The organism is Pseudomonas sp. B21-031, from assembly GCF_024748985.1.
Lineage (GTDB): Bacteria > Pseudomonadota > Gammaproteobacteria > Pseudomonadales > Pseudomonadaceae > Aquipseudomonas > Aquipseudomonas kermanshahensis.
In genome coordinates, this window is sequence record NZ_CP087181.1 from 578,368 (window position 1) to 633,828 (window position 55,461).

General features: G+C 60.1%; 57 protein-coding genes, 1 tRNA gene, 1 pseudogene and 1 riboswitch (2 of these 60 cut by a window edge). Of the genes and pseudogenes, 32 read left to right on the forward strand and 27 right to left on the reverse strand.

All coding sequences use genetic code 11. The features are described 5' to 3' along the window. Together selB and LOY53_RS02600 are read left to right on the forward strand one after the other, a co-directional pair. On the forward strand, positions 1-1,198 hold the 3' portion of the coding sequence (selB, locus tag LOY53_RS02595; RefSeq protein ID WP_252826550.1) for a selenocysteine-specific translation elongation factor. 725 nt of this gene lie to the left of the window's left edge; only the last 1,198 of its 1,923 coding nucleotides appear in the window; the start codon falls outside the window, past its left edge; the stop codon is at positions 1,196-1,198. A gap of 6 nt (positions 1,199-1,204) precedes the next feature. Then, a tRNA-Sec gene (locus LOY53_RS02600) sits at positions 1,205-1,300 on the forward strand. Between the two features lie 63 nt (positions 1,301-1,363). Here the strand turns inward: LOY53_RS02600 and LOY53_RS02605 are convergent. Continuing rightward, positions 1,364-2,353 (reverse strand): asparaginase, encoded by a 990-nt coding sequence (locus LOY53_RS02605; RefSeq protein ID WP_252826551.1) that lies wholly within the window; start codon positions 2,351-2,353, stop codon positions 1,364-1,366. Positions 2,354-2,425: 72 nt separating this feature from the next. Continuing rightward, positions 2,426-3,868: a sodium:alanine symporter family protein gene (locus LOY53_RS02610; RefSeq protein WP_027594891.1), complete on the reverse strand. Its 1,443-nt coding sequence runs from the start codon at positions 3,866-3,868 to the stop codon at positions 2,426-2,428. A gap of 175 nt (positions 3,869-4,043) precedes the next feature. On the opposite strand from LOY53_RS02610, the gene LOY53_RS02615 reads away from it, so the two are divergent. Continuing rightward, positions 4,044-4,853, forward strand: coding sequence for a helix-turn-helix transcriptional regulator (locus LOY53_RS02615; protein ID WP_027594892.1), 810 nt, complete (start codon positions 4,044-4,046; stop codon positions 4,851-4,853). A gap of 27 nt (positions 4,854-4,880) precedes the next feature. On the opposite strand, the gene LOY53_RS02620 is transcribed toward LOY53_RS02615, so the two are convergent. Continuing rightward, complete coding sequence (locus LOY53_RS02620) at positions 4,881-5,699, reverse strand: TSUP family transporter (RefSeq protein WP_252826552.1); 819 nt, start codon at positions 5,697-5,699, stop codon at positions 4,881-4,883. 86 nt (positions 5,700-5,785) lie between these two features. Continuing rightward, positions 5,786-6,046 carry a hypothetical protein gene (locus LOY53_RS02625; protein WP_252826553.1) on the reverse strand — a complete coding sequence of 87 codons (261 nt, stop codon included), beginning with the start codon at positions 6,044-6,046 and terminating at the stop codon, positions 5,786-5,788. A 122-nt stretch (positions 6,047-6,168) separates the two neighbouring features. On the opposite strand from LOY53_RS02625, the gene LOY53_RS02630 reads away from it, so the two are divergent. Next, positions 6,169-7,053: a sugar nucleotide-binding protein gene (locus tag LOY53_RS02630; protein WP_033694227.1), complete on the forward strand. Its 885-nt coding sequence runs from the start codon at positions 6,169-6,171 to the stop codon at positions 7,051-7,053. Continuing rightward, on the forward strand, positions 7,046-7,978 hold the full coding sequence (locus LOY53_RS02635) for an NAD-dependent epimerase/dehydratase family protein (protein ID WP_252826554.1): 933 nt from the start codon (positions 7,046-7,048) through the stop codon (positions 7,976-7,978). Before LOY53_RS02630 ends, LOY53_RS02635 begins: the two co-directional genes overlap by 8 nt. 157 nt (positions 7,979-8,135) lie before the next feature. On the opposite strand, the gene LOY53_RS02640 is transcribed toward LOY53_RS02635, so the two are convergent. Further along, positions 8,136-8,579 carry a helix-turn-helix domain-containing protein gene (locus tag LOY53_RS02640; RefSeq protein WP_186682817.1) on the reverse strand — a complete coding sequence of 148 codons (444 nt, stop codon included), beginning with the start codon at positions 8,577-8,579 and terminating at the stop codon, positions 8,136-8,138. 116 nt (positions 8,580-8,695) lie between these two features. Between LOY53_RS02640 and LOY53_RS02645 the strand changes: the two genes are divergently transcribed. Continuing rightward, entirely contained in the window at positions 8,696-9,901 is a 1,206-nt protein-coding gene (locus tag LOY53_RS02645) for an MFS transporter (RefSeq protein ID WP_258704151.1), read from the forward strand. Here LOY53_RS02645 and LOY53_RS02650 read toward each other — a convergent pair. The 5 genes from LOY53_RS02650 to LOY53_RS02670 all read right to left on the reverse strand — a co-directional run bounded on the left by LOY53_RS02650 (position 9,889) and on the right by LOY53_RS02670 (position 13,758). Beyond that, a complete protein-coding gene (locus LOY53_RS02650; protein ID WP_010951793.1) occupies positions 9,889-10,572 on the reverse strand; it encodes an OmpW family protein in 684 nt (227 codons plus the stop codon). The genes LOY53_RS02645 and LOY53_RS02650 overlap by 13 nt on opposite strands. Before the next feature lie 109 nt (positions 10,573-10,681). After that, positions 10,682-11,197: a DUF3299 domain-containing protein gene (locus LOY53_RS02655; RefSeq protein WP_099452760.1), complete on the reverse strand. Its 516-nt coding sequence runs from the start codon at positions 11,195-11,197 to the stop codon at positions 10,682-10,684. Positions 11,198-11,206: 9 nt separating this feature from the next. After that, positions 11,207-12,472, reverse strand: coding sequence for an ABC transporter permease (locus LOY53_RS02660; RefSeq protein ID WP_258703561.1), 1,266 nt, complete (start codon positions 12,470-12,472; stop codon positions 11,207-11,209). After that, a complete protein-coding gene (locus LOY53_RS02665) occupies positions 12,472-13,182 on the reverse strand; it encodes an ATP-binding cassette domain-containing protein (protein ID WP_252826555.1) in 711 nt (236 codons plus the stop codon). Before LOY53_RS02665 ends, LOY53_RS02660 begins: the two co-directional genes overlap by 1 nt. Further along, positions 13,183-13,758, reverse strand: coding sequence for a DUF2796 domain-containing protein (locus LOY53_RS02670; RefSeq protein ID WP_258703562.1), 576 nt, complete (start codon positions 13,756-13,758; stop codon positions 13,183-13,185). A 133-nt stretch (positions 13,759-13,891) separates the two neighbouring features. Between LOY53_RS02670 and LOY53_RS02675 the strand changes: the two genes are divergently transcribed. Beyond that, the gene (locus LOY53_RS02675; RefSeq protein ID WP_258703563.1) at positions 13,892-14,233 is read left to right on the forward strand and encodes a hypothetical protein; all 342 of its coding nucleotides are present in this window, start codon (positions 13,892-13,894) and stop codon (positions 14,231-14,233) included. A gap of 130 nt (positions 14,234-14,363) precedes the next feature. Here the strand turns inward: LOY53_RS02675 and trxA are convergent, their stop codons facing one another. From trxA to LOY53_RS02690, 3 genes are read right to left on the reverse strand one after another with little or no spacing between them, the layout of a single operon-like run. Continuing rightward, positions 14,364-15,236, reverse strand: coding sequence for a thioredoxin (gene trxA / locus LOY53_RS02680; protein ID WP_099452764.1), 873 nt, complete (start codon positions 15,234-15,236; stop codon positions 14,364-14,366). A 31-nt stretch (positions 15,237-15,267) separates the two neighbouring features. After that, positions 15,268-15,927, reverse strand: coding sequence for a methyltransferase (locus LOY53_RS02685; protein ID WP_252826558.1), 660 nt, complete (start codon positions 15,925-15,927; stop codon positions 15,268-15,270). After that, complete coding sequence (locus LOY53_RS02690) at positions 15,928-16,380, reverse strand: YbaY family lipoprotein (RefSeq protein WP_027594905.1); 453 nt, start codon at positions 16,378-16,380, stop codon at positions 15,928-15,930. 105 nt (positions 16,381-16,485) lie between these two features. On the opposite strand from LOY53_RS02690, the gene nrdR reads away from it, so the two are divergent. The 12 genes from nrdR (at position 16,486) to LOY53_RS02750 (ending at position 25,275) form a co-directional block, all read left to right on the forward strand. Beyond that, on the forward strand, positions 16,486-16,950 hold the full coding sequence (gene nrdR / locus LOY53_RS02695) for a transcriptional regulator NrdR (RefSeq protein WP_009685710.1): 465 nt from the start codon (positions 16,486-16,488) through the stop codon (positions 16,948-16,950). A 2-nt stretch (positions 16,951-16,952) separates the two neighbouring features. Further along, positions 16,953-18,083 carry a bifunctional diaminohydroxyphosphoribosylaminopyrimidine deaminase/5-amino-6-(5-phosphoribosylamino)uracil reductase RibD gene (ribD, locus tag LOY53_RS02700; RefSeq protein ID WP_252826559.1) on the forward strand — a complete coding sequence of 377 codons (1,131 nt, stop codon included), beginning with the start codon at positions 16,953-16,955 and terminating at the stop codon, positions 18,081-18,083. A gap of 42 nt (positions 18,084-18,125) precedes the next feature. Next, complete coding sequence (locus tag LOY53_RS02705) at positions 18,126-18,791, forward strand: riboflavin synthase (RefSeq protein WP_027594907.1); 666 nt, start codon at positions 18,126-18,128, stop codon at positions 18,789-18,791. An 18-nt stretch (positions 18,792-18,809) separates the two neighbouring features. Further along, the gene (ribBA, locus tag LOY53_RS02710; RefSeq protein ID WP_012270288.1) at positions 18,810-19,901 is read left to right on the forward strand and encodes a bifunctional 3,4-dihydroxy-2-butanone-4-phosphate synthase/GTP cyclohydrolase II; all 1,092 of its coding nucleotides are present in this window, start codon (positions 18,810-18,812) and stop codon (positions 19,899-19,901) included. Between the two features lie 91 nt (positions 19,902-19,992). Then, positions 19,993-20,469, forward strand: coding sequence for a 6,7-dimethyl-8-ribityllumazine synthase (gene ribE / locus LOY53_RS02715; RefSeq protein ID WP_003255395.1), 477 nt, complete (start codon positions 19,993-19,995; stop codon positions 20,467-20,469). Further along, the gene (nusB, locus tag LOY53_RS02720; protein ID WP_099428217.1) at positions 20,466-20,966 is read left to right on the forward strand and encodes a transcription antitermination factor NusB; all 501 of its coding nucleotides are present in this window, start codon (positions 20,466-20,468) and stop codon (positions 20,964-20,966) included. Before ribE ends, nusB begins: the two co-directional genes overlap by 4 nt. Positions 20,967-20,984: 18 nt before the next feature. Beyond that, entirely contained in the window at positions 20,985-21,953 is a 969-nt protein-coding gene (gene thiL, locus LOY53_RS02725) for a thiamine-phosphate kinase (RefSeq protein ID WP_252826560.1), read from the forward strand. After that, complete coding sequence (locus tag LOY53_RS02730) at positions 21,950-22,453, forward strand: phosphatidylglycerophosphatase A (protein WP_027594910.1); 504 nt, start codon at positions 21,950-21,952, stop codon at positions 22,451-22,453. Before thiL ends, LOY53_RS02730 begins: the two co-directional genes overlap by 4 nt. 16 nt (positions 22,454-22,469) lie before the next feature. After that, positions 22,470-23,213, forward strand: a complete 744-nt coding sequence (locus tag LOY53_RS02735) for an ABC transporter substrate-binding protein (protein ID WP_252826561.1) — start codon at positions 22,470-22,472, stop codon at positions 23,211-23,213. Positions 23,214-23,429: 216 nt separating this feature from the next. Then, on the forward strand, positions 23,430-24,047 hold the full coding sequence (ribA, locus tag LOY53_RS02740) for a GTP cyclohydrolase II (protein ID WP_027594912.1): 618 nt from the start codon (positions 23,430-23,432) through the stop codon (positions 24,045-24,047). Beyond that, positions 24,044-24,463 (forward strand): MFS transporter, encoded by a 420-nt coding sequence (locus LOY53_RS02745; protein WP_252826562.1) that lies wholly within the window; start codon positions 24,044-24,046, stop codon positions 24,461-24,463. Before ribA ends, LOY53_RS02745 begins: the two co-directional genes overlap by 4 nt. Continuing rightward, positions 24,463-25,275, forward strand: a complete 813-nt coding sequence (locus LOY53_RS02750; RefSeq protein WP_252826563.1) for a cobalamin-binding protein — start codon at positions 24,463-24,465, stop codon at positions 25,273-25,275. Before LOY53_RS02745 ends, LOY53_RS02750 begins: the two co-directional genes overlap by 1 nt. On the opposite strand, the gene LOY53_RS02755 is transcribed toward LOY53_RS02750, so the two are convergent. The 5 genes from LOY53_RS02755 to ribB form a co-directional block, all read right to left on the reverse strand. Further along, positions 25,253-27,127, reverse strand: coding sequence for a TonB-dependent receptor domain-containing protein (locus LOY53_RS02755; protein WP_258703564.1), 1,875 nt, complete (start codon positions 27,125-27,127; stop codon positions 25,253-25,255). The genes LOY53_RS02750 and LOY53_RS02755 overlap by 23 nt on opposite strands. A 121-nt stretch (positions 27,128-27,248) precedes the next feature. Next, positions 27,249-29,144 (reverse strand): 1-deoxy-D-xylulose-5-phosphate synthase, encoded by a 1,896-nt coding sequence (dxs, locus tag LOY53_RS02760; protein ID WP_238212975.1) that lies wholly within the window; start codon positions 29,142-29,144, stop codon positions 27,249-27,251. A gap of 183 nt (positions 29,145-29,327) precedes the next feature. Continuing rightward, positions 29,328-30,215: a (2E,6E)-farnesyl diphosphate synthase gene (gene ispA, locus LOY53_RS02765; protein ID WP_258703565.1), complete on the reverse strand. Its 888-nt coding sequence runs from the start codon at positions 30,213-30,215 to the stop codon at positions 29,328-29,330. Next, a complete protein-coding gene (locus LOY53_RS02770) occupies positions 30,212-30,454 on the reverse strand; it encodes an exodeoxyribonuclease VII small subunit (protein ID WP_027594918.1) in 243 nt (80 codons plus the stop codon). Before LOY53_RS02770 ends, ispA begins: the two co-directional genes overlap by 4 nt. 313 nt (positions 30,455-30,767) lie before the next feature. Beyond that, a complete protein-coding gene (ribB, locus tag LOY53_RS02775; protein WP_252826565.1) occupies positions 30,768-31,418 on the reverse strand; it encodes a 3,4-dihydroxy-2-butanone-4-phosphate synthase in 651 nt (216 codons plus the stop codon). 80 nt (positions 31,419-31,498) lie between these two features. After that, positions 31,499-31,640: riboswitch (FMN riboswitch) on the reverse strand. Positions 31,641-31,735: 95 nt separating this feature from the next. Here ribB and LOY53_RS02780 point away from each other — a divergent pair. Then, positions 31,736-32,065: pseudogene (locus LOY53_RS02780) on the forward strand (RtcB family protein); the annotation flags it as partial. An 82-nt stretch (positions 32,066-32,147) separates the two neighbouring features. On the opposite strand, the gene LOY53_RS02785 reads toward LOY53_RS02780, so the two are convergent. From LOY53_RS02785 to LOY53_RS02795, 3 genes are read right to left on the reverse strand one after another with little or no spacing between them, the layout of a single operon-like run. After that, positions 32,148-33,038, reverse strand: a complete 891-nt coding sequence (locus LOY53_RS02785) for an alpha/beta hydrolase (protein ID WP_258703566.1) — start codon at positions 33,036-33,038, stop codon at positions 32,148-32,150. 30 nt (positions 33,039-33,068) lie between these two features. Beyond that, positions 33,069-34,016, reverse strand: coding sequence for a FecR domain-containing protein (locus LOY53_RS02790; RefSeq protein WP_252826567.1), 948 nt, complete (start codon positions 34,014-34,016; stop codon positions 33,069-33,071). Beyond that, positions 34,009-34,548 (reverse strand): sigma-70 family RNA polymerase sigma factor, encoded by a 540-nt coding sequence (locus LOY53_RS02795; RefSeq protein WP_258703567.1) that lies wholly within the window; start codon positions 34,546-34,548, stop codon positions 34,009-34,011. Before LOY53_RS02795 ends, LOY53_RS02790 begins: the two co-directional genes overlap by 8 nt. Before the next feature lie 268 nt (positions 34,549-34,816). On the opposite strand from LOY53_RS02795, the gene LOY53_RS02800 reads away from it, so the two are divergent. The 4 genes from LOY53_RS02800 (at position 34,817) to LOY53_RS02815 (ending at position 41,916) form a co-directional block, all read left to right on the forward strand. Continuing rightward, positions 34,817-37,675 (forward strand): TonB-dependent receptor domain-containing protein, encoded by a 2,859-nt coding sequence (locus tag LOY53_RS02800; protein ID WP_408981365.1) that lies wholly within the window; start codon positions 34,817-34,819, stop codon positions 37,673-37,675. Positions 37,676-37,925: 250 nt separating this feature from the next. Beyond that, entirely contained in the window at positions 37,926-38,426 is a 501-nt protein-coding gene (locus tag LOY53_RS02805) for a sigma-70 family RNA polymerase sigma factor (RefSeq protein ID WP_252826569.1), read from the forward strand. An 11-nt stretch (positions 38,427-38,437) separates the two neighbouring features. After that, entirely contained in the window at positions 38,438-39,373 is a 936-nt protein-coding gene (locus LOY53_RS02810; protein WP_252827374.1) for a FecR domain-containing protein, read from the forward strand. 113 nt (positions 39,374-39,486) lie between these two features. Continuing rightward, the gene (locus tag LOY53_RS02815) at positions 39,487-41,916 is read left to right on the forward strand and encodes a TonB-dependent siderophore receptor (protein ID WP_408981318.1); all 2,430 of its coding nucleotides are present in this window, start codon (positions 39,487-39,489) and stop codon (positions 41,914-41,916) included. A gap of 307 nt (positions 41,917-42,223) precedes the next feature. Here LOY53_RS02815 and LOY53_RS02820 read toward each other — a convergent pair whose 3' ends face one another. Then, a complete protein-coding gene (locus LOY53_RS02820; protein ID WP_252826571.1) occupies positions 42,224-43,009 on the reverse strand; it encodes a hypothetical protein in 786 nt (261 codons plus the stop codon). A 178-nt stretch (positions 43,010-43,187) separates the two neighbouring features. Between LOY53_RS02820 and LOY53_RS02825 the strand changes: the two genes are divergently transcribed. After that, complete coding sequence (locus LOY53_RS02825) at positions 43,188-43,433, forward strand: helix-turn-helix domain-containing protein (RefSeq protein ID WP_236185163.1); 246 nt, start codon at positions 43,188-43,190, stop codon at positions 43,431-43,433. Between the two features lie 72 nt (positions 43,434-43,505). Here the strand turns inward: LOY53_RS02825 and LOY53_RS02830 are convergent, their stop codons facing one another. Then, positions 43,506-43,835 (reverse strand): hypothetical protein, encoded by a 330-nt coding sequence (locus LOY53_RS02830; protein ID WP_252826572.1) that lies wholly within the window; start codon positions 43,833-43,835, stop codon positions 43,506-43,508. A 377-nt stretch (positions 43,836-44,212) separates the two neighbouring features. Between LOY53_RS02830 and LOY53_RS02835 the strand changes: the two genes are divergently transcribed. The 5 genes from LOY53_RS02835 to LOY53_RS02855 all read left to right on the forward strand — a co-directional run bounded on the left by LOY53_RS02835 (position 44,213) and on the right by LOY53_RS02855 (position 49,704). Next, positions 44,213-46,276 (forward strand): ATP-binding protein, encoded by a 2,064-nt coding sequence (locus LOY53_RS02835; RefSeq protein WP_252826573.1) that lies wholly within the window; start codon positions 44,213-44,215, stop codon positions 46,274-46,276. 266 nt (positions 46,277-46,542) lie between these two features. After that, positions 46,543-47,067 (forward strand): hypothetical protein, encoded by a 525-nt coding sequence (locus LOY53_RS02840; RefSeq protein WP_258703569.1) that lies wholly within the window; start codon positions 46,543-46,545, stop codon positions 47,065-47,067. A gap of 300 nt (positions 47,068-47,367) precedes the next feature. After that, entirely contained in the window at positions 47,368-48,546 is a 1,179-nt protein-coding gene (locus LOY53_RS02845) for a DUF262 domain-containing protein (RefSeq protein ID WP_236185171.1), read from the forward strand. Then, positions 48,522-49,271 carry an MAE_28990/MAE_18760 family HEPN-like nuclease gene (locus LOY53_RS02850; RefSeq protein ID WP_143484550.1) on the forward strand — a complete coding sequence of 250 codons (750 nt, stop codon included), beginning with the start codon at positions 48,522-48,524 and terminating at the stop codon, positions 49,269-49,271. Before LOY53_RS02845 ends, LOY53_RS02850 begins: the two co-directional genes overlap by 25 nt. A 22-nt stretch (positions 49,272-49,293) precedes the next feature. After that, positions 49,294-49,704, forward strand: coding sequence for a very short patch repair endonuclease (locus LOY53_RS02855; protein ID WP_258703570.1), 411 nt, complete (start codon positions 49,294-49,296; stop codon positions 49,702-49,704). On the opposite strand, the gene LOY53_RS02860 is transcribed toward LOY53_RS02855, so the two are convergent. Further along, a complete protein-coding gene (locus tag LOY53_RS02860) occupies positions 49,691-50,731 on the reverse strand; it encodes a DNA cytosine methyltransferase (RefSeq protein ID WP_236185173.1) in 1,041 nt (346 codons plus the stop codon). The two genes, LOY53_RS02855 and LOY53_RS02860, sit on opposite strands and share 14 nt — an antisense overlap. 412 nt (positions 50,732-51,143) lie before the next feature. Here LOY53_RS02860 and LOY53_RS02865 point away from each other — a divergent pair, with 412 nt between their 5' ends. After that, a complete protein-coding gene (locus tag LOY53_RS02865; protein ID WP_079380831.1) occupies positions 51,144-51,368 on the forward strand; it encodes an AlpA family transcriptional regulator in 225 nt (74 codons plus the stop codon). Between the two features lie 158 nt (positions 51,369-51,526). Beyond that, positions 51,527-52,585 (forward strand): inovirus-type Gp2 protein, encoded by a 1,059-nt coding sequence (locus LOY53_RS02870; protein ID WP_252826575.1) that lies wholly within the window; start codon positions 51,527-51,529, stop codon positions 52,583-52,585. An 18-nt stretch (positions 52,586-52,603) separates the two neighbouring features. Here LOY53_RS02870 and LOY53_RS02875 read toward each other — a convergent pair whose 3' ends face one another. The 3 genes from LOY53_RS02875 to LOY53_RS02885 all read right to left on the reverse strand — a co-directional run. Then, positions 52,604-53,314: a hypothetical protein gene (locus LOY53_RS02875; RefSeq protein WP_252826576.1), complete on the reverse strand. Its 711-nt coding sequence runs from the start codon at positions 53,312-53,314 to the stop codon at positions 52,604-52,606. Positions 53,315-53,389: 75 nt separating this feature from the next. Further along, the gene (locus LOY53_RS02880; protein WP_252826577.1) at positions 53,390-54,595 is read right to left on the reverse strand and encodes a phage integrase central domain-containing protein; all 1,206 of its coding nucleotides are present in this window, start codon (positions 54,593-54,595) and stop codon (positions 53,390-53,392) included. 394 nt (positions 54,596-54,989) lie between these two features. Continuing rightward, a protein-coding gene (locus LOY53_RS02885) for a helix-turn-helix transcriptional regulator (RefSeq protein WP_258703571.1) crosses the window boundary here: on the reverse strand, positions 54,990-55,461 show its 3' portion. 230 nt of this gene lie beyond the right edge of the window; only the last 472 of its 702 coding nucleotides appear in the window; its start codon lies beyond the right edge, outside the window; the stop codon is at positions 54,990-54,992.

Genomic DNA, 55,461 nt, shown 5'->3' on the forward strand with positions numbered 1-55,461 from the left:
GAACATCGCTGCCGAGCGGTTGGCCGTCGAACAGGTACACCGGGGTGACTGGCTGGTGCCCGAATGGCTGCACGCCCCCAGCGTTCGGGTCGATATCGAGCTGACGTTGCTGGCGGGGGAAACCCGCCCGTTCGAGCATTTCAGCGCTGTGCACGTCCACCTCGGCACTCAGGATGTGACCGCCCGCGTGGCGCTGCTCGAAGGTGAGGTACTGCTGGCCGGCCAGCGCATGTTTGCCCAGTTGCTACTCAACGCGCCGCTGCAGGCCGTGCATGGCGACCGGCTGGTGCTGCGCGACCAGCGCGCCCAGCGCACGCTGGGGGGCGGGTGGGTGCTTGACCCGTTTGCGCCCAGTCGGCAGCGTCGCAGCGAGGCGCGGCTGCGCCAGTTGCAGGTGCTGCGTGATGCCGAGGGCCTGGAGCAAGCGTTACCCGCCTTGTTGGATGCCGCGCCCGCAGGGCTCGACCCGCAGCGGCTGGAGCGGCAGTTCAACCGCCTGCGTGCGAGCTGGCAGTTGCCCGCGAATGTTCTAGTGATTGCCACGCGCCAGGGGCCGCTGCTATTTGCCCGTGCGACGTGGGGGGCGTTGAAACAGCAGGTGCTGGAGCAACTGGCACTGTTTCATCAGCAGGAGCCCGACCAGCTCGGCCCGGACCGCGACCGTTTGCGGCGCTTTGCTGCATTGCCGCTGGAACGTCCGGCGTTTGTCAGCCTGCTGGATGAATTGCTTGATGAGGGGCAGGTTGCCAGCAGCGGCCCGTGGTTACACCTGCCCGATCACAAGGTGCAATTGAGTGAGGCCGATAGCGCGCTATGGGCGCGGTTGGAACCCCGCTTGCTGGAAGGCCAGTACGACCCGCCGTGGGTGCGGACGCTGGCCAGTGAATTGGGCTGCGCCGAAACGGATGTACGCTTGCTGATGCGCAAGCTGGCCAGGCTGGGCCTGGTGCACCAGGTGGTGCGGGACCTGTTCTACCCAGCAGCGACGGTACAGCGCATGGCCGCGCTGCTGCTTGGCCAGGTAAGTGAAGCGCCGGTAGTGCAGGTGGCTGCGTTTCGCGATATGTTGGGCATCGGTCGCAAGCGCAGTGTGCAGATTCTTGAGTATTTCGACCGCATCGGCCTGACCCGCCGGGTGGCCGACCAGCGTTACATCCGCGCCGACAGCGCCCTGGCCCAACAGCAGGCCAGGCACTGAGTTCAAGGAAGGCAATCGCGCCCGGTGGCGCGGCCGGGCTTCAAACCCGGTTGGGGACGGCAGCCGTTCCCGGGCAGGTTCGACTCCCGCTGCCTTCCGCCATTAACTTCTCCCTTTAGGGCCTCTTCGCGGGTTTACCCGCGAAGCGGCCCTAAAGGCTGAAAGCTAAGCCCGCTCCCCACAGAGGTCCAGCGCAAACCACTGCTCAGCAGCTTCTGCACCCAGCCCAGCCCCCAGCAGCGCAAACAGTTTGCCCAGCGCTGCCTCACGGGTCATGCCGCCGCCACTGACCAGCCCAGCGCCACGCAGTCGGTTACCCGCCGCATAGGTATCGAACACCACCGACCCTTCCGGGCATTGGCTGATCGCAACCAGCACCACCCCCCGCTGACGCGCCGCTTGCAGTACGTCCAGCAATGCCTGGTCATCCGAGGGCCCTGTGCCGCTGCCGTAGCACTCCAGCAGCAAGCCTTGCACGCCGCTGTCGAGCACTGCCCGCAGATGCCCGGCCTGCAAGCCAGGGAACACCGGCATCACCGCCAGGTTGACCGGCTGGCGCGGCTGCTGGTAGCCAAGCTCGGCGGGCAGGGTGGTGGCACGCTCACCGTCGCGATGGCGCGGCAGCGCGGCAAAGGCATCGAAGGCCTCGCTGCGCAGTTTCGAGGCCCGGCAGCCGTGCAGCAACTGCCCGTGGAAGTACAGCTGCACGCCGTCTTCCAGGCCTCGTTCGAACTGGCGCAGGGCGCCGCACAGGTTGTCCCAGGCATCGCTGCCCGGTGCACCGGCCGGCAACATCGAGCCGGTCAACAGCACCGGCACCGGCAAGCCAAGCAGCAGGAACGACAATGCCGCGGCGCTGTGAGCCAGGGTGTCGGTGCCATGCAGGACCAGCACCGCATCATGGCCGGCAACGTCCACCGCCTCGACGATGGCATCGCGCATGGCCAGCCAGTTGTGCTGCTGCATGTTGGCGCTGTCGAGCAGCGGGTTCATTTCCTGCAGTGTCCAGTGCAGCTGGGGTGCATCGGCCATCTGGGCGAAATGCTCGCGCATCCGCGCCTCAAAACCACCCGCTGGCGCCAGGCCTTCAGGGGTTTCGAGCATGCCGATGGTGCCGCCGGTGTAGAGGACGAGAAGATTCTTTACTGCGCGCATGGAGATCATCCGAGGCGGTAAGCGGAGAAAGAAAAGCCGCCCGCAGGTGGGGCGGCTGGGCAGGGCAGGATATCAGCGCTGAAGCTGGGCTTGGCCCACGGCTTTGTCAGCGGCTGTTTCGGCCTGCGTGTTGGCAGGCCAGGCATTGCGGTCCAGGTCCAGGTCAGCAAACTTGGCCGAATCGAACACTGGCTGCTTGATGCCAGCCTTGCGCTGATCGTCGTAGTCGCGCATCACCCGCAGGCCGACCTTGAACAGCAGGGCCAGGGCGACCAGGTTGACGAAGGCCAGGCAGGTCATGGTGATGTCGGCGAAGGCGAACACGGTCGACAGGTCCTGCATCGAGCCCCACACCACCAGCGCCAGCACCAGGCCGCGGAACAGCATCAGCACGGCACGGTTGCGGGTCAGGAACTGCAGGCTGTTTTCGCCCAAGTAGTAGTTGTAGAGGATGCAGGTGAAGACGAACAGCGACAGCGCGACGCTGACGAACAGGCGCCCCCAGTCACCGACCACGGCGGCCAGCGAGTTTTGGGTCAGGACGATGCCGTCACCTTCAAAGCCTGGGGTGTAGAAGCCCGACAGCAGGATCAGCAGTGCGGTGCAGGTGCAGATCACGAAGGTGTCGAGGAACACGCTGAACGCCTGGACCACGCCTTGCGCGCCCGGGTGCTTCACGGCCGCCACGGCAGCGACGTTGGGCGCACTGCCCAGGCCCGCTTCGTTGGCGAATACGCCACGCTTCACGCCCATGACGATGGCACTGCCCAGCAGGCCGCCGAACGCAGGGTCGAGGCCGAAGGCGCTCTTGAAGATGGTTTCCAGCATGGCTGGCACGTGCTCGATCTGGGTGCCGATCACGTACAGCGTCACGCCGATGTAGGCCAGCGTCTTGACCGGTACCAACAGGTCAGACACGGCGGCGATGCGCTTGATGCCACCGAGGAAGGTGATGGCCAGCAGCACGGCCAGGACGATACCGGTGTGTTTAGGGTCGAAGGCAAAGGCGTTCTGCAGCGAGTGGGTCACGGTGTACGACTGCAGGCCAATGAAGGCGAAGCCGTAGGTGACCAGCAGCAGGATCGAGAACACGATGGCCATGTTCTTGCGCTTCAGGCCGTGCTGGATGTAGTAGGCCGGGCCACCACGGTACAGGCCGTCACCGTCTGCGCGTTTGTAGACCTGGGCCAGCGTGCATTCGAAGAAGCTGCTGGACATGCCCACCAGCGCGGTGACCCACATCCAGAAGACCGCGCCTGGGCCGCCCAGGGTCACGGCAATGCCAACACCGGCGATGTTACCGGCGCCAACGCGGCCGGCGAGGCTCAGCATCAGGGCCTGGAAGGAGCTCAGCTGGCCTGCCTGGCCACGCAGCGATTCCTTGAACACACCGAACATGTGGGCGAAATGGCGGAACTGGACGAACCGCGAGCGGATGGTGAAGTAACCGCCGAGACCGACGATCAACACGATGAGGAGTTTCCCGGACAGGAAATCGTTGAGTACTTCGAGCATTAAAATGACCTCGATTCTTATTCTTCGTGTGGAATGACCAGCGGACGGCAGGCGCACCGCTATCGTTGGGGCGCATGTTTGGCTATGACAAGAGTGGTTACAATTTCGCGGGTTGCTCTGACTTGATGCGACTTGATGCTACACTTGCGCCATTCGCGTCACCTGGATTCTGAACATGAGCGATCATTTCGCTACCAACCTCAAACTGGCCTGCAGCCACTACCGCTCTATCTCGGAAGTTTGCCGACAGCTGTCGATCAACCGCGCGCAGTTCAACAAGTACCTCAGCGGCCAGAGCCGTCCGACGGCTTTCAACCTCAAACGCATCGGCGATTTCTTCGGTGTCGAGGATTACGAGCTGAACCAGCCGCCCGAGCAGTTCGCTCGGCTGATCGGCGCCCGTGTGTCGGCGGTGGCTGAACAGCCAAGCGACCCGATAAGCGAGTTGTTCCGCCCCCTGCACGAGCACGCGGGCAACCTGTCGCGCTACTGCGGCTATTACTTCGAGTACTCCAACTGCATGTCGGTACCGGGGTCGATCCTGCTGTCGCTGGTGCACCTGCGTGAAGAGCGTGGCCGCTTCCTGTTCGAGCGCCAGGAGCGTCAGGAGCGCAGCAGTGCCACCGACTTGCATGCCGAGGTGCGTTGCCGCTACTTGGGCGCGGCGTTCCAGTTGCAGGACCGGATGTTCCTGATCGACTACGAGTCGCTGACCCTTAACGAGATGAGCCAGACCATCCTCATCCCCAGCTTCAAGAGCCGCATCACCCGCCTGAACGGCCTGAAGACCGGCGTTTCCAGCGGCGACCGCCGCAACCCGGCCTGCACCCGTGTGGTGTGGGAGTACCTGGGCGAGGAGATCAACCGCATCAATGCCTATCGCCAGGTCAAGCTGTACCGGCCGGATGACCCGCGTATCGATGACGACGTGCGCGAGCGGTTGAGTGTGGGGCCGTTGAGTAATGGCTTGTTCGAGATCGAGTAACCTCTCGCTCGCTACTTAAAACAGCATTTAATACACCTGCCCAGGACTGATGAGCTGTATCCAGCATTGCCTGAACCATTCTGCGATTGGGTTGTTATCGCTGAGCAGGAGCTTGGTTGCCATCAGGCAGCACACTGTAATCAGCAAGGGTTTGATCAGGCGTGGCCCGAAGTGCAGCGCGCAGCGCGCGCCTGCTTGTGCACCGATGATGGCGCATGCTGCCATTGTCAGTGCCAAGTGCCAGATGATCGAGTCACTCAGCACGAACACCGATAGTGCTCCCAGGTTGCAGGATGCGTTGAGCAACTTGCTGTTGCATACCGCCTGCAAGATGTTCTGCCCGAGCAATACAGTGAACGCAACCATGAAGAATGAGCCGGTGCCTGGGCCAAAGATCCCATCATAGAAACCGATAAGCGGCACCATCGTTGCCGCGAAGCAGGCTGTCGATACCTTACGTTTGCGTTCTTGCTCGTTGAGCTTGGGGCTGAGTGCGAAGTAGCCAGCGACTGCGATCAACAAGACAGGTACGCATGCTTGCAGAAATGCTCTGTCGAGCAGGCTGATCGATAATGCGCCCGCCGCACCGCCTGCAAATGACAGAATGGCCATGGGCAAGCCAGCTCGCCAATCAATCATGCGCTTGCGTGCAAATGCCCACACTGCAGAAACGCTTGCCGACGACGCTTGCAGTTTGTTGGTGGCCATTGCAGCCAGTGGGTCAATGCCTGCGATGAACAGCGCGGGCAGCGTTAGCATTCCCCCGCCCCCTGCAATGGCATCAAAAAAACCAGCGAGCAATGCGACAACCGCGAGAATTATCAGTGTAGAAACTTCAACTTCCACTCGGTGCCTCCTTGCAACCAAGCGTACCAATAGGCGCCGGTTATCCTGGATAATTTCAGGTGCGTGAAGCGTCTGGCTGTTGTTGATCAGCAGCGCTGTTTGGGCTCGCAGGCCTTATGAAGAAGGGCGAACTGGTAACTGCCGTATCGCAGTGTTAAATCAGGGTGCTGATCGAACTGCAGGTGGAATCGAAAGTGCAGTATTTCAGGCAAGGTTTCGCGATAACGTCCTGTCATTGTTTTTTCTTGTATATAGGTTTTGTCGGGTTTTTTCTGGATCTGCGAATTATTAAGCCAGGCTTTTTTCAGTTGTGATGCAGGACCAGGCTCATGCGCTGTGTAGGGCATTTCTCATGCAGTGGTAGGAATGGGCTGTGCAAGTTCATCCCAGCCTAGGGTTGGACTTCCCCGCCCGGAAACCGCAAAATGACCCCTTTCCCTCAATCAACCTCTCCGGATCTGCTGACTCTATGCGTATGCGCCTAATGCTGTTGGGTGGTGGCAATGCCCTCGGGCAAGCGCTGATTCGTCTCGGGGCTGAAGAGGACATTGCATTCCTGGCACCGCGCCCGCCGGAGAACGGCTGGGACCCGGCCAGCCTCACTCAGCTGCTCGACGATCACCGCCCCAATGCCTTGGTCAACCTGGCCTATTACTTCGACTGGTTCCAGGCCGAGTCGGTCAGCGAACAACGCCTGGCTCAGCAGGAGCGGGCGGTGGAACGGCTGGCAGAGTTGTGCCAGCACCACCAGATCACCTTGGTGCAGCCTTCGAGCTACCGGGTTTTCGACGGGTCGCGGGCTACGGCCTACAGCGAGAAAGACGAGCCGGTGCCGCTCGGCCTGCGTGGCCAGGCCCTGTGGCGCATCGAGCAGAGCGTGCGGGCGGCGTGTCCGCAACATGTGCTGCTGCGCTTTGGCTGGCTGCTCGACGAAAGCGTCGATGGGGCGCTGGGCCGTTTCCTGACCCGCGCCGAACAACCTCAGGAGTTGCTGCTGGCAGATGACCGCCGCGGCAACCCGACGCCGGTCGATGACGCTGCCCGGGTGATCCTGTCGGTGCTCAAGCAGCTCGATTGCAGCGCGCCGCTGTGGGGCACCTACCATTACGCCGGCAACGAAGCGACCACGCCGCTGGCGCTGGGGCAGGCGATTCTGACCGAGGCAGGCCAGTACCGTCAGCTGGCGGTGCAGGCGCCCACGCCACAGGCCCATGCCGCGCGGCCGGACGCCAGCGAAGAGCCACAGCACGCGGTGCTGGCCTGCAAGAAAATCCTTCACACCTTCGGTATCAAGCCCCGCGCCTGGCGCGCCGGCCTGCCGCCCTTACTGGACCGTTTCTACCGCCATGGCTGATGCCCCCATCCTGATCACCGGCGGTGCCGGCTTCATCGGCTCTCACCTGTGCGATGCGCTGTTGGCCAAAGGTTACGCCGTACGCATTCTCGACGACCTGTCCACTGGCAAGCGGGACAACCTGCAGATTACCCACCCACGCCTGGAACTGATCGAAGGCGATGTCGCCGATGCCGGGCTGGTCACTCGTGCGGCCGCTGGTTGCGCTGCGGTGGTGCACCTGGCGGCCGTGGCGTCGGTGCAGGCTTCGGTCGAGGATCCGGTAAAAACTCACCAGAGCAACTTCATCGGCACCCTGAATGTCTGCGAAGCCATGTGCCTGCACGGCGTGCGTCGGGTGCTGTTCGCCTCCAGCGCTGCGGTGTATGGCAACAACGGCGAAGGCGAGTCGATTGCTGAAGAAACACCGAAAGCGCCGCTGACCCCTTACGCTGTGGATAAGCTGGCCAGTGAGCAGTACCTGGATTTCTACCGCCGCCAGCATGGTCTGGAGCCGGTGGTGTTCCGCTTCTTCAATATTTTCGGCCCGCGCCAGGACCCTTCCTCGCCGTATTCGGGCGTGATCAGCATCTTCAGCGAGCGTGCCACCCAAGGGCTGCCGATCACGGTGTTCGGGGATGGTGAGCAGACCCGGGATTTCCTTTATGTAGGGGACCTGGTGCACGTGATGATCCAGGCGCTGGAGCTGCAGCAGGTCGAGGAGGGCGCGGTGAACATCGGCCTGAACCAGGCGACTTCGCTCAACCAGCTGTTGGCCGCCCTGGAAAAGGTAATCGGCAGCTTGCCAGCGGTCAGCTATGGCCCAGCACGCTCTGGCGACATTCGCCATTCGCGGGCGGATAACCAGCGCTTGCTGACGCGCTTCGATTTCCCGGCGCCAACGCCATTGGTCGACGGCTTGTCCCGCTTGCTCGGCAAGCCCTGACCGCAGGCTCGGCAACGCACGCCGTCCTGTAGGAGCAGCCTTGTGCTGCGAAGAGGCCGGTGGCAGCAGTGCAGATCTACTGTGTTGCCACCGGCCTCTTCGCAGCACAAGGCTGCTCCTACAGGAGTCTTGGCTTGCCAGCCACGTGGCGCCGGGCTCAACCGTGCTGCACCACCGTGCGCTGGCAATCATCAGGCCCCAACACCCGCCCATCCCGAGCACGCACTTGCAGGGTCTCGAGCGTTTCCCCTGTGGCGCGGTCCAGCAACGCCGATCGCGTTTCTCCCGCCTCGAACAAGAACTGCTCCCCCCACTGGCGCAAGGCGATCACCAACGGAAACACCGAACGCCCTTTTTCGGTCAGCACATACTCTTTGTAGGCACTGCCATCCGATGCCGGCTGCAACGCCAACAGCCCACTCTCCACCAATAACTTGAGCCTCGAGGCCAGGATGTTCTTGGCCAGCCCGAGGTTCTTCTGAAACTCACTGAAGCGGCGCAAGCCATCGAAGGCGTCGCGCAGGATCATCAGCGCCCAGCGATCACCCAATACTTCAAGGGCCCGGGCTACCGGGCATTGTCCGTTCGTTTCGTCGAGCATCGTGCGGCTCTCTCAAGGGTTCTGGTTGCAGATTAAAACCACATTTGCTAGAAATCCATATGTGGTTTTAATTTGAAACCAGATTGAAGAGATACGCCATGCACACCCCTAACCCTATGCAACCCCGCCTGACCCGCGCGATGACCCTGTTACTGGCCCTGACCTGTGCCCTTGCTGTCGCCACGGTGTACATCGCCCAGCCCTTGCTCGAGTCCATGGCACTGGACCTGGGGGTAGGGCAGCAGCGTATAGGCTGGGTGGTCGGCGCCACCCAGGCCGGTTATGCGCTGGGCTTGCTACTGATCGTGCCGCTAGGCGACCTGATCGACCGTAAGCGCCTGATCGTCGGCCAGTTGTGGGTTTCGGCCCTGGCCCTGTTGGCGGTAGGCATGGCCTGGGACTGGGCGGTGCTGCTGATGGCGCTGGCGCTGGTCGGGTTGATGGCCGTCATGGTGCAAGTGATGGTGGCGCATGCCGCCACCCTGGCCACCCCCGCACAGCAGGGGCAGGCGGTGGGCACGGTCACCAGCGGGGTGGTGCTGGGCATTCTGCTGGCGCGGCTGGTGTCTGGCTTCGTCGCCGACATGGCGGGCTGGCGTGTCGTCTATTTTGCCGCCGCTGGGGTACTGATGCTGATGGCCTGCCTGCTCTGGCGCGGCATGCCGGGTGCCCGGCCGGCGGCGCAGCGCCTCGGTTACCTGGCATTGACGGGCTCGCTGTGGGCCTTGTTCAAGGAAGACCCTGCCCTGCGCCGACGCGGGCTATACGGCCTGTTGATCTTTGCTGCCTTCAGCGTGCTGTGGAGCGCGATGGTGCTGCCGCTGAGCGCTTCGCCGTTGGCGCTCAGCCATACCCAGATCGGCCTGATTGGCCTGGCCGGCGTGGCGGGCGCGGTTGCTGCTTCCCGGGCCGGCCGGTTGGCCGATCAAGGCCGCGGCGAGCGCACCACCGGGTTCGCCCTGGCGGTACTGACGGTGTCGTGGCTGCCGACGGCGTTCGTCGAGCATTCGCTGCTGGCGTTTCTAGTGGGGGTGGTGTTGCTCGATTTTGCGGTGCAGGCCGTGCATGTCACCAATCAGAGCCTGTTGCTGGCCGGGCGCAGCGCACAGGCGAGCCGCCTGATTGGCGCCTACATGTGTTGCTATTCACTGGGTAGCGGGTTGGGCGCGGTGCTGGCGACCTGGGTCTATGCCCGATGGGGGTGGGCGGCGGTGTGCGTGCTGGGGGCGGGGATCAGTGCGACAGCCTTGGGTTGCTGGCTGGGGGCAAAAACAGGGAGCGCGGCAATGGCCGCCCTCCCTGCCAGGGATCAGAACTTGTAGCCAAGGCCGACCATGTAGACCCACGGGTCGACGTCGACGTCGACCTTGGTCTTGCTGTAGCCCAACGCGGTCGGGCCGTTGACGCTGGCCTTGGTGTCGATGTCGACGTACCAGACCGAGGCGTTGACCAGCAGGTTGTCGGTGAGCATGTAGTCCATGCCCAGTTGGCCAGCGATGCCGACCGAATCCTGCAGCTTCAGGTTGCTGAAGCCTTGTTCTTTACGCGCGCTGCTCAGGTCTTCATCGAAGAACAGGGTGTAGTTGATGCCCACGCCGGCGTAGGGCTGGAAGCGGGAGTTCGGCTCCATCGGGTAGTACTGCAGCGACAGGGTCGGTGGCAGTTGCTTGATGTCGGCCAGCTTGCCGTCCAGGCCGCCGCCCAGGCCTTTGACGCCCACGGTGTGCTTGAACGGGGTGGCCGCCAGCAGCTCCAGGCCGATGTGGTCGGTGAGCATGTAGGCAAAGGTCAGGCCCAGCTGGGTGTCGCTGTCCAGGGTTGCCTTGGTGCCCGACACCTTGTTGCCGTCGAACTTGAGGTCGCCGCTGCTTTCGTTCGGTGCGGTAGTGATGGCACCGGCGCGCAGGATCATATCGCCTGCCTGATAGGCGTGGGCGGCAGGGGCGGCGAGCGCAAGGGCCACAAGCGAGGCGCCGAGCAAGGACTTGTTCATGGAAGCTCCCAGAGGACATTAGTAATTGAGTAGTCCAATGGTACGGATGCGTCTAAACCGAAAGTTTGACCCAGCTCAAAGAAGCGTCGGAACGAATTCGAAACAGTTCTCACTTCAGCTCATAAGCGTATATTTTCTCGGCTTCCATCTGGTATCCGGCGTCGGCCAGTTCGCTGCTGGAGGCGCTGACCTGCATCTTTCCCTCGATCCAGTAGGGCTGATACAGGTCTTCGACGCGCACGCCCATCTCGCTGAAGATGTGCACGATCTGGTTCGAGGGTGGTGGCGGCACGTGGATGCAAGCGCCGTAGTAGGGCACCAAGAGGAATTCGGTGGTGCGGCCTTCTTCGCTGACCTCCAGCGGCACGATGTAGCCGGGCAGCTTGATCTGCTGGCCATCCAGGCTTTTCACCACCGGGGCATCCGGCGCCTGCTGGCGGGCGGCGGGCGCCGATTCGGCGGCCAGAGCGTCGCTCAGCTGTGACAGGTCGTGCAGCGGAGCCAGTTGCGGCGGGATGACAGGGGCGCCTTCCGGGATCAATGCAGGCCAGTCGAGTTCGCGGGGTTCGGCCGCCCAGGTGGGGGCGGCGAGTACTACCAGTGATAACAGAAGCGCGCGGAGCATGGCGTTTTCTCAGAGGTGGATCGACAAACCATCGGCCAGTGACTGCCGATAGGCACGCCAGGCCGGCACGCTGCCCATCAACAGTGCAGCCCCGAGGATAATAGCCAGCAGCGTCCATTCATGGGCACTCGGCAAGGCCAGCGGCAGGAACAACCCATAGTTGGCCTGCACATAGCCCTGCGCCAGGGCGATGCCGGCGTACAGCAAGCCTAGCCCGGCGACGATCCCCACCACGGCCAGCGACAGCGCCTCCAGTACCAGCAACCCGGCGATGTGCCAGGGCCGGGCACCGACCGAGCGCAAGATCGCCATCTCCCGACGGCGCTCGTTGAGGCTGGTGAGAATCGCCGTCAGCATGCCGATCAACCCGGTTAACACCACGAACAGCGAAACCACGAACAGCGCCTGCTCGGCGGTGCCCATCAGGCTCCAGAGCTCCTGCAGGGCCACCCCGGGCAAGATCGCCAGCAAGGGTTCGTTGCGGTACTCGTTGATTTCCCGTTGCAGGCTGAAGGTGGCGATCTTGCTGTTCAAACCAAGCATGAACGCGGTGATGGCGGCAGGTTGCAGGTCCATGGTACGTGCCTGGTCGGCACTGATGCGCCCGGCACCGCGGGCGGGCACGCCGTTGTGCCAATCGATATGGATCGCCTCCATGCCGCCCAGGCTGATATGCAGGGTGCGGTCGACCGGGGTACCCGTACGCTTGAGCACGCCGACCACGGTGAACGGCTTGTCGTCATGCTTGACCAGGCTGATCGCCGCAACGCCATGCGCCAGTACCAGCTTGTCGCCCAGTGTGTAGTGCAAGGCGTCGGCCACTTCGGCGCCGAGCACCACTTCGAACGGGTCGTCAGCGAAGGCGCGGCCCTGGCTCAGCTCCAGGTGCTGCCTGCGGCCATATTGGTAGTGGCTGAAGTAGGCGCCAGTGGTGCCCATCACGCGATAGCCGCGGTGCGAGTCGCCCAGCGAAATAGGGATCGCCCACTTCACCCGTGGGTCCTGGGCGTAATGCTGGTAGCTGTCCCAGCGGATGTTGTTGGTGGCGTTGCCGATACGAAATACCGAATACAGCAGCAGGTTCACCGAGCCCGAGCGGGCACCGACGATCAGGTCGGTACCGCTGATGGTGCTGGCGAAGCTGGCGCGGGCTTCGGTGCGCACGCGCTCTACGGCCAGCAGCAGGCACACCGACAGGGCAATGGCGAGCGCGGTGAGGAAGGCGGTGAAACGGCGGTTGGCCAGGCTGGCCAGGGCAAGACGAAGCAGGTACATCAGGCCTCCCGGGGCTTGGCGGCGCGGTTGAGTTCGGCCAGGGAAAGGTGACGGTCGAACAGCGGTGCCAGGCTCTGGTCATGGCTGACGAACAACAGGCTGGCGCCGGCCGCCCGGCACTCGTCGAACAACAGGCGGATGAAGGCTTCGCGGGTGTCGGCATCGAGGGCTGAGGTCGGTTCGTCGGCAATCACCAATTCTGGCTGGCCGATCAGTGCTCGTGCAGCGGCCACCCGTTGCTGCTGGCCGATCGACAGGCTGTCGGCGCGCCGGGCGAGCAGGGCGGGGTCGCCCAGGCCCAGGTGGGCGAGCAGCGTGGCGGCGGCCTGGTCGACACTGCCATGGCGCTCTGCCGCCCGCGTGGCGCGGCTGCGCGAAAAGCGGCAAGGCAGCTCGACGTTTTCGCGCACCGACAGAAACGGCAGCAAGTTGAACTGCTGGAAGATGTAACCCGTGTGGTCGACCCGGAAGCGATCGCGCGCGCCTTGGCCGAGGCCACTGAGGTCGTGGCCAAGCAGGCGAATGCGGCCCTGGCCTGGCAGGTTCACGCCGCCTAGCAGGCCCAGCAGCGTGGTCTTGCCACTGCCGCTGGGGCCTTTGAGAAACAACGCCTCGCCGGCCTCCAGCTGAAAGGCGGGAATATCCAGCAGGGCCGGCTGGCCAGGCCAGGCAAAGACCAGGTCATGCAGTTCGATCAGCGGCTGGCCCATTCAGAATGCGACCGCGGCCTTGGCGGGTGTCGCTTCAACGCCTTTCTGACCGTTAGGGCCGATCAGTTGCACGTTGATCTTCTGGGTCGCCGGGAAGGCCTTGAACAGCGGGGCAAGGTCGATCTGGGTGAGGCTGTCCGGGTTGGCGCAGGTCAGTTGGTAATGCGCACCAATGTCGCTGTGCTCATGGCCGTGCTCATGCTCGTCGCCATCATCGTCGGCTTTCGGGGCATCGCCGAACAGCGGGCTTTCCAGCTCCTGTGCATCGTCCTTGCACCCAGCGGCTGCTGCCAGGCCGAACAGCTGCAAGGGTTGCTCGAGCTGCTGGCGCACGGCGGCGACCTTGGCTTTGTCGGCATCGCTATTGACAGCGTGCTCGAAACCGACCAGGTTCATCGCCGGGCTGTCCAGCTCCAGCTCCAGGGTGCTGCCATCGAGCACGGCGTTGAGCTTGGCCACGCCATGCTCATGGGCGCCGAGGGTGCCATGGGCGTGATCATGGTCATGGTCATCGTGGGCATGGGCCATGGCGAGGGGCAGCAGAGCGAAGGGCAGGGCGAGCAGCAGGCGACGCATGGAATACTCCAGGAGCAGGCTGAGAATGATTTGGTAATGTTATAACAATTTTTCTGCCTGCCGCCAGCCTGTGTGGCGCAGGTTTCATGTTGCTGTAGCATGGCTGCATTGACCTGCGTTCAAGGAAAGCATCGTGAGAATTCGTGGACAGATTGGTGGCTGGCCCGTGGACCTGACTGTCGAGCTGGAGCCGGCCGAGTGGGCGCAGTTGGGGCGGCAGCTCGAGGTGCCGGTTACCGCCGAAGCGGCGGCCGCATCGCCAGCAGCGCCGCGGCAAGATGATGGGCAGTGGGCCGCAGCGCGCGACGTGCTGCGCCAGGCTGGGCAGATGAATGGGCCAGCGTTGCTGGACCGCCTGGAAGGGCTGGCGGGAAGTACGGCGGCAGGCAAGCGGCTGCTGGTGCGGTTGCGGCACAGCAGCGAGGTGAAGGTGGAAAGTGGCGCGGATGCGCCGGTGTACCACTGGGTCGGCTGACAAGGTCACACGCGTTCGGGGGTAGGTGCAGGCTTGTGCTGCGAAGAGGCCGGTGAACGCAGCGCAGATTGACTGTGCTTTCACCGGCCTCTTCGCAGCTCAAGGCTGCTCCTACAAGGGCGTGCCTGCCTTAGAACAGGGCTGAAGACAGCTTGCGGCGGTAGACGCTCACCAGCGGATGATCACCGCCCAGCAGTTCGAACACCTGCAACATCGCCTTCTGCGGCAACCCGTTCTCGTAGCCGCGGTTGCGCTTGAACAGCTTCAACAAGCCCTCCAGCGCTGCCTCGTATTGCTGGCGGGCCAGTTGCTGAATGCTCAACTGGTAGGCCGCTTCATCGTCTTCTGGGTTTTGCGCCAGGCGGCTCTTCAGGTCGGCGACTTCCGGCAGGCTGGCAGCCTGGCGCAGGAAGGTCAGCTGTGCCTTGGCACCGGCCAGGGCTGCCTTGTGCTCGTCGGTCTTGACCGCGTCCAGCACCACCTGGGCCTCGCCCAGCTCGCCCCGCTCAGCCAGGCAACGGGCGTACAGGATCAGCGCCTCGGCATTGCTGTTGTCTTCACCCAGCAGTGCCTGGAGCAGTGCTTCGGTCTCGGCGAAGCGGCTTTCGGCGAACAGCGCCTTGGCCTGCTCCAGCGGCGATGCGGCAGGCTCGGCCGGCATCTGCACGTGCGGTTCGAGCAGCGCGCGGATTGCCGACTCCGGCTGCGCCCCGGCAAAACCGTCGACCGGCTGGCCGTCTTTGAACAGCACCACGGTCGGCAGGCTGCGAATGCCGAACTGGGCGACCACCTGCTGCTCCACGTCGCAGTTGATCTTGGCCAGCAGCAGCTCGCCCTGATAACCCTCGGCGATCTTCGCCAGCAGTGGCATCAGCGCCTTGCAGGGCGCGCACCACTCAGCCCAGAAGTCCACCAGGACCGGTTTGTGGAAGGAGTTCTCGATGACCAATTGCTGGAAGGTGGCATCGGTGGCGTCGAAAATGTACGGCGTGTCTTGGCTCATCGCGACTCTCGCAAACTCGTGAATGGCACCACTATAAAGGCTCGCGGCTGGCGTGGTACAGGCTGACCCGGCGGAATTCGTGGGGCTCGGCCAGGTCCGGCAGGGTCAGCGCGTCGAGCACGCCCAATTGCCGGTACAGCGGGTGGCTGAAGTCGCGAACCCGCGAGTCGGCCACCAGCGCTTGGCGACCGCGGCAGAGGAAGGCGTCGAGCAGTGGCAGGTTGGCGCGGTCATACAGCACATCGGCGACCAGGATCAGGTCGAAGCGGTCGTCTTCGGCGAAAAAATCGTTGCTGTAGCCGAGCTCCACGCCGTTCAACGCGGCGTTGGCGCGGCAGGCGTCGAGGGCCAGTGGGTCGAGGTCGCACGCCACCACTTCAAGGGCGCCTGCGCGGGCTGCGGCAATGCCGGCGATGCCGCTGCCCGCGCCAAAATCGAGCACACGCTTGCCCGCAACCCATGCCGGGTGTGCGGCCAGGTAGCGGGCCATGGCCAGGCCGCTGGCCCAGCAGAAGCTCCAATACGGAGGTTCTTCGAGAATGCGCCGGGTTTCTTCGCTGCTGAAGGCGCGGTCCATGTTCTGGTCGTCGATCAGCCAGAGTTTCAATTCGCATTCAGGCAGGTCGCTGACCACCAGGCGCGCTTCGCCGATCAGGCCACTGAGGGCCTGTTGCAGTGCCAGTGGCGCCACTTACGGTGCCTTCTCGAAACGCAGCGGGCCGGTGGCCTGGGTTTGCGGCTGGGCGATGCGCACAGGGGGCAGGTGCATGATCAACTGCCCGGAGCTGCTGGCGCGGCCGCGCAGTTCGACGCGGGCACCGGCCGGGAAAGCTTCGGGGTTGAAGCGCAACTGATAAGGCAGCGCCTGCCCGGTGCCGGTCAGGTTGCTGCTGGCCAGCAGGCGCTGCGGGCGGTCGCGTTCGTCGATCACCAGCAGGGCCAGCTCCACGTCGGCGCCGGCCGGGATTTCCAGCAAAGTCCCGCTCAGCTCACGCTGGTAGGCGGGCAGCGGGCCAAGCGGTTGGGCCTTCTTGGCCACTTTGGCTGGCGCAGGCGCCTGGCCTTGATCGGGCTTGGGCTGGTCGCTACCGCAAGCGGCAAGCAGGGCGGCGCAGCACAGCACGACGAGCGCTCGATAGTGCATTGGGGCTTCCTTCACGGGCAGATTTCCCTGGATGTTAACCCCTTTGGCTTGTCTTGCCAGTGGGATGCGCTACCATGGCCCTCCCTTTTTTTGTTGCCTGCCACCATGCACTGTCCCTTTTGCGGTGCCAACGACACCAAGGTCATCGACTCTCGTCTTGTCGCCGAGGGCGAGCAAGTGCGCCGCCGCCGCGAGTGCGTTGCCTGCGGCGAGCGTTTCACTACCTTCGAAACCGCCGAACTGGTGCTGCCCCGGCTGATCAAGCAGGACGGCACGCGCCAGCCTTTCGACGAAGACAAGTTGCGTGCAGGCATGCAGCGGGCGTTGGAAAAACGCCCGGTCAGCGTCGAGCGCCTGGAAGCTGCGCTGGCGCACATCAAGAGCCGCCTGCGTGCCACCGGCGAGCGCGAGGTCAAGTCACTGGTGGTGGGTGAAATGGTGATGGCTGAGCTGCGCAAGCTCGACGAGGTGGCCTATATCCGGTTTGCCTCGGTCTACCGACGCTTCCAGGACCTCGACGAATTCCGCGAAGAAATCGACCGCCTGGCCCGTGAGCCAGCTAAAGAGTGAGCATGCCCAGCCAGACCGCGATCCTCGATGCCCACTACATGGCCCGCGCCCTGGAGCTGGCCCGCAAGGGTATTTACAGCACCCACCCCAACCCGCGTGTGGGGTGCGTGATCGTGCGTGACGGCGAGGTGGTCGGCGAAGGCTGGCACGTGCGCGCCGGTGAGCCCCATGCCGAGGTGCATGCCCTGCGCCAGGCCGGTGAACGCGCCCGCGGCGCTTGCGCCTATGTCACCCTCGAACCGTGCAGCCATCATGGCCGCACGCCGCCGTGCGCCGAAGCGCTGGTCAAGGCCGGCGTGGCCCGCGTGGTGGCCGCGATGCAGGACCCCAACCCGCAAGTGGCGGGGCAGGGGCTGCGGCGCCTGGCAGAGGCCGGTATCGAGGTCAGCAGCGGTGTGCTTGAAACTGAGGCCCGCGCGCTCAACCCAGGTTTTCTCAAGCGCATGGAGCATGGCCTGCCGTTTGTCAGGGCCAAGCTGGCCATGAGCCTGGACGGCCGCACGGCCATGGCCAGCGGCGAAAGCCAGTGGATTACCGGCCCTGCCGCCCGCGCTGCGGTTCAGCGGCTGCGCGCGCGCTCCAGTGTGGTGCTCACCAGCGCCGCCAGCGTGCTGGCCGACCATGCGCGTATGACGGTGCGTGGTGCAGAGCTGGGCCTGGACGATGAAACCCGCGCCCTGGCCTTGAGCCGCACGCCGCTGCGCGTGCTGATCGATGGCCGCCTGCGCCTGCCGCTGGATGCGCCGTTCTTCCAGGCCGGCCCGACCCTGGTGGTGACGGCCGCCGCTGAAGCGCCGCGTTACGCCGAGGCAGGCCATGAGCTGTTGAGCCTGCCAGGCACCGATGGCCAGGTCGATTTGCCCGCGTTGATGCGTGTGCTGGCCGCGCGTGGCGTCAACGAGATTCTGCTGGAAGCCGGCGCAGGCCTGGCTGGCGCGTTCGCCCGGCAAGGCCTGATCGACGAATACCAGTTGTTCGTCGCCGGCACCTTCCTGGGTTGCCAGGCCCGCCCGCTGCTGGACTGGCCCCTGGCGAAGATGAGCGAAGCACCGCGACTGAAAATTACCGAAATGCGCGCAGTGGGCGATGACTGGCGGGTCACGGCCATCCCCCTGCCGGCGCCCGGCGTATAATGCCAGGCTTGCCCTGCGCAACCCGTTCTTGAGGAAGACCCCATGTTCACCGGCATCATCGAATCCATCGGCACCATTCGCAGCATGACCCCCAAGGGCGGCGACGTGCGCGTCTACGTCGAGACCGGCAAGCTCGACCTGGGTGACGTCAAGCTTGGCGACAGCATCGCCGTCAACGGCGTGTGCCTGACCGCCGTCGAACTGCCGGGCAATGGGTTCTGGGCTGACGTCAGCGTCGAGACCCTCAAGCGCACCGCCTTCATCGACCTCAAGAGCGGCAGCAAGGTCAACCTGGAAAAAGCCCTGACCCCTACCACCCGCCTGGGCGGTCACCTGGTCAGCGGCCACGTCGACGGTGTCGGCGAAATCATCTCGCGCAGCGATAACGCCCGCGCCATCCAGTTCCGCGTGCGTGCACCCAAGGAGCTGGCCAAGTACATCGCCCACAAGGGTTCGATCACCGTCGACGGCACCAGCCTGACGGTCAATGAGGTCAATGGCGCCGAATTCGAGCTGACCATTGTCCCGCACACCCTGTCCGAAACCATCATGGCCGACTACCGCGCAGGTCGTCGGGTCAACCTTGAGGTCGACCTGCTGGCCCGTTACCTGGAGCGTCTGCTGCTGGGTGACAAGGCGGCCGAACCGAGCAAGGGCAGTGGCATTACCGAAAGCTTCCTGGCCGCCAACGGCTTCTTGAAATCCTGATTGAGAAGGGGGTGCCGAGTGGCGCTCAACAGCATCGAAGAACTGGTCGAAGACATCCGCCAGGGCAAAATGGTCATCCTCATGGATGACGAAGACCGCGAAAACGAAGGCGATATCATCATGGCAGCTGAGTGCTGCCTGCCTGAGCACATCAATTTCATGGCCAAGCACGCCCGCGGCCTGATCTGCATGCCGATGACCCGTGAGCGCTGCGAAACGCTGAAGCTGCCGCTAATGGCGCCGCGCAACGGGTCCGGCTTCGGCACCAAGTTCACCGTGTCGATCGAAGCCGCCGAAGGCGTCACCACCGGTATTTCCGCTGCCGACCGCGCGCGTACCGTGCAAGCGGCCGCGGCCAAGGACGCCAAGGCCGAAGACATCGTCAGCCCGGGCCACATCTTCCCGCTGATGGCCCAGCCGGGCGGCACCCTGGCCCGTGCCGGCCACACCGAAGCCGCCTGCGACCTGGCACGCATGGCAGGCTTCGAGCCGAGCGGCGTGATCTGCGAAGTGATGAACGATGACGGCACCATGTCGCGCCGCGCCGAGCTGGAAGTGTTCGCCGCCGAGCATGGCCTGAAGATCGGCACCATCGCCGACCTGATCCACTACCGCATGATCCACGAGCGTACCGTGCAGCGCGTTTCCGAGCAGCCGGTCGAAAGCGAATTGGGCGAGTTCAACCTGGTCACCTACCGCGACGCGGTGGAAGGCGACGTGCACATGGCCCTGACCCTGGGCAAGATCTGCGCCGAAGAGCCGACCCTGGTGCGCGTGCACAACATGGACCCGCTGCGCGACCTGCTGCTGGTCAAGCAGCCGGGCCGCTGGAGCCTGCGTGCGGCCATGGCTGCCGTGGCCGAGGCCGGCAGCGGCGTGGTGTTGCTGCTGGGCCACCCGCTGGACGGCGACGTGCTGCTGGCGCACATCCGCGAAAGCGCGGGCGATGCACCGACCAAGGCACCGACCACCTACAGCACCGTCGGCGCCGGTTCGCAGATCCTGCGCGACCTCGGTGTGCGCAAGATGCGCCTGATGAGTTCGCCGATGAAGTTCAATGCGATATCCGGATTCGATCTGGAAGTTGTAGAATACGTGCCCTCCGAGTGACTTGAGACGGCGCCTGCGCCCTCACGCTCGAGTCCAAACCCTCCCGAGGCCGCCAGCGAGCGGCCTCGCTCTTGAAGATGAGAACATCGGAATGACCCTGAAGACCATCGAAGGTACCTTCATCGCCCCCAAAGGTCGCTATGCTTTGGTGGTTGGCCGCTTCAACAGCTTCGTCGTCGAAAGCCTGGTAAGCGGTGCCGTTGATGCCCTGGTACGCCACGGTGTCAGCGAAAGCGACATCACCATCATCCGTGCCCCGGGCGCGTTCGAAATCCCGCTGGTGGCACAGAAGGTCGCCCAGCAAGGCGCGTACGACGCGATCATCGCCCTGGGCGCCGTGATCCGCGGTGGTACCCCGCACTTCGAATACGTGGCGGGCGAATGCACCAAGGGCCTGGCCCAGGTGTCCATGGAGTTCGGTGTTCCGGTGGCCTTCGGCGTTCTGACCGTCGACTCCATCGAGCAGGCCATCGAGCGTTCCGGCACCAAAGCCGGCAACAAAGGTGCTGAAGCTGCCCTGTCCGCTCTGGAAATGGTCAGTCTGCTGGCGCAGTTGGAGGCCAAGTGATTAGCGACGAAAGCGATCGTTTCAACCCGCGCGATCCAAAACCTGCGGATGCCGGCAAGCCCTCGAAGAGCGCCAAGCGCCGCGAAGCCCGCAAGCTCGCGACTCAGGCGCTGTACCAGTGGCACATGGCGCGTCAGTCGGTGAACGAGATCGAAGCGCAGTTCCGGGTCGATAACGATTTCACCGATGTCGATGGCGCCTACTTCCGCGAAATCCTGCATGGGGTTCCGACCAAGAAGGACGAGATCGACGCGGCCCTGAAGCCTTGCCTGGCGCTCGCGCTGGAAGAGCTCGACCCAGTTGAACTGGCTGTGTTGCGGTTGTCCACCTGGGAACTGATGATGCGCGCCGATGTGCCGTACCGTGTCGTGATCAACGAAGGTGTCGAGCTGGCCAAGGTCTTCGGTGCCACCGACGGCCACAAGTTCGTCAACGGCGTGCTGGACAAGCTCGCCCCTTCGCTGCGCGAAGCGGAAGTCAAGGCGAACAAGCGCTGATCCCGGCGCTGGCGGACCATGGGTGAGTTCGAGCTGATCAGCCATTACTTTGCCGCCGCGCCCTGTGCGCAAGGCGGTGAAGGCGTGGCCCTGGGCATCGGTGATGACTGCGCGCTGCTGGATTTGCCTGTTGGCGAGCAACTGGCGGTGTCCACCGACACCCTGGTGGCCGGCGTGCATTTCCCTGCGGTCTGCGACCCTTTGCTGCTCGGCCAGCGCTCGCTGGCCGTGGCGGCCAGTGACCTGGCGGCGATGGGCGCTACCCCCATCGGCTTCACCCTTGCCCTGACCCTGCCCGAGGTCAGCGCCGACTGGCTGCAAGCCTACGCTGACGGCCTCAACCGTATGGCCCGGCAGTGCCAGTTGAGCCTGATTGGCGGTGACACCACCCGCGGCCCCTTAAGCATCACCCTGACCGTGTTCGGCCGCGTGCCGGCTGGACAGGCGTTGCGCCGTGGCGGTGCCCGCCCGGGTGACCTGCTGTGTGTGGGGGGTGAACTGGGCAACGCTGCGGGCGCCTTGCCGCTGGTCCTGGGCGAGCGCCAGGCTGATGCTGCCCTTGCCCAGCCGTTGCTCGACCACTACTGGTCGCCCTCGCCGCAATTCACCTTGGGCCAGTTGTTGCGCGGGCGTGCTACGGCCGCACTGGATATTTCCGACGGCCTGCTGGCCGACTGCGGGCATATCGCCAAGGCGTCCCGCGTGGCGCTTGAGGTGAACCTGGACCAGGTACCGGTGTCATCCGCTTTGCAGGGCTTCCTCGGTCAGGAGGCTGCCGTGCAGGCTGCCTTGACCGGGGGTGACGACTATGTGCTGGCGTTCACCTTGCCGCCGGCTCAGCTTTCATCCCTGCAGGCCCAAGGCCAGGCGACGTTCCATGTCATCGGGCGAGTGCTCGAAGGTCAGGGCGTCAGCCTGCGTGACCGGCAGGGCCAGGACATCACCCCGCGGCAACGCGGCTATCAACATTTTAGGGAGACACCGTGACCGATCACCCCAATCAGGTGCCTGCGGAGTTCGTTCCGCCCTCGGTCTGGCGCAACCCCTGGCACTTCATCGCCTTCGGCTTCGGTTCCGGCACCTTGCCCAAGGCACCGGGCACCTGGGGTTCGCTGGTGGCCATACCCTTCATTCCGCTGTGGCAGATGCTGCCGGATTGGGGCTATTGGTTGCTGCTGGGCATTACCATGCTGTTTGGCTTCTGGCTGTGCGGCAAGGTCGCCAATGACTTGCGCGTTCACGATCATGAAGGCATTGTTTGGGATGAAATGGTCGGCATGTGGATCACCCTCTGGCTGGTGCCAGAAGGCTGGCAATGGTTGCTGGCAGGGTTCCTGATGTTCCGTTTCTTCGACATCCTCAAACCGTGGCCGATTCGCTGGATCGACCGCCATGTGCATGGAGGGGTCGGGATCATGCTCGACGATATCCTGGCCGGCGTGTTCGCCTGGCTGGGCATGCAAGTTCTGGTGTGGGCGGTTGCCTGAGGCAGGGAGCGCGTGAATGGCCATAAGGACTGTGCTGTTGGCAATGCTGCTGGGTTGTGCTCCCTGGGTGGGGGCGGCCGAAGGTGTGCCGAAGCAGGTCCATCTGGTCAGCGAAGAATGGCTCGACTACACCAACGCCAACGGTACCGGGGTTGCCTGGGATGTGCTGCGCAAGGTGTTCGAGCCGGCCGGGGTCAAGGTCGTTACCCAGAGCGCGCCCTACAGCCGTGCAGTGGGGCTGGTAAAGCGTGGCGAAGCTGATGCCTGGGTAGGCTCCTACAAGGGCGAGAGCAAGGATAATCTCTATCCGCGCTGGCACTTCGATATGGACCACATCTATGCCTTGGGGCTGGCCAGCAAGCCGGTGCCTACGCCGAGCACGGTTGGCCAGTATCGCCTGGCTTGGGTGCGTGGCTACGACTACGCCAGCTACTTGCCCAATGCCCATGACTACCGCGAGATCCAGCGCCGTGAAGGCATTCTGCCGATGCTCGAACACGACCGTGTGGACTTCTACATCGATGCGCTGACCGAGGTCGACTACGTGCTTGGCCAGGCGTCGGAGCCTGCACGCTTTCGTAAAAGCCATGTCGCCGAACTGCCGTTGTACCTGGCGTTCGCCAATAACGATGAGGCCAAGGCACTGCGGGAGCTGTTCGACAAGCGCATGGCCGAGCTGGTGCGCAGTGGTGAATTGAAGCCGATTTTCGAGCACTGGAAGCAGCCGTATCCCTTCACTGCCGACAGCAAGCCGCTGTAGGCGCAGCCTTGTGATGCGAAGAGGCTGGTGACAAGCGCAACGATCGGTGATGCGCCAGATGGCCTCTTCGCAACACGAGGCTGCTCCTACAGGGGAGCGGAAAAATAAGCATCGAACTTTTCGATCTTAAACCGCGGTATTCAGCCAGCGCACTGGCGCCGACCTGCTGATACAATCGCCCCACGAGAAATTTACTACTTATTTCAGGAGCACAACGTGCCCGTCGTCTTTGTTGCCGCCTCTAAACTCCCGACCCCCTTTGCGACTTTCACCATGCATGGCTTCCTCGAAGAAGCCACCGGCCGTGAGCACGTGGTGCTCAGCCTGGGTGATATCGCTGACGGTGAACCGGTGTTGGGGCGCCTGCACTCCGAGTGCCTGACCGGCGATGCCCTGTTCAGCCAGCGCTGCGACTGCGGTTCGCAACTGGAAGCCGCCCTTCAGGCCATCGCACGTGAAGGCCGTGGTGTGCTGTTGTACCTGCGTCAGGAAGGCCGTGGCATCGGCCTGTTGAACAAGATCCGCGCCTATGAGCTGCAGGACGGTGGTGCCGACACCGTCGAAGCCAACGAGCGCCTGGGTTTCGCTGCCGACCAGCGTGACTACGCCATCTGCCTGCCGATGCTCGAACACCTGGGTGTGAAATCCCTGCGCCTGATGACCAACAACCCGCGCAAGGTCAAGGCACTGACCGACATGAACATCGTCGTCGCCGAGCGCGTGCCGCTGCACACCGGCCATAACCCGCACAACCGTTACTACCTGGCGACAAAAGCTGGCAAGCTCGGCCACATGCTGGGCAACGAACACCAGGGTGAGGTGCCTCAGGCGTGACCCGCGCCGAGGTCAAGCGGCGCCTGGCACTGGCCTGGTGGCAATACCTGGCGGTGGGCCTGGTGCCGCTGCCGGTGATGGCCTGGGCGTTTGGTGGCGGTGATGCGTTGATCCCGGTGCTGGCCATGCCACTGTTCATCGCGGGTGCGGCGACCATGTTCCTTAGCCTGCCGCGCTTTGGTGCCTACAAGCGTGCGCTGATCGCGACCTCCAAGGTGCTCGGCAGCACCGAAGAGCCGGCAGCCTGGATCACGCTGGCGCGGGTGCGGCGCATCGCCATGCTGTATGCCTGCTTCCCCGCCTGGGTTGCCGCGCTGTCGGTGCTGGTGGGGCTGGAGGCCGTGCCGCAAATCCTCTTGGCGCTGTCCACCGTGGTGGTGCTCTACCTGTACCGCATCCCACGTCAGCTGGGCTGATGCGCATCGTTCTCTGGCTGCTGGCGCTGTGCGCCTGTAGCGCCAGCGCTGGCGAGCCGCTGCGCGTAGTCAGCCTGGCGCCTTCGATGACCGAAATCATGCTTGAGCTGCACGCCGATGACCTGCTGGTCGGCGTGCTCGACGGCGGTGATCGCCCGCCAGCATTGCGTGAGGTGCCGTCTGTCGGCCGCCAAGGCCAACTGAACATGGAGCGTCTGCTCAGCTTGCAGCCTGACTTGTTGCTGTTGTGGCCCGGCAGTGTGGCGCCAGCACAGCGTGACCAGCTCAAGCGCCTGGGCATCGCCACCTTCAGCGCCGAACCCCACGATATCGACCAGTTGATTGATCAAATCGAGGCCATCGCCCAGCGCGTCGGCCGCGAAGGGCAGGGCCAGCAATACGCTCAGGCCCTGCGTGACAGGCTGCGGCAACTGCGCCAGCAGTATCGCCGTGAGCAGCCGCTGCGCGTGTTCTACCAAGTCTGGGACCAACCCTTGTACACCCTGGGTGGCAGGCAGGTGGTCAGCGACGCGCTGGCCGTATGTGGCGCGCGTAATGTGTTCGCCGACCTCAACCAGCCAGCCCCTCAGGTGAGCGTGGAGTCCGTACTGTTGCAAGACCCGCAGGTGATTCTGGCAGGCGATCAGGCGCAGTTGAACAGCTGGAGAGCCTGGCCACGCCTGCGTGCGGTGGCTGATGAGCGCTTACTGGTCGTGCCTGACAAAGGCCTGGAACGGCCCAGTGGGCAGATGATCGAGGCCACTGCCCGCTTATGCGCGTTGCTCGAAGCTAAAGCGCCGGCGTCCAGGTGACGCTGAACAGCACGGTGCGGCCTTCTTCGCGGTAGCTGTGGCTGCCGCCTTCATAGCTGTACAGGGCGCGGCTGTGGGTGTGGTCCAGCAGGTTGTCCAGCTTCGCTTCCAGTTTCAGTTCATCCGTTGCCGCCCAGCTACCGCGCAGGCCGAGCAGGCCAAAGCCGGCGAGCCGATTGCGGTTGGCTTCGTCATCGTAGCTGGCGCTGACGGCTTGCCAGCTCCCGCCCACGCTGAACCGTCCAAATTCGCGGTCCAGGTCCAGGCTCAGGGTACGGCGAGCGCGGCGGGCGAGGGTATGGCCACTGTCGCGGTCGCGCGGGTCGATCAGCGCCAGGCCGAGCTGGCTGCGCCATGCGCCCCATTGCTGGTCGAGGGACAGCTCAACGCCGTTGATGCGCGCCGAGGCGACGTTGCGCGGGATCGAGTCCTGGCCAAAGATGATCGCGTCGCGCAGGTCGGTGCGGTACAGCGACGTCTCCAGACGGCTGTCCGAGGTGAGCTGGCTGCGCCATTGCAGTTCGTAGCTTTTGGAGTGCTCTGGGCTCAGGTCTGGATTGCTGAATGCTGGGTAATACAGGTCGTTGAACGTCGGCGCTCGGAAGCCTTCGCTGTAGGACAGCAGCACATCGTTGGTCGCGTTCACTGGCACGGTAAGGCTACCGCTCCAGGTGGTCTGGCCACCGAACTGCTGGTTCTGGTCGCGGCGCACGCCCAGCTCGGTGGAAAACTGCTCACCCCGGTACCGATGTTGAGCAAAGGCGGCGCGGTTCCAGCGGCTGTCTTCGGTGAAGTCAGTGCTGCCGTGCACGCGGTCTTCGTACCAATCCCCGCCGATCAGCAGCGTGTGCTGGTCGTTCAAGACCAGGTCGTTTTGCCAGGTGAGTTGATCACGATAGGTGTTGAACACGAAACGCTCGTCGCTGAGCTTGTCGCGCTTGTCGTCACGGTTTTCGCTGTGGGCAAGCTCCACGCGCGAATGCCAAGTGTCATTGAGCTGGGCATCGAAGTAGGTGCCCAGGCTGCTGACGCTGAAATCGGTGTAGGGCTTTTGCCCGAAGCTTTCGAAGGTGACCGGGTTGAAGCCACCGAACGGGTTGTCGTATTCACTGCGCCCATGGCTGTCGAGCAGGTTGAGGCCGGCCTCGAAGCGTTCGCCGAAGGTGTGGCTGAGGCTCAGGTTGAATGACTTGTTGCGGTACGCATCGTGATCTCCATCGCTGGCAAAGGACGGGCCGGTGGCGTCGATGCCGACAGTTTCGTCCAGGCTAGCCCCCAGGTTGAAGCGGGTAGCGCCGTCGCCACCGGCCAGGCCCAGGCTGCGTTGGAAGGTCTGATTGCTGCCGGCAGCCAGGCGCAGGCGCGGTTGCAGTCCAGGGCCGCTGCTGCGCCGGGTGAAGATCTGAATCACGCCGCCAATGGCGTCGCTGCCGTAGATCGCCGAGCGGGAGCCGCGCAGTACTTCGACACGCTCGATCTGGTCGACGTCGAGAAATTGCAGGCCGCTGTCGCCGGAGGTGGCGTTGGCGATGCGCACGCCATCGACCAGTACCAGGCTTTGCGCTGCCTTGGTGCCGCGGATGAAGATGCCGGGCAGGCTGCCGCGACCCCCCGTGGGGGCGACTTGCACGCCGGGGACGCGGGCTAGCAGGTCGGTGACGCTGCTGGGTTGCAGGCGGTCGATGTCGGTGCGGGTGAAGACGGTGTTGGCGGCACTGGTGGCGGTGCGCGACTCGACTTGGCGGTTGGCGCTGATCAGCACATCGGGGAGTTTCAGGGCGTCGTCGCGTTCAGCGGCTAGAAGCGGCAGCGGCAGGCACAGCAAAGTCGCAGCAAGGGTTGGAGTCTTCATAGGCATTACCATGGCAATCGCCGGCAAGCCGGCTCCCACAGGTACCTCGCTGTTCTCAGGTTCAGCGCAATACCTGTAGGAGCTGGCTTGCCGGCGATGGGCCGCAATGCGGCCCCAGGGGTTACAAGCCGAGCTTGGCCATACGCGCTGTAACCGAAGCCTCGATGCCAGCAGCATCCAGGCCACACTCAGCCAGCATCTGCGCCGGCTTGGCATGCTCGACATAAATGTCCGGCAAGCCCAAGTGCAGCAGTGGCTTGACCAGGGCCTGGCTAGCCAGGAATTCACCCACGGCAGCCCCTGCGCCGCCCATGATGGCGTTTTCTTCGATAGTCACCAGCAGTTCATGGCTGCCCGCCAATTCGAGTACCAGTGCCTCGTCCAGCGGCTTGACGAAGCGCATGTCGACCACCGTGGCGTTGATCTGCTCGGCAACTTGCAAGGCTTCGCTCAGCTGCACGCCAAATACCAGCAGGGCGACTTTCTCACCCTGGCGGCGGATGACGCCCTTGCCGATCTCCAGGGGCGTAAGGTCCCCACTGATCGGTGCGTTGGGGCCGGTGCCGCGCGGGTAGCGCACTGCCGCCGGGCCGTTGTACAGGTGGCCGGTGGTGAGCATCTTGCGCAGTTCATTCTCGTCGCTCGGGGTCATCACCAGCATGCCGGGGATGCAGCGCAGGTACGACAAGTCGTAGCTGCCGGCATGGGTCGGGCCGTCTTCACCCACCAGGCCGGCGCGGTCGATGGCGAACAGTACATCGAGGTTCTGTACCGCCACGTCGTGGATCAGCTGGTCATAGGCGCGCTGCAGGAACGTCGAATAGATCGCCACCACCGGCTTGCTGCCTTCGCAGGCCATGCCCGCCGCCAGGGTGACTGCGTGCTGCTCGGCAATCGCCACGTCGAAGTAGCGCTCCGGGTAGCGTTCGCTGAAGTCGACCAGGTCGGAGCCTTCCTTCATCGCCGGGGTAATGCCAACCAGGCGATTGTCGCTGGCGGCCATGTCGCACAGCCACTGGCCGAACACGGCGGAGTACTTGGGCCCGCTGGGTTTTTTCGGCGCGGCGGGCTTGTCGGCAGGCTCGAGCTTGGTGATGGCGTGGTAGCCGATCGGGTCGACCTCGGCCGGGGCGAAGCCTTTGCCCTTCTTGGTCACCACGTGCAGGAACTGCGGGCCTTTGAGGTCACGCATGTTACGCAGGGTGGCGATCATGGTCGGCAGGTCGTGGCCGTCGATCGGGCCGATGTAGTTCCAGCCCAGTTCTTCGAACAGGGTGCCGGGGACCAGCATGCCTTTGGCATATTCCTCGGTGCGACGGGCGATTTCCCACGCGCCTGGCAGGCGCGAAAGCACCTTCTTGCTGCCCTCGCGCATGCTCGCGTAGGTGCGGCTGGAGAGAATCTTGGCCAGGTAATTGGACAGGCCGCCGACATTGCGCGAAATCGACATGTCGTTGTCGTTGAGGATCACCAACATGTCGGCGTTGACTTCCTGGGCGTGGTTCAACGCCTCGAAGGCCATGCCGGCGGTCAGGGCGCCGTCGCCGATCACCGCGATCGACTTGCGTGCGCTGTTCTGCAGGCGGGCGGCGATGGCCATGCCCAGCGCTGCACTGATCGAGGTGCTGGAGTGGCCGACGCCAAAGGTGTCGTACTCGCTCTCGCTACGGCGCGGGAAGGCGGCGATGCCGTCCTTCTGGCGCAGGCTGAGCATGCGCTGGCGGCGGCCGGTGAGGATCTTGTGCGGGTAGGCCTGGTGGCCGACGTCCCACACCAGCCGGTCGTCCGGGGTGTCGAAGACGTAGTGCAGGGCGATCGTCAGCTCGATCACGCCCAGGCCGGCGCCAAAATGCCCACCGGTCTGTCCCACGGTGTAGAGCAGTTCCTGGCGCAACTCGTCGGCCAGGGTCTCCAGGTCGGCTTCGGCCAGCCGGCGCAGGCCGGCAGGCGTGTCAGCGCGGTCGAGCAACGGCGTGACCGGGCGTTCGCGGGGGATCTCTTGAAACGTCGTGGGCATCAGGCGAGTCGTTATAGGTGTGAAGACGCGGCAGTTTACCCCATTGTGGGAAAAGTGCCCATTGAGAGGGGGTAGCACGGGGCTGCTTTGCAGCCCATCGCCGGCAAGCCAGCTCCCACACGTCCATCGTTTTGCTGTGGGAGCCGGCTTGCCGGCGATGGGCCGCATGGCGGCCCCGTTGAATCAGTTGCGGCGTTCGACGATGTAGCGCGCCAACGCCCGTAGCGGCTCGGCAGTTTCACCAAACCCTTGCAATGCGGCCAGCGCCTGGTCGCGCAGTTCGATTGCATAGGCCTTGGCGGCCGCCAGGCCAAGCAGGGCCGGGTAGGTCGGTTTGTCTCGGGCGATGTCGGCACCCTGGCGTTTGCCCAGGGTGACGGTGTCGCTTTCTACGTCGAGGATGTCGTCCTGTACCTGAAACGCCAGGCCAATGGCCTGAGCGTAGGTCTGCAAGGCATCCAGCTGCGCCGGCTCGGCACGGGCGCTGGCCAGGGCGCCCAGGCGCACGCTGGCTTCGATCAGTGCGCCGGTCTTGTGCCGGTGCATGAATTCCAGCGCCTGCTGGTCCAGCTTGATGCCCACCGAGCCCAGGTCGATGGCCTGGCCGCCGACCATGCCCGCCGGGCCGGCAGCCTTGGCCAGGGCCTGGACCATGGCCAGGCGAAGGGCGTCGGACTGTGGGCTCAGGCGCGGGTCGAGCAGGGCGCTGAAGGCCAGGCTCTGCAGGCCGTCACCGGCGAGGATGGCGCAGGCTTCGTCGAAGGCTTTGTGGGTGGTCGGTTGGCCGCGACGCAGGTCGTCGTCATCCATCGCCGGCAGGTCGTCATGCACCAGCGAATACGCGTGGATCAATTCGACCGCGCACGCTGCACCGTTGGCCTGTTCGGCAGGTGCACCCAGCGCTTCGCAGGCCGCGTAGGCGAGCAGCGGGCGTACACGCTTGCCGCCGTTCATTACGCTGTAGCGCATGGCGGCGTAGAGGCGCTCGAGTTCTTTGGTAGGCGCTTGAAACAGCGGTTCTAGGGCGGCGTCGACGCGGGCCTGGCAGTTGGCCTGGTAGGTGCTGATCATGCTTCCGGCTCCGCGTCGAAGGGCTGGGCTGCCAGCTCACCGTCGCGTTCCAGAAGGATTTGCACCTTCTGCTCAGCCTGGGCCAGTGCGCCCTGGCAATCGCGGGTCAGGGCGATGCCTTGCTCGAAGGCGGCCAGCGAATCTTCCAGCGACAACTCGCCGTTCTCCAGGCGCTCGACCAGGGCTTGCAGGTCTGCGAGGGATTGCTCGAAATCGAGGGAGGCTTTTTTGCGGGCCATGGCGACTGTCTCGGTGGCGTTCTGAACGGCGCGACACTAGCAGAGCGGGGCAGGGGGAGCAAACTTGTGTGGGAAGGGCTAAGAGGTCGGGCGTGATAGTTGTTGCGCCTTCGTGATCGAGCGCCGCGCGGGCGGCGCTTCGCAGCACAAGGCTGCTCCTACATTTTTTCGGGCCTATTATTCCTGCGGCAAACGCGCGTGATCGCCTTTATCACAGGCGTGACTGGCCCGAACCAGCTGTAGGAGCAGCCTTGTGCTGCGAAGCGCCGCCCGCGCGGCGCTCGATGTGCGTGCCGCCATCTTCCTTAAGTCATCAAGCCGTAGCCGCTTCGCGCTCCACCATCGCCTCGCGGTACCGCGCCAGCTCTTCAATGGTCAGCACCGGCATATTGTACTGCCGCGCATACACCGCCACCTGCTCCCCACGCGCCATGCTGCCGTCGGGGTTCATCAGCTCGCACAGCACCGCTGCCGGCCGCAGCCCGGCCAGGCGCGCCAGGTCGACCGAGCCTTCGGTATGGCCACGGCGGGTCAGCACACCACCATTGCGCGCGCGCAGCGGGAACACATGCCCAGGGCTGACGATATGCCGTTGCTCGGCCGTCGAGCTGAGCGCCGCAGCGATGGTGGTGACACGGTCTTGCGCCGAAACGCCGGTGGTGATGCCGTGCGCCGCCTCGATGGTGACGGTGAACCCGGTGCCATGGCGCGCCTGATTGTTCTGCACCATTGGCGCCAGTTGCAGGGCGTCCACGGTTGCTTCGTCCAGGCACAGGCAAACGATGCCGCTGCAGTCACGAATCATCATGGCCATAGTTTGCAACGAGATGTTTTCGGCGGCGGCAATGATGTCCGCTTCGTCCTCGCGGTCATCGTCGTCCAGCAGCAGTACGGGGCGCCCGGCCTGGAAGGCGGCGATGGCGGCAGAAATGTTGGGGTATTGCTTTTGCAGCATAGGGGACATGAAACGCTCCTCGTAAATGATCGATGAACGTCTCGGGGCGAACAAAACGCGCGCGCAGGGGCGCCCGAATGGCCCCTGCCTGACGCCTTCTTTCATCCGGACTATGACCGTCGGCTCTGGAGTCTCACCAGATCTGCTGACCCCCGGCATGGCCGGGGCGCTCGCGGGCTCATCTTTCGATTTACCGCCGGTGGGGACTTACACCCCGCCCTGAAGACCCGGCAAGCATACCCCACAGAGCCACCCTGCTGGCAACCCGCCTGGCTAAGACCTTAGGCGAGCATCGGCGGTATCATGGCAGGCACGTTCTATTCGGAATCGACAGCATGGACATTCTCCAGGTCGCCGTCGGCAAGCCGATCAAGTTGTGGACCGACGGCGTGCCGATCGAAGACGAAGCGCGCCAGCAGTTGCTGAACACGGCCAAATTGCCGTTCATCTTCAAGCACCTGGCCGTGATGCCGGATGTGCACCTGGGCAAGGGCTCGACCATCGGCAGCGTGATCCCCACCGTTGGCGCGATCATCCCCGCCGCCGTTGGCGTGGACATCGGCTGTGGCATGATCGCCGCGCGGACTTCGCTGCATGCCCGCGACCTGCCCGACAACCTGCACGGTTTACGCACGGCGATCGAGCAGGCCGTGCCGCGACCTGGTGGAGGTGGTGCACACGTTGCGCCAGGTGGTGTGTGTGAAGGGGTGACCGGGCCGGCCTCTTCGCGGGGCCGGTTTACCGAGACATCCCTTCAATTACGTGTTTTAGCGAGGCCGGCAACATCGGCCCATGCCCCAACCCCTCGAACCGCTCGAAGCGCACCTGCAACCCAGGCACCTTGGCCAGGTCCGCCACCAGTTCCCGCGCTGGCCGCTCCGCGTCGCCTTTCACCGCCGCACGCGGGTTCGACGACTCATCGCCACCGCGCATCAGCACCAGCTTTGGGCGGCTGCCACCCAAGCGCTGCTGCAGCCCCTGGGCTTCCCGCACAATCGCCCCGTCATGCCACCACAGTGACGGGCTGGCCGCTGCGTAGTCACTGAACTCGGCCGGCCGGGTGAACAGCGCATGCAGCACCGCCAGGCCACCATAGGAATGCCCCCACAGTGTTTGCCGTTGCAGGTCGATCGGCGCTACAGCGGCGATCATCGGCCGCATGCGCTGGCTCAGCAGGTCGAAGAACGCCTCCACGCCACCGCTGGGCTGGCCCGTCAGCGGGTCATGCTGTTCCGCTTGCCCAGACAGTGCGGGGGTGTAGTCATACGTTCGCCCGGCACGTTCGATGCGCTGGTCGGTCTGGTAGCCCACGGCCACCAGCAACGGGGCTTGGCCTGCGGCAAGCTTGCCCAGTTGTTCGCTGTCCAGGGCACCCAGCGCGGCGTTGCCGTCGAGCATCCACAACACCGGGTAGCCTGCCGCGGGCGCCGGGCGATTCGGCTTGCCAATCCATAGACGGTAATGGCGCTGGCCATCGGCCGAATCCAGGTCATGCTGGCTGAAGCCATAGGCCAGGTCCTGGCGCTGCAGCAGCGACGTGTCCATTTTCTGATCGCGCGCCGGTTGCGCCAGGGCTGCTGGTGCAGCGAGGGCCAGTGCCATGGCCAGGTACAGGGGCATTTTGCTCATCGGGGAATCTCGCTCGGTCGTTGCTTTTGATCAACGGCTAATGAATACGTGCCTGCCGGTGTGTCGAACCTGCAGCGTGTAGGTCTGTGCCAGCATGGCCAAGGCCAGCGGCAAGTCATCGATGGGGAATGTGCCAGACACCCGCAGCTCACCCAGCGCGGGGTCGCACTCAAGCTGTTGGTCGGTGTAGCGCATCAACTCATGCGCCCACAGCCTTACTGGCATGTCGTCGGCCACCAGCAAGCCGTTGCGCCAAGCCAAGGTGGTCTCCCGGGCCTCCTCAATGAGCCCCATGTGCTCGCGGCTGAAACGGACTTGCTGCCCAGCACGGATGATGTTTTCGCCAGGGGCCACGCGGGCGTGCTCCGGGCGAACCTGTACGGCGCCTTCGTACACCGCTAGCAAGGTTTCATCGGCCAGCTGACGCACGCTGAATCGCGTACCCAACGCGAGCAGTTGGCCTTGCTGGGTGCGTGCCATGAGCGGGCGTGGGTCGGCAGCGGTCGCGATGTACACCTCGCCACGGCGCAGGTGCAGCAAGCGTTGCGCGCTGTTGAAAAGCACATCCACGGCGCTATCGCTATTGAGGGTGATCTGTGTGCCGTCGGCGAGCCGTGCGTGTTGGCGTTCGCCCACAGACGTCTGGTAATCGTTGCCAATGCCTGAGCGCCATGCCCACCAGCTGAGCGGTGCGGCACCGATCAGCAAGAGCAGCCCGCGCAGCACGGCGCGCCTGCCTGTCGGGCGATCCAAGGTCTGCTTGGCCAGCGTTGGAGGCAGGCTGCCCAGGCGTGTGAGCAGGCGCTGCGCCCTTTGCCACGCCCGTTCATGCTCAGCACGGGCACGCCGCCAGCGCTCCAGTTCGCGCTGTTGCGCTGGCAGCAGCGGCCCTTCCTGCATCAGCATCAGCCATGAGGCCGCTTGGGCCAGCACCTGCTGGGGGATGGCATCGTCAAGCGGGGCCGTGCGGTTATTCATCGGGCATCTGCGTCAGGCAGGCCAGGTAGGCCTCGTGGATGTACTTCTTGACCGTCGGCAGCGCGATGTTCAGGGCCACGGCAATGTCTTTCTGCTTCATGCCGTCCAACGTTGCCATCAGAAACGCCTGCCTCACGCGGGGCCGCAGCGTATCCAGCAGCGTGTCGATCTCGTGCAGGGTCTCGAGGATCACGCTTTGCAGTTCAGGCGAAGGGTGCTCGGGTTCTGGCAGCAACTGCAACGCCTCGAGCCAGGCACGCTCCAGCGACTGCCGGCGCCGCCAGCTGACCAGCACACAATTGGCGATGCGGGTCAGATAGGCGCGTGGCTGACGGATCGGTTCGACCTGCGCGCCCTCCCGGCTGGTAAGCACCCGCAGGAAAATGTCATGCGCCAGGTCATCGGCCACCCCGCGTCCCCACGACCTCAGCCGATATGCGAGCCAGTTGCGTAGCCAGGCGTGATTCTCGATGTACAACGTCTCGACGCTGCACGGCTCGGTACTGTTCGGCGGGGAGAAGGGCGCATTCATCGTGGGTTGAGTCGGTGCAGACTGTCGCAAATGAAAACCATTATCACTAGAATTGCGCAGATCACAAGGCCGAACCGGCAAATTCAGCCGGTGGCCCTGCACACATATCCTTTTTTCGATCTCGTGCGACAGAGGAGGTAACAGCCCGCAGCCAGTGGTGGGCGCACACCCTACGAGCGAGAAAAGCATGCTCCCAGTACGTTGTCCTTCACCTGCTCCACGCCCTCGACTTTGCCTGTCGCCCATCACCTTCGCCCTGCGTTGCACGATGATCAGTTGCTGTGGCGCCGGCCTGCTGAACAGCAGCCTGGCCCTGGCCCAGGGCTCTGGCACGGCAGCGGTCGCCGCAACCCGCCTGGACGATGCCACGCCGCGTGACTACAACATTGGCAAAGGCCCGCTGGGCGCAGCGCTGGGCAGTTTCACCAGCCAGTCCGGGCTGCTGGTGTCTTATGATCCTGACTTGACCCGCGGGCGCACGGCGCCGGCCCTGAAGGGGCGGTACACCGTCAGTGAGGGCATCCAGCGGTTGCTGGCCAATACCGGGCTGCAGCTGGTGGCGAGCTCGACCGGCAGCTACGTGCTGATGGCGCAGGGCGGTACAACGCGTGCCGCAGCAGAGTTATCGCCGACGATGGTCGACGCTGCCGCACAAGGGCCTCAGGCGGATACATACCGGGCCCCACGCTCATCGGTGCACCTGAGCAGCGAACAGATCGACCGCTTCGGCCGGGTCTCCGTGGGCGATCTGCTCAACGGCGTGCCGGGCGTGCAAGTCGGTGACACCCGCAACGGCGGCGCCCTCGACGTCAACATTCGCGGTATCCAGGGGCAGAACCGGGTAGCCGTCAAGGTCGATGGTTCGGAGCAGGCCCTGGATGTCTATCGCGGTTATGGCGGTACGCAGCAACGCAGCTACATCGACCCCGACCTGATCAGCAGCCTGACCGTGAACAAAGGGCCGTCAACCAAATCCGGAGCGATTGGCGGTACGGTGGAAATGCAGACGATCGGCGTGCAGGACATTCTGGTCGACGGCAACCAGGTTGGCGTGCGCCTCAAGGGTGACCTCTGGGACAACGGCGTAGCCCCCGCCCATCGCAGTTCCAGTTCCAAGGATGAAAGCCTGTCGGCGCCTCCGCGCGACAACCGCGGCGGCCTGTTCGGCTCTGAAGCCGAATCGGGCAGCGCCGCGTTTGCCTTCACAACCGAACAGCTGGATCTGGTGGCGGCCTACGCGCACCGCAACCAAGGCAACTACTTCTCTGGCAAGAAAGGCCAGGACCGCTACCGCCTCTACAACGATTACGGCAGTGAACAGCCCAGCGTGGCGATGACCTACAACGCGGGCGAGGAAGTACTCAATTCCTCATCGAAAACCGACTCGTACCTGCTCAAGGCGACCTGGCGGATAGCCGACGATCACACCCTGGACCTAGGCTACCGCCGCTACGACGGGCACACTGCCGAGATCATGCCCTCAGACATCTACCGCTTCGGTACTGCCGGTATTTATCAGTACCCCTTGGGCGAGGTGAAGATCGATACCTACACCGCACGCTACCACTACCTGCCCGCCGGCAACCCGTGGGTCGACCTGACCAGCAACCTGTGGATGACCGATGCCAAGACCAGCTCGTTGAGTTCGGCATGGACGGCGCCGGTTTCCCAACTGTTTCGTTCTGACCGCAGTTGGACCCGCCAAGACAACCGCCGTATCGGTGGCGACTTGAACAACGTCGCCAGGTTTGAAACGGCCCATGGCGATTTCAAGCTTGACCTGGGCGGCGCGTTCCAGCTAGAAGACCTGCAACCGCAGAAAAGCGTGCTGATCACCCAGCACGACATCGATGCCAACCGCACCCTGCGCGATGCTTCGCGGCAGGAATTCAGCTTCAACGGCAAGCTCGAGTACCAACCGATCGAGCAACTGACCCTGTGGGGCGGGGGCCGTTACAGCCACTTCCGCACCAAAGACAATACCGTGTTGGCCACCGCCCGCCGTGAAGATCGCGACGTGCGCTACATCTCGGCGAGTGGCCCCAAGGGCTGGGGCAGCATGACCTGGTTCCCCGACCAGAACGGCCAGTACACCGACGCCACCGACCCCCGGCTGAACAATGGCATCGTCTTCGGCAACAGCAACGAGCCATTCAACGGTGTGCGCTTCAATGACTTCGGCGCGACCAGCGTTCAGGTCAGCCCCGAAGGCATCAGCAGCGTGGTCACAGGCTACGACCATACCCCGCAGGGCAGCAGCAGCGGTGGCGGCTTTTCGCCGGCATTCGGCATCAATGTCGAGCTGATGCCCGACACGTACTTCTACGTAACCTACACCCAAGGCCTGCGCCTGCCGTCACTGTTCGAGACCAGCCAGGGCACCCAGCAAGTCACCCCCGGCAAAAGCCTCAAGCCCGAGCGCTCGCAGAACTGGGAAATCGGCGTCAGCGCCTTGCGCGACAACCTCTTCACCGATCACGACTCAGCCGCGATCAAGCTGGCCTTCTTCGACAACAAGATCAAGCACTACATTACCCGCTATTACGACCCGAGCCCTGGCCTGTGGGGGCAGATGACCTTCAGCAACACCGACAGCTTCAGCACTCGCGGCCTTGAACTGCAGTCAAACTACGATGCCGGCCGTGTGTTCGCTGACCTCTCGGCCACCTACTACCTCAAGACCGAGACCTGCGACTCGGACTTTGCCAGCAAACTGCGCGCCACCGCCAACCCGTACCAGAAGACCCAAGACACGCCAAACTGCACACCGGGCAGCTACATGGGCTCCTACACCAACACCCAAAACCCACCACGGTTCTCTGCCAACCTGACCACTGGCCTGCGTTTCTTCGACGAAGCATTGACGGTAGGCGGACGCGTGACCTACACCTCGGGGCCTACCAGTACCCTCGACAAGCCCTGGCAGACCGGCGCTACCACGCCGCAGATCGAGTACCGCTCGGTGGCGCTGTTCGATCTGTTCCTCAAGTACACGCTGCTTGAGAACACCGAGGTGAATGTTTCGCTGCAGAACCTGACCGATCGCTATTACCTGGACCCGCTGGCGCAGAGCTTCATGCCGGCTCCCGGGCGGACGGTACGGATGGGGGTGGTGACGCGGTTCTGAAGTCCAGTAACGCCTGTATCAACGCGCGCGACCGCCTTGTTTGTTCCATAAATAATTGGCACGAAACAACTGTAGGAGCAGCCTTGTGCTGCGAAGCGCCGCGCGGGCGGCGCTCGATCTCATAGGCGCTGAAGATCCTGTGGCGAGCAGCTCCCAGGCCAGGCTTGTTCGTGGATTGCCCCTTGCACGAACTGCCTGCGCCCTAAATAATGCGATCAATTACCATTTGCATATTTAATGGCCCCCCCCTATGTCCACACTCGAGCCTATGGCACTCCACCAGCTTTACTCCGAACATAACGGTTGGCTGAATGGGTGGTTGCGTAGTCGCTTGGGCAATTCGGCCGATGCGGCGGATTTGGCTCAGGACACGTTTGTGCGGGTCATGACGGCGCGTAATGCTGCGCCGATCCGAGAGCCTCGCGGTTACTTGAGTGCAATTGCACGCTCGCTGTTGATCGACAAGTCGCGGCGACGGGCGATTGAACAGGCGTATCTGTTCGCCTTGGCGCAGAAGCCTGAACCGGTTGAAGTGTCACCTGAGGTGCGATTGTCCATTCTTGAGATGTTGGTGTCGGTTGACAGCCTGCTGGACGAGTTGGGCAAGCGCACGCGGGAGATCTTTCTGTCGGTGCAGCTGGACGGGGAGACTTATGTGGCAGTGGCCGAACGTCTCGGGGTCTCGGTCACGACGGTGAAGAACCATCTGGTGCGGGCTATGACCGAGTGCCTGCTGCTGGCGGACAGTTGATGAGTACGGTGCTGGATCGGCAGACGCTTGAGGCTGCTGCGACCTGGTATGTACAGCTCAATGATGGTGTGGTGGACGAGGCCTGTACCCAAGCCTGGCAGCAATGGCTGGGGGCGGATCCTTTGCACGCCGAGGCGTGGGCGCGGGTCGAGGCGTTTCAGCGGCAGTGGACAACAGTGCCCGTGCATGCCGCTCGGTCGAGCCTGGACGCGGCGCAGACGCAGCGCCGCGAGGTATTAAAAATCCTCAGTGTGTTACTGGCAGTCGGGGGCGGTACCTGGATGGTCGGCACACCGCTGTCGAACTACGGCCTGCTCGCTCAGCAGAGCACGGGGACGCGGGAGCGTCGTTCGCTGCGGCTGGAAGATGGATCGCAGGTGGAACTCAACGCCAATACGGCGCTGGATGTGAGCTTCGACGGGCAACTCCGGCTTGTCCGTTTATATCGCGGGGAAATCCTCGTGCAAACGGCAAGAGATCCTGGCCAGCGGCCCTTTGTCGTCGAGACCATGAACGGGCGCATTCACGCGCTCGGGACGCGCTTCAGCGTGCGCCAGATGGCAGACCTGACTCGAGTCGGCGTACTGCAATCGGCCGTCGAGATCCGCCCTCGTCGCCATCCGGGCCAGGTGGTGCGTCTGGATGCTGGTCAGCAGGCGGCCTTCGATCATGATCGCACCGATCCTGCGCACGCCTTGCCTGCGGATTCTACCGCCTGGGTCCAAGGCATGCTGAGTGTCAACGAATGGCACCTTGGCGACTTCGTCGAAGAGCTCGGACGCTATCGCCCGGGCGTGCTGCGCTGCGCGGAGGCGGTCCGGGACCTGAGTATTTCCGGAGCATTTCGTATCGATGATACCGATGCGGTCCTGGATAACTTGGCCAGGACGTTGCCGGTGAAGGTGCGCTACCTGACCCGTTACTGGGTCAGTATCGAGGCCGTCTGAACCGCCAACGGCAGAAAGTGATCGGGGTGCCTTGCTGATTCCGATTCTCATCCGTCAATGACAAGAGCCGCGATGACAGCGGATTTCTGCCATGACAACGGAAGGATCACCCCATGCGCCAGCTTTGCCCCTCTCCCTCGATTTCATTGCCCCGCGCAATACGCCTGGCGATGTTCAGCCTGACTATGGCGAGTGTGTCGGGGGTGGTGTTGATACCAGCAATGGCTCAGGCCCAGAGCCGCATCGCCTATCACATTGCCGGAGGCCCGCTGGGCAGCGCGCTGACCCAGTTCGGCGTGCAGGCAGGTGTGACTATCTCCTTCGATCCACGGCAGATACACTCGCTGACGACTCAAGGCCTTGACGGCGCCTACGGGGTTGATGAAGGGCTCGCGCTACTGCTGTCCAACAGTGGCTTGCAGGCTCAGCGCCAGGCCAACGGCGGTTATCTGCTTGTCCAGGGCGGCTCCTCAGACCTGATTGTACTCGGCGCCACCAATGTCGACGGGCAATCCCTAGGCGCTACGACCGAGGGCACCGGTTCCTACACCACGGGTTCGACCAATACCGCGACCAAGCTCGCCCTGAGCCTGCGGGAAACACCTCAGTCTGTGACGGTGATCACCCGCCAGAAGATGGATGACCAGAATATCCAGAACCTGGACGATATCGCGCGCACGGCGACCGGTATCACGCTCACCAAGATCGGCACTGACCGTTCGACCTATTACTCACGCGGCTTCGAGATCAGCGATCTGCAATATGACGGGATTCCGACCAACATATCGGAAAACTACTCCATGGACGTTATGTCCACGTCGAATATGGCCATTTATGACCGCGTCGAAGTCGTGCGTGGGGCCAACGGCCTCATGCAGGGTACCGGCAATCCGTCGGCGGCGATCAACCTGGTGCGCAAACGACCTACCCAGGACTTTCGCCTGGGGGCGGAACTGGGTGCAGGCTCCTGGGACAACTATCGTAGCCAGGTGGATGTTTCTGGACCATTGACCGCCACCGGCAATGTTCGCGGCCGCGCAGTGGCCTATTACAACAACGCCAACAGCTACAGGGATGGGGCTGAGCGGGACAACCAGTTGCTGTACCTGGTCGGGGAGGCAGACCTCAATGACTCCACCGTGCTGACGGTCGGCGCCACGCTACAGAAGGACAACCAGAACGGCTATGACTGGGGCGGCTTGAATACCCGCAGTGATGGCTCGTTCTATCCACTTTCGCGTTCCACCAACCTCAACGGCAAGTGGGCCCACTTGGATCGCAACAACTACACGTTGTTCAGCGATGTCACGCACAACTTCGACAACGAGTGGAAGTTGACCCTGGCCATGAACGCGATCTGGTCGAACGCCGACTTCCTCTCCGCGTACCCAAGCCGGGTATCGGCTGACCACTATCGCATGACCGTCTCCCAGGCCGACTACGAAGATACCCAGTTCGCGTTGGACCTCTATGCAACCGGTCCCTTCGAACTGTTCGGGCGTAAGCATCAGTTGATGCTCGGGGCCAATAGCCGCAAGGACGAGTTCGACGCGGTGATCAAGAGCGCCACCAATAACCCGACGATCAACATCACCGACTTCGACTACAGTGCGTTGCCCAGCCCGATCCTCAATGCTATTGGCTCGGACTATAACTACACGCGCAAGGAGCGTGGTCTGTATGGGGCCTCGCGCTTTAGCCTGACGGATGACCTGAGCTTGATCCTCGGTACGCGGGTGAGTTGGTCGGACTACAAGGTAGCCAGCCCCTACACCAATGATCAATACCGGGAGAACGGCCGGTTGGTGCCCTACGCCGGGCTGGTATTGGACCTGGACAAGCACCACACCTGGTATGCCAGCTATACCGAGATCTACAAGACGCAGAGTTACTACGGTGTCGGCAATACCTTGCTTGACCCGATCGAAGGCGAGAATTACGAAACCGGTATCAAGGGTGAATACTTCGATGGCCGCCTGAACACGTCGCTGGCCATTTTCCAGACCAACTTGGAGAACATGCCCGAGGCTCTGTCGGTGTCGCCCACCTGTGGTGTAACCGGTACGAGCAAGTGCTATGAGACTGGCGCGAAAGTGCGTAACCGCGGCTTCGAACTGGAGATTTCCGGCGAGCTTTTGGAGAATTGGAACGTCAGCGCTGGCTACACCTACAGTGATCCCGAGTATGTCGCCGGCAGTAGCAAGGGCTCGGACTACTACCGAAAGATCCCGCGCCGCCTGCTCAAGGTGTCGACGGACTACCGCTTGCCCGGTGTCCTCGATCAATGGCGTGTAGGCGGCGATGTGTATGCCCAGAGCCGCACCGCCGCCGATGTGACTGGATACGCTATCGAACAAGGTGGCTACGCCTTGCTTAACCTGCATGCCCATTATCAAATCAACCAACAGTTCAGCGTGCAGTACAACCTCAACAACGTGCTGGACAAGGTCTATTACCAGTCCTTGCCAACTTCAAACAACTTCGGCGGCCTGTACTACGGTGATCCACGCAATTTTGCGGTCACGTTACGCTACCAATACTGATGCAAGGGCCCGGTCACCGAGCGCGGTTCTGAAGATGGGATAGATTTCAGTGGGGCATTAAAAAGCCGGCTTGTGGCCGGTTTTTTATTCACCTAATGTGCTCTATTTAAAGGGTTTCAATGGTTTCTGTGCGGCTGTACCCCCATTTGTTCCCCCAGATGAGCTAGGCGTGGGGGATTCAAGGAAGGAAAAGTTGACACAGATGATCGACTAAGCTGGGCTACGGGTGTGCCATCAGCTCTCGTCGGAGTCGGTGGTTCCTGGCTGCATAAAAGGGGCAAGCTCGCTTGCCCCTGTCCTTGTGTGCTTACCTCATGCCGATTGGAGTATCGTTTTCGTCGTAGCAAATAGGGTACTCACAATAGCCCCCGGCAGCGCTGACCTGATCTGGAGTTACCTGGGGCAGGTAGTCACCTAGCTTTTTCTTGGACACTTTGTTCTTGTTGATATAGCAATCGTCGTCAGCTTGGGGGTTGCACCAGGCCTCAGTAACTTTGATCTTTTTGCTTTGGTGCTGGGGCTGAGACTTGCCAGATTTATCTAGCTCGAATTGCTTGACCCCACCGTCGTAACGTCGATTGAACGTGTTTGCAAAGAGCTTATCGTTAATCCCTGAATTTTTATAGAATTTCCAAAGCATTTCGCCTGCTTCGGCGTAGCTAACAGGCTTGCCGTTCTTTACGTACGGGCCGCCGTCATTTCTATACGCTACGGGCTTCCCATCAGTACTTTCAGCGATGTAATACCAAATTGAAATCTTGAATTCAGTATTGTTTTTCCAATTCCCCACCTGAGCGCTGCCATCGCTCAGCATGCAGCGATCATTGATGCAGCGTCCTGAGTATTGGTTGCTGTAACTTATGTTCCGGCCTTGGCTTTTGTCATACTCAACGATGCTCCTAGGGAACTCAAGCCAAGTACAGCTTATAGATTTATATTCGCCAAAGTCGTTGTTTTTACATGGGATAGCGTAGGGCAATCCTTGTCGTGATTTTTCGTCCGGGAAAATAGCACCATTAGTATTATAGGTGTCATTGGCGAAAGTAGCAGCCGATATTAGGGTGAGCATGCTGGTGGCTATTTGTTTTTTCATTGCATCTATTCCTTGTGTTAAGGCTAATTCCTAGGATTTACTTATTAGTAATGGAGTCTTCATCGCTATCTTGACTTCGGGGTTAGTAGACGCTGCCCGGCGCATAGGCCAAATCTTCTTTGCAAATGGGTCGTAAATACCGTGGCCTTATAGGCATCATAGCGGGACGATTTTGCTCATGGCAAGAATCTCCGCAACCTTCGACAATGACGGCAGTCTCAAAAAGCTAGGCTCGGCAATACGAGCTCGCCGGTTGGCGCTCGACCTATCCCAAGAAGCGCTAGCTGATGCCGCAGGGGTGGATCGTTCTCACATGGGAAAAATTGAGAGGGGAGAGAGAAACGTGACGTTTCTCAATATTTTGCGGATTGCCACAGCGGTGCAGTGCAAGCCGTCCGACCTTCTGAGAGATGCTTCCCTTTGATCCGATCCTTCAAGAGGTGGAAGTGTCTACGAACCCAGGTCCGATTCAGAGCTTTTAGCTCCGGGGATGACATCAGCGCGGAAGATTGAAGCGATGGTTGCAAAGCAAGCAAACGTTGTGTGCCAAGACATGGCGATCAAGCGACTCGCCCAGTTTGGCACCAAATGCGCAGCCACCGACACCTCCGATCAGGCCTCCAAGTATTGCGCCTGCTAAAGAGCCTAGGGTTACCCCTATCGGCCCTCCGATTGCGCCGAGAATTGAACCTGCCTGCCATCCCTTTTGGGCTGCGCTGACACCTTGTGCGGTACCGCCGAGGGCGCCAATAGCCGCTCCAGCTTTCATGGCCTGATGGGAACAGGCTATTTTGGGGGAGTTACAGCGGGGGCAATTAATAGACATTAAGCTAAGCTCCTGAGTGGTAATGTCTATGCTGTTATGTAGGGCTGAGTTTTTTTCGACTGAGCGTCAATGACTGCATTCAAGCTGATCAGTGAGCGCGTTTCAGTCGATCCTCCTAGCGCTCCTCTGTAACCTAGCTTTTTAGCTAGATTACAAAAAATTCGCGTGCTTGCTGTTAGGCGGGTAATTCGGCATAGTCCCAATACATAAGGCGCGGCTCCTCGGGGTACCGCTGGGGAGAGCTTTTCTCTAGACCGCTTATAAGGCGTCAAGAGAGGTGAGGGTTTCGTACGATGACAGTTGTAGATGCGAAATAACTTTTAGCGAGCTGGGGAACTCCTACTGTCGCGATCGCCGGAATTAGGGCAGGAGCTTCAATGGATGAACAAGGGGGAAAAATGTCGATCGTTACCTGTAACTCTTGTGGAGAACCAATTGAGGCCTCGGCGGAAATTTGCCCGCGCTGTGGCGTGGCTAACCCAACTGAGCCACTCAAGCTTGAGCTTGATTTGAATGTTTTAAATCACTTGGGTATCAATCTGTATAGCAACACCCCGGCGGTGCTTACCGAGATTGTTGCTAATGCATGGGATGCTGACGCTTCACGAGTTGATATTGAAATAAACAGTTCGACCATTACTATCACCGATAATGGTATCGGTATGAATTATTCGGATTTAAGGGGGAAGTTCTTAACGGTAGGCTATCCGCGTAGAGATAATGGAGAGATTTCTACTCCAAGTGGTCGCCAGTGCATGGGGCGTAAGGGTATTGGCAAACTTGCGATGTTTTCTTTGGCGAAAAGCATTGTGGTTATCACTCGAAAGGCGGATGGCGGCCCCTACGGTTTAATCTTCTCGGTAGAAGATTTGAAAGAAAAAATAAAAAATAAGAAAGATTATATTCCTCGGCGCATAGACGACTTTTCTCCATATTCGTTACCTGAAACAGGAACGGTAATAAAGCTAATCGAGTTGCAGCAGCGGGTTAATAAAACGGAGTCGTTTCTTCGAAAGAGGATTGCTCGTCGTTTCAGTGTGATCGGTGCTGCCAATGATTTTCAAGTTTATGTTAATGGCCAAGGTATTGGGCTGAGTGATAGGGCCTTCTATCAAGATGTTCAATTTTTATGGACATTCGGAGACCGTCAAAAGGCGGCCTCAACCCTTGCGGCCTGTAGAAATGTAACGCCAAAGTATCACCATCACTTTGATGGTGTGACATCTGATGGAATGACTGTCGACGGTTTTATTGGTAGTGTTGTAAAACCTGAGCAGTTAAGAAAAGAAGGCGATAATAACAATACCATCACCCTATTAGCTAACGGTCGATTGTTTGAAGAGGATCTTCAAAAGCGAATTGATGACTCAAAGGTTTTCAATAGTTATCTAGTGGGCGAGCTAGAGGTCAATGGATTGGATTTGAATGATCGTCCTGATATTGCCGTCAGCAGTAGGCAGGGTGTCCAAGAGGACGATCCGCGCTATCAGGATTTTCTTGCATACATCAAGTCTCGTCTCGGTGAAATCGCCAATTTCTGGGATGCCTGGCGTAGAGAGGTCGGTGGAGCTCAAATGGTCACCGAATTTCCTAAGCTTAAAGATTGGATAGAGTCTTTGCCGCCGCGCCATAGGCCTAAAGCGCAACAGCTCATAAATAAGATCAATACCATTCGGTTTAGCGGGACAGAAGAGTATCAGCGAGTCCAACGAAGGGAGGTGGTCAAAGCTCAAGTTCTGGCGTTCGAAAAGCTTCGGCTTCAAGATAACTTGGATGCGATAGCCAATATCGATGTGGAAAAGAATGTCGCCGAATTTCGCGAGATAATGATAACCGTTGAAGATCTTGAGGCATCTTTGCACCGAGATATAATTTCTCAACGACTGGCGGTAATTAAAAAGCTTGATGAGGATCAGCAGAATAGAGTTAAGGAGGTGGTTGTTCAAGAGCATATATACAATCACCTTTGGCTTGTTGACTCAAAGTGGGAGTATAAAGAAAATCCTACAGATTGGGAGCTGCGCTTAACCGCACATCTAAAAACTGCTTGCCCTGATACAACTGAAGGAGCTCGTCTTGATATCGGCTATAGGACAACTGCAGGCCGGTACATAGTGATTGAGCTCAAAAAGCCGGGGCTTCCTGTAACTGCTAGTGCATTGCTGGATCAAGGTGAAAAGTACGTTATGGCCCTCAGTGAGTACTTTGATAAAAATCCGGGCTCATCACCAATTGCGGGGCAGGCGCCGTCGATTGATGTAGTCTTTATTGTGGATAAGTGTCCAAAGCTCCACGAGATTCACCAAGGACGTTTGCGAAATATAAATGGTCGCATTACCACTTATAAGGACTTGGTTGTACAGGCCAACTCTGCTTATGAGGATTATTTACAGGCTTCAAAGAAGGTCGGTCGCATAAGGGAAATAATTGAGAATATTTAATTAAGCATATGCTCTCTCTCAAATGCACGTCATAGGGGCGTTGAGAGAGAGCAAGATGTTCTCATGCTCACCTATAGTGGCTTCCAGCGACGGTCATGTCCAAGTGTGCTGAATTATTTTGCGCTATTAGTTCTACTTGGTTTGAAATAGGTTCACTTAATCAGGATTGCTAGGTTGCTAATGGTTGGTCGCAAATATGGTTCGAGTTTAGTGCTGTGCTGTGCTGAGCTATTGCCTGTCGTTGTCATTTTCAACAAAGGTAAAAAATGAATTTGATTCCCACTAAAGCGGAAATTATGGAAGTGCTTGAGCAGGCGGCTAGAGAGGTAGTCGTTTCTTTTATTGTGGGGGGTGTCCCATTATTAATTTTCGCGCCAACTAGCAAAGTGTTGAAAGAGCTGGTCAACGCCAGCCTTGCCCCTGTACCACTAATGAAGTGGTACGCGTGCTTGATGATTCCTCTTTGTGTCGGAGCCATTCTTGCAAAGTTTTTTAATATGCGTAGAGGTCGTACCCTCCAAGCTTCTAGGTGGTTTTTTCGAATTTTGAGCGATTCCGCAGGCACCATGGCAAGCGCCATTCAGCTGGCACTTGGGGCAGCGTTGGGATTCGTGGTCACCTGGCAGTCTGCCGAGCCTGAAACTCTTACAGGCCTGAATGCGTTGAGCCTAAGTGTCACTATTCTCTCTATGCTTACCTTCTCAGTCATGCTATCTGTATTTCTTCCGATACTCCGAAATCCTCGAACGTCAGGCCAGAGTCGGGCTCAGAATGTTGTCTGGGTCGATTAAGTACCTGCAGGGTGGCTTTGCACATCTGGTAAGTCTCGATAAGCCATGCCGTGCTCCTGCGTCTCGCCGCCTCCGCTGCAACACTGGCCACGGGTAGCTCGCTGGTAAGGGGGCGCTTTAATCAATCAAGAAGCTGACCGAGCAAGCGGCCCGGCTTCCCCGGGAAAGGTGCTTATCTGGCGAAAGTGGCATTTCGTACGCCTTCTGACTGAAAGTGACGTCGCGGACGGTGATGTCGATGCGCTATATTCTCTGCATCCGTCTGCTTTGCGGACTAATTTGGGAGCGAAGGGGTAAGGGATGAGCGACGGTGGTCAGATAGACATGCTTGGGGCTGGCAAGGTCGAAAAAACCGAAGAGGATATGGCTCGGCTTGATCGGGAGATTTCTGAAACTGCAGAGCATCATGATCTACAGTTACGGGAATATCCGGTCGAGGTCTTGGTTCAGAAATATTCGGATGGTTTGGATACGGATAGTGCTGAAATATTCATACCGGACTATCAGCGTGAATTCATTTGGCTTCCAAAGCAGCAAAGCAGATTTATCGAATCGTTATTCATGAACCTACCTGTAACTCCTCTGTATATGGGCGAGACAGAGGACGAAATGCACCCCGGTGCATGGGAGGTTATTGATGGTAGTCAGCGTTTGAGAACGCTTTACTACTTCATGACAGATCGGTTGGTCCTTTGTGATTTGAAAAAAATCAAGTCGTTAAATGGATTCAGATATAGCCAGCTCCCCGTCAAGTGGCAGCGTCGAATTAAAGGTAAGGTTGTCCGGATAGCTGTGCTTACAGTGCGGCTGGATGAAGGGTCGCGTCGCGAGATGTTCGATAGACTTAACTCTGGCGGCACTAAACTTCAGCCAATGGAGCAGCGGCGTGGGCATAGCGATGGTCCATTCCTCACTTTGATTGAGGAGTTGGCGAAAGATCCGGTGTTCAGAAGTATTTGCCCACTTTCGGAAAAAAGGGCGAAACTTAGGGAATATGAAGAAATGCTTCTGCGGTTCTTCGCTTATCTCGACAATGCCGAAGGTTTTGTGCATGAGGTTACGCCGTTCCTCACTGACTATTTGACGGAAATGAACAAGAGAGCGGAAGAGGAAGAAGGCCTCATCGACGGTTACAGGGATGAGTTCAATCGAATGATTGCATTCGTCGAAAAAAACTTCCCTTATGGTTTCCGTAAAGAACCTAATCATAAAACTGTCCCACGGGTCCGCTTTGAGGCTATCGCTGTCGGCGTTGCTAGAGCTATCCGTGAAGAGCCGGAGCTTGCACCATCTTCTGACGTCGCCAAATGGCTGGAAAGTAACGAGTTCAAGTTACATACCAGATCGGATGCCACGAACTCAAGGCCAAAGCTCCTCGATCGGCTCTATTATGTTCGCGACATGTTGCTTGGGCGGGAGCCTGAAACCATGCGGAAAAGGCCGGTTGATGATGATTGGAAAAACTTGGAGCTTTTCTGAGTATGCTAAAGGCCAGGGAAGTCTATGAAACCCGTGTCGAAGAAATCGATATATATTTCGATTTCCTCTTCAAAGTTGTAGATAGAAATGCGCAATTGTCGCTGGCGCTACCGTTCGGTGAAGGTGCTCCTGGTGAGCGTGAGCTGGTGCATATAAAATCAAGTCTCATCGATACTCTCAAGGCCAATGGTTTTTTATTGCTTTACAATATCGTAGAGGCCTCGGTGAGACAGGTTTTGCAAGCGATCAGAAATGACATGCAAAAATATGGTCATCATTTCGACGACTTACATGATGACTTGCAACATCATTTCGCTACTCTAATGAAAGATGACGACATTCGTGGGCGTATAAAGAAGCAGCGAATGGACGGGCGTCCTCCGCTAGCCGTGGCGATCATCAATGCAGGCTTTGAAGCTAACAAAATAGGTGGAAATGTTCACTACGGGGAGCTCGAAAAACTGGCAAAAAAATTCGGCTTCAATCCAGGGAAAGATCCTTATTTGAAGGAGTACAATCTGGCGCCTCTGTTGGAGGTCAAGAATCGGCGTAATGATTTAGCGCATGGCAGCTTAGCTTTTTTGGCGTGTGGTTCTAATGTCACGATCGATCAGATAATGGCGATAAAGGTATCCGTAGTCGATTACCTTGGTGTGCTCCTCGATAATATTGAAGTTTATCTCTCAAAAAAAGGCTATCTAGCTACGCCTCCCGGTGCAGCGTGATATTGATTTTTCAGGAGGTGTGGTGACTGAGCTTAAGAGCGAGGTAAGAAGTCGTATCATGCGCTCTGTGAAAAGAGCGCATACCAAGCCGGAAGTTTTTGTGCGAAAGCTGATACATTCTTTAGGGCTTCGCTTTCGTTTAAATCGTCGTGATCTGCCGGGAAGCCCTGATATCGTTCTGCCTAAATACAGAACAGTTATATTCGTGCATGGTTGTTTCTGGCATAGACACGATGGGTGTCGTTTTTCAACTACGCCTAAAACGAGAGTTGAATATTGGCTTCCTAAGTTTGCTTCGAATGTGGAGCGGGACGCCAGGAAGGAAAGAGAGCTTAGAGAGTTGGGGTGGCGGGTTATGATAGTCTGGGAGTGTGAAACTCGCGACGAAATATCATTGATGGCCCGCCTGAGACAGGATTTTAGGCTTCCTTGAATTTTTCTACATGTGCTTTGAGGCTCAAGCCGATAACTTCTCCCAGCCGCACAGGGACCGCATTACCTATCATTCTACCTACAGCTTTGAACGTGATGTTGTTCGCCGGCATGAACTGATAATCAAGGGGGAAAGATTGTAGCAACGCCGCCTCACGAAGTGAGATGCCTCGATTTTGTTCGGGATGTCCGAACCGACCATTTCCAAAACCATAGCAAAGCGTTGTCATAGTTGGACTCGGTTGGTCCCAGCGCATCCGGCCATAAACGCTCGGATAGCTCTTTCCACTTGCTCTCTGATGGCACTCTGCTCGGAGTTTGACCGGCCAATCTTTCCAGCTGCCCCCTGGACGAGAATGGATGATCCTTTTGAGATTCAGAGGCGTCAGACGAGAGGCACGATGCAAGGGATCATTTGGATCGCACTCGCCTGAGGCGATAGGCGGAAGGTGTGCGATAGTTTCTGCAACCGTCATTGGGTGATCGTTGTGAGTCGGGCCGATCAAGGAAATAGGGCCTAGTTTCGACGCAAGCAGTACGTGGCGACGACGCTGCTGCGGAAGACCATATTCCGTGCAAGAGACACGCTCCGCCCATACGAAGTACTCCATCTTCTCCAAAGCCTTGACGAAGTCATGATAGACCTCATGCTTGGTGACGTCCGGCACGTTCTCCATGGTGACAAGCTCAGGCCGTACCTCTTCGATCAGCCGTTTGAAAGCGTATAGCAATGGCCACTTTCGATCCGACTTGGTATCGCGACCCTGATTGTAGCTGGAGAACGGTTGGCAAGGAGCACAGCCCGCTAGCAGCTTGATTGCGCCTGGACGATACCAGCCAGAAATCTCGTTTCCTGAAACGTCCTCTACGCTTTTCGTGACGAAGGTCGCTCCATTGTTCTCTTCGTAGGCGAATTTGCAGTTAGAGTCGATGTCGTAGCCTGCGCGAACGCCTACGCCCACACGACGCAAACCAGCAGTCAAGCCGCCAGCGCCACAGAAAAGGTCAACAGTGTCAATCATTGCCATCAAAAAATGCCCCCAAGGAGGGGGTATTCTACATTGATGCAATCAAAAGATCGAGGTCGCTGATCGTCAAGTGTGGTCAGACCCTTCTGCCCTGGGCCTTGCGCCACTCCGTCATCTGAGGGCAGGCGGTTGAAGCTAGCAGCCTGCCAGGACAACAGCAGTCATTCCTGTCGCTGCAATGGGAATGCTCGGATCGGCCTGGAGGCTGGACGCGCTCAGTCCCGTCAGCTCTCGTTCGGTGCCGCTGTCGTTTTGCCTAATGAAACCGGCGATGGGAACCAATTCCTACAGCTTGGGAACCAATTTTTCAGTGGAGAGTGGAACTAAAATCTACAGGTGCCACGGCACTGTGGTTTTGTTAGCACTGCCAGGTAGCTAGGCTTGCTCTCGTTCTGTGAAGGCGGAGGAAGCCATGGTTCCAGTTAACAGCTCAGATCGCGTGTTGCGTCTGAAACAGGTTCAAGAAAAGACAGGTCTTGCCCGGTCTACGATCTATGATCGCCTGAATCCACGTTCGGCTAGGTTCGATAATTCGTTTCCTAAGCCTTTCAAGATCGGTTTATCAGCAGTAGGTTGGCTCGAAAGCGGCATAGATGAATGGATATCTAAGCGAGCGTCCAATTTGATCGTTTATTGAGTTTGGTACTAATTCTCTTAGCTCTGATCTAGTTATTTTCTCTAAGGCGCCGGAGAAAAGCATATTGGTGCTCCGGCGCTGGCGAAGATTTTGCTGGAGAGTGCTTTTGGTTTTTATAAGTATTTATCTTTCATCCCAAAAGGTAACGGGAGGGCGCTGTGCTTGTTGAGATATTAAATGATGAAGATTTAATAGGGGAGATGGTTGAAGGTCAATGGGCCTTGATGACCACTGAGGAGGGGAGTGACCTGCTAATCAAGTCCGATGAGTCGAGTTTGATTTATGATGTGTGCACCGTGACGCAGGTAGTTATGGGGCTGTTATCCAAAGCAGAGATGCTTAAAGTAGGTAGAAGCGGAAAGCGCAGCTTGACTCCGCTTGGGCGGAAGACTCTGGAATGTCTTCGTATTGACTTTAATCGTCTTGTGGCAGCATTCCCGGGAGGCGCTTTCAATCCCTATGTATACGCATTCGTAGAGGCCACCGGTAGGCTGATGAGTGATGAGGCGTTTTGGGGTGTGTCTGCCTATCCCGATCGTTTGGTAATGGGCGACGTAGTTAAGGCTTTCAGGATATTAGCTGAGGAGGTTTTGGGGGTTGATGCTGGGGGTGCACTGAAAACTACTTTGAGAAATGCTGCGCGTAATGCGAGAAAGAATTTGACTGGTCTTAATGCTTACGTAGACGCTTTGCTGGAACGGTATTCGAGGTTGGTGGTCGTAAGAGTCGATTTAAGATATGCAATCGGAGCGGTTGATGCTAATGCAGATTCGATTGCTATTGTGAAAAGTGATTTTAATTATTTCTTGAGCTTCGTAAAAGGGAAGCGATTTGGTAAGGATGTTTGCGGCTACGTGTGGAAGTTGGAGTATGGAGCAGTCCAGGGCTGGCATTACCACGTTCTGTTGTTTTTGAATGGTGCGAAGCATAGAGAGGATATTTCCATCGGAAAGGAGCTTGGAGACAAATGGATGGATATCACTCGGCAGAAAGGATGTTATTTTAATTGTAATGCAAGGAAAGAAAAATATAAGAGGCCTGCTCTAGGAGTGGTTAGCTGGCGTGACTTCGAGAAAGTAAATAATCTCAAAATAGCGGCAGGTTATCTTGCAAAGGCAGACATGCTGATACGCCCGAATCTGGCTGGCGGCGAAAGGGCGTTAGGAAAGGGCCGTATGCCTAAAGGGCATTCTGGGAAAGGTCGGCCTAGGCAGTGAAGCTCACAGCTAAGCAGTTTAGTTTTTAGGCGTACCCTTTCTTTTTCTTTGTACATGCTGCGAGACAGCAAGCGCTACGTCTGGATATTCGCGTGCCCACCGCATGAGTCTAGTAGTGATATCTTCCGGGGTTTTAAGTTTAAGGGTAGTCCTTTCGTAGTTTACGATATGGTCGGATAGCTCTGAGGCAAGATGACTTGTTGTCTTCCAGCCATTTTCTGGGCTTTTTTCATTTATGCACTTGATGAAGTGGCTTCGCGATTCTGCATAGACTGAATTTTTTGCCTTCGCTGCTGCTTCGTTTTTCTCTAATGTATCTATATGTTTGTTTGTAATTATGTCGGATGCTGTGCTGGTCGCACCTAGGAAGTAGGCAGACATTATAAGTCCCCAGATAGCCGCAGGCTGGTTGCTATCCCTGTCTAGCTGATCAGCCATGGTTCGGAAAGTTAGACACATTTTTCCGTAGTAGTCTAGGTTGCTGTTATGGTTGAGTATATCTTCTTGTAGTTTTCCAAATGCCTTGTCAATGGTTTTTGTCGTATGTTTCTTGTCAAGGATTTTTTTAGAGTGATTTTCTAGTAATTCTGCGTATGGGCGTAATGAATAGATCTCCATAAAGCGTTCCTCGGCCAGCCCATCGAAGTCGTTGAAGACATCATCTAAGCTTTGAGGTGGATTTGACATCAATGACATTATGTCGTTGGGGAGTTTTTTATTTTCTTTCATGGTTTGTTTTCTGCTGCGGGACTATTTGCCTTCCCTGGCAAATTTTTATCTGTTTGTCCGAGTTGTAGGCGCAGATTACTTCGTGATACTGCTCAGAGAAAATGTAGCCCACTCACTCATCAAAGCTCTGCGTTTGTCAAGGAAGTCTGATCGAGAATATGCACCTTCGGTTTGGTCTCGCTCGTCGTGAGCTAATGCTGTTTCGCATACTTCTCTAGGATGATTCGTGCATTCATTTGCCCAATCTCGAAATGTTGATCGGAAACCATGGCGCGTTATTTCTTTTTCTCCGATGCCATGCAGCAGATTTCGAATAGCATTAGCATGCATCACTCCAGATTTTCCATGGCCAGGAAAAAGGAAGCGACTGCTTTCAATTTTAGGCACTGCTTTGACAAGCGTTATCACTTGTTCGGGTATTGGAATCACGAAAGGCTTGCGCATCTTCATCCGTTCGCCCGGTAGTGACCAGAGCCCAGCCTGTAGGTCAAACTCATCCCAGCTTGCGAATCGCACCATGTGCGATCGGGCGCCGGTAAGGATGAGGAGCTGTGCTGCGATTGAAGTTGACGTTTCAATGCCCTGAAGCGTTGACATCAATGGGGGTATGTCTTGCCAGCGCATTGCCGTGAAGTGCTCTCGTTTCCGTGCTTTTCTTTTCTCGATTCGGCTCAGCAAGCTGTCTAGGTGACCGCGCCAGCGTGCCGGGTTTTCACCCTGGCGAAGCCCACGGGCCTTTGCAGCATCCAATACCTGCTCTATTTGGCCCCGTACCTCGTCCGCTGTCCGGGGCTTAACTGACCAGATCGGTTTCAGGATGGCCAAAACTTCCTCAGTTCCGACTTGATCAGCTGAAAGGGAGCCTATGTGCTCGAATGCATAGAGTTCTAGCTTTCTGAGCCAGCCCTTTCGCCACTTGTCGGACCAGCTACTCCCATGTGCTTCACAGTAGCTCTTGGCAAGCGTTTCGAACTTGACCCTCTTCGCTTCGCTGGCCTTCTGATGTTCGAGTAAAGCAGCCCGCTCCACATCACGGGCATGAAGGGGATCGATGCCGTCTACCAGTTGGCGTCGTTTGGCAGCGGCGTCCAAGCGCGCTTCTTTCAGGCTGACCGTGGGGTAAGCCCCTAACCCCATTTCTCTACGTCGGCCAGCAAGCTGGAATCTGAGAACCCAAGATTTCCGCCCAGTGCTTTTCACGACGAGTCGCAGACCTTCGCCGTCCTCATACGTACCGGGCTCTACCAGATTCTCGACCTGCTTCGGATTTAGCTTTCCCATTCTGTCCTCCGAGGGATGCATATCTGTCCCCCCAGTCGTCCCCCCACATTTACGTCGGATGGCGCAAAACAGAGTTGGACCCCATAAGACGCATGATAGGCTGAGAGGCCCGTAGATCCTAGGGTCTGACAAAGTGATTTGGACTGGTGGGGATTTCTTCGGACAAATAAAAAGCCGGCTTGTGGCCGGCTTCTCGGGGACGCTTCCGACTAATTTATGGTAAGCCGCAACCGCCTTAACTGTGTGGTCACAAGGACCTGATAGAGATGGTCAACACCCGTGTGGGATGTCGCCGAGCCCTCTGGACCGCGGCTTGCGCCGGTCGGGGCTAAATGTGCCGCGTAGCATACAAGGGCTTGCGCAGTATGCCCAGCAAAAAATGGCACAGCGTGTTTCAGCTGGGGCGATGGAGGCGGAAATGCGACCAGTGGAAGACCCACCCGAGAATCTCCAGGCCCTGGGCCTGGCGCTGGGCGCGGGTGTAGCGCTCGACGGCGTAGTTGCGCCGGTCATGGCTGTGCAGGTACAGGGTGCCGTGCTGGCCGAGGCTGAGGTTGTTCACCTTCAGGGTGCCGTTGTGCAGCAAGGCATAGGTCTCGCCCTCGATCACTTCGGTCATGCCTAGGTCTACCGCCAAGGTGGCCTCCAGCGGGATCAGCGGGGCCATGTTGGCGGCAGGCATGGCCAGGCAGATGGCATTTTGCGCAGCAACGCCCAGCGCCTTTAACGCCGTGGTAGGCAGGCGCAGGTGATGGTTGGCCACAGGGGCAAGCAGGCCGTGCTGCAGTGCGTAAAACGGCACCTGCAGCAGCCGGCCGCCGTGTGCCGACAGCGGGGTGGGCGGGTTGGTGTGCGGTGGCCGTGGC

Bases quoted from the DNA above. Each gene is read 5' to 3' on its own strand.
- thiL (WP_252826560.1), top strand. From the start codon at position 20,985: ATGGGTGAGTTCGAGCTGATCAGCCATTACTTTGCCGCCGCGCCCTGT.
- LOY53_RS02615 (WP_027594892.1), top strand. From the start codon at position 4,044: ATGAGCGATCATTTCGCTACCAACCTCAAACTGGCCTGCAGCCACTAC.
- LOY53_RS02880 (WP_252826577.1), bottom strand. From the start codon at position 54,595: ATGGGAAAGCTAAATCCGAAGCAGGTCGAGAATCTGGTAGAGCCCGGT.
- LOY53_RS02875 (WP_252826576.1), bottom strand. From the start codon at position 53,314: ATGAAAGAAAATAAAAAACTCCCCAACGACATAATGTCATTGATGTCA.
- LOY53_RS02845 (WP_236185171.1), top strand. From the start codon at position 47,368: ATGAGCGACGGTGGTCAGATAGACATGCTTGGGGCTGGCAAGGTCGAA.
- LOY53_RS02655 (WP_099452760.1), bottom strand. From the start codon at position 11,197: ATGCTCCGCGCGCTTCTGTTATCACTGGTAGTACTCGCCGCCCCCACC.
- LOY53_RS02770 (WP_027594918.1), bottom strand. From the start codon at position 30,454: ATGGCCCGCAAAAAAGCCTCCCTCGATTTCGAGCAATCCCTCGCAGAC.
- LOY53_RS02605 (WP_252826551.1), bottom strand. From the start codon at position 2,353: ATGCGCGCAGTAAAGAATCTTCTCGTCCTCTACACCGGCGGCACCATC.
- LOY53_RS02805 (WP_252826569.1), top strand. From the start codon at position 37,926: ATGTCCACACTCGAGCCTATGGCACTCCACCAGCTTTACTCCGAACAT.
- LOY53_RS02825 (WP_236185163.1), top strand. From the start codon at position 43,188: ATGGCAAGAATCTCCGCAACCTTCGACAATGACGGCAGTCTCAAAAAG.
- LOY53_RS02625 (WP_252826553.1), bottom strand. From the start codon at position 6,046: ATGCCCTACACAGCGCATGAGCCTGGTCCTGCATCACAACTGAAAAAA.
- LOY53_RS02750 (WP_252826563.1), top strand. From the start codon at position 24,463: ATGCGCATCGTTCTCTGGCTGCTGGCGCTGTGCGCCTGTAGCGCCAGC.
- LOY53_RS02790 (WP_252826567.1), bottom strand. From the start codon at position 34,016: ATGAATAACCGCACGGCCCCGCTTGACGATGCCATCCCCCAGCAGGTG.
- ispA (WP_258703565.1), bottom strand. From the start codon at position 30,215: ATGATCAGCACCTACCAGGCCAACTGCCAGGCCCGCGTCGACGCCGCC.
- LOY53_RS02755 (WP_258703564.1), bottom strand. From the start codon at position 27,127: ATGAAGACTCCAACCCTTGCTGCGACTTTGCTGTGCCTGCCGCTGCCG.
- LOY53_RS02650 (WP_010951793.1), bottom strand. From the start codon at position 10,572: ATGAACAAGTCCTTGCTCGGCGCCTCGCTTGTGGCCCTTGCGCTCGCC.
- LOY53_RS02670 (WP_258703562.1), bottom strand. From the start codon at position 13,758: ATGCGTCGCCTGCTGCTCGCCCTGCCCTTCGCTCTGCTGCCCCTCGCC.
- LOY53_RS02735 (WP_252826561.1), top strand. From the start codon at position 22,470: ATGGCCATAAGGACTGTGCTGTTGGCAATGCTGCTGGGTTGTGCTCCC.
- LOY53_RS02630 (WP_033694227.1), top strand. From the start codon at position 6,169: ATGCGTATGCGCCTAATGCTGTTGGGTGGTGGCAATGCCCTCGGGCAA.
- dxs (WP_238212975.1), bottom strand. From the start codon at position 29,144: ATGCCCACGACGTTTCAAGAGATCCCCCGCGAACGCCCGGTCACGCCG.
- LOY53_RS02830 (WP_252826572.1), bottom strand. From the start codon at position 43,835: ATGTCTATTAATTGCCCCCGCTGTAACTCCCCCAAAATAGCCTGTTCC.
- LOY53_RS02785 (WP_258703566.1), bottom strand. From the start codon at position 33,038: ATGAGCAAAATGCCCCTGTACCTGGCCATGGCACTGGCCCTCGCTGCA.
- LOY53_RS02645 (WP_258704151.1), top strand. From the start codon at position 8,696: ATGCAACCCCGCCTGACCCGCGCGATGACCCTGTTACTGGCCCTGACC.
- LOY53_RS02840 (WP_258703569.1), top strand. From the start codon at position 46,543: ATGAATTTGATTCCCACTAAAGCGGAAATTATGGAAGTGCTTGAGCAG.
- LOY53_RS02795 (WP_258703567.1), bottom strand. From the start codon at position 34,548: ATGAATGCGCCCTTCTCCCCGCCGAACAGTACCGAGCCGTGCAGCGTC.
- LOY53_RS02835 (WP_252826573.1), top strand. From the start codon at position 44,213: ATGGATGAACAAGGGGGAAAAATGTCGATCGTTACCTGTAACTCTTGT.
- ribE (WP_003255395.1), top strand. From the start codon at position 19,993: ATGACCCTGAAGACCATCGAAGGTACCTTCATCGCCCCCAAAGGTCGC.
- LOY53_RS02865 (WP_079380831.1), top strand. From the start codon at position 51,144: ATGGTTCCAGTTAACAGCTCAGATCGCGTGTTGCGTCTGAAACAGGTT.
- ribD (WP_252826559.1), top strand. From the start codon at position 16,953: ATGCCCAGCCAGACCGCGATCCTCGATGCCCACTACATGGCCCGCGCC.
- nrdR (WP_009685710.1), top strand. From the start codon at position 16,486: ATGCACTGTCCCTTTTGCGGTGCCAACGACACCAAGGTCATCGACTCT.
- ribB (WP_252826565.1), bottom strand. From the start codon at position 31,418: ATGTCCCCTATGCTGCAAAAGCAATACCCCAACATTTCTGCCGCCATC.
- LOY53_RS02610 (WP_027594891.1), bottom strand. From the start codon at position 3,868: ATGCTCGAAGTACTCAACGATTTCCTGTCCGGGAAACTCCTCATCGTG.
- LOY53_RS02635 (WP_252826554.1), top strand. From the start codon at position 7,046: ATGGCTGATGCCCCCATCCTGATCACCGGCGGTGCCGGCTTCATCGGC.
- LOY53_RS02800 (WP_408981365.1), top strand. From the start codon at position 34,817: ATGATCAGTTGCTGTGGCGCCGGCCTGCTGAACAGCAGCCTGGCCCTG.
- LOY53_RS02860 (WP_236185173.1), bottom strand. From the start codon at position 50,731: ATGGCAATGATTGACACTGTTGACCTTTTCTGTGGCGCTGGCGGCTTG.
- LOY53_RS02820 (WP_252826571.1), bottom strand. From the start codon at position 43,009: ATGAAAAAACAAATAGCCACCAGCATGCTCACCCTAATATCGGCTGCT.
- LOY53_RS02690 (WP_027594905.1), bottom strand. From the start codon at position 16,380: ATGCACTATCGAGCGCTCGTCGTGCTGTGCTGCGCCGCCCTGCTTGCC.
- LOY53_RS02815 (WP_408981318.1), top strand. From the start codon at position 39,487: ATGCGCCAGCTTTGCCCCTCTCCCTCGATTTCATTGCCCCGCGCAATA.
- LOY53_RS02705 (WP_027594907.1), top strand. From the start codon at position 18,126: ATGTTCACCGGCATCATCGAATCCATCGGCACCATTCGCAGCATGACC.
- LOY53_RS02665 (WP_252826555.1), bottom strand. From the start codon at position 13,182: ATGGGCCAGCCGCTGATCGAACTGCATGACCTGGTCTTTGCCTGGCCT.
- LOY53_RS02660 (WP_258703561.1), bottom strand. From the start codon at position 12,472: ATGTACCTGCTTCGTCTTGCCCTGGCCAGCCTGGCCAACCGCCGTTTC.
- trxA (WP_099452764.1), bottom strand. From the start codon at position 15,236: ATGAGCCAAGACACGCCGTACATTTTCGACGCCACCGATGCCACCTTC.
- LOY53_RS02640 (WP_186682817.1), bottom strand. From the start codon at position 8,579: ATGCTCGACGAAACGAACGGACAATGCCCGGTAGCCCGGGCCCTTGAA.